51 protein-coding genes and 2 pseudogenes (1 of these 53 cut by a window edge) are annotated in these 56,566 nt (G+C 68.9%); 28 read left to right on the forward strand and 25 right to left on the reverse strand.

Annotated features, from left to right (window positions below):
* Positions 1 to 280 precede the first annotated feature (280 nt).
* Complete coding sequence (locus tag D9T14_RS05475) at positions 281 to 628, reverse strand: immunity protein Imm33 domain-containing protein (protein WP_197720598.1); 348 nt, start codon at positions 626 to 628, stop codon at positions 281 to 283.
* Between the two features lie 428 nt (positions 629 to 1,056).
* Between D9T14_RS05475 and D9T14_RS05480 the strand changes: the two genes are divergently transcribed.
* The 4 genes from D9T14_RS05480 (at position 1,057) to D9T14_RS05495 (ending at position 7,041) form a co-directional block, all read left to right on the forward strand.
* A complete protein-coding gene (locus tag D9T14_RS05480; protein WP_170175770.1) occupies positions 1,057 to 2,655 on the forward strand; it encodes an alpha/beta hydrolase in 1,599 nt (532 codons plus the stop codon).
* A 195-nt stretch (positions 2,656 to 2,850) separates the two neighbouring features.
* Positions 2,851 to 3,486 carry a class E sortase gene (locus tag D9T14_RS05485; protein WP_119161290.1) on the forward strand — a complete coding sequence of 212 codons (636 nt, stop codon included), beginning with the start codon at positions 2,851 to 2,853 and terminating at the stop codon, positions 3,484 to 3,486.
* 388 nt (positions 3,487 to 3,874) lie between these two features.
* Positions 3,875 to 5,074 (forward strand): M48 family metallopeptidase, encoded by a 1,200-nt coding sequence (locus tag D9T14_RS05490; protein ID WP_119161291.1) that lies wholly within the window; start codon positions 3,875 to 3,877, stop codon positions 5,072 to 5,074.
* A gap of 152 nt (positions 5,075 to 5,226) precedes the next feature.
* Positions 5,227 to 7,041 (forward strand): glycerophosphodiester phosphodiesterase family protein, encoded by a 1,815-nt coding sequence (locus D9T14_RS05495; RefSeq protein WP_121592099.1) that lies wholly within the window; start codon positions 5,227 to 5,229, stop codon positions 7,039 to 7,041.
* Between the two features lie 127 nt (positions 7,042 to 7,168).
* Here the strand turns inward: D9T14_RS05495 and D9T14_RS05500 are convergent, their stop codons facing one another.
* Positions 7,169 to 7,771: a class I SAM-dependent methyltransferase gene (locus D9T14_RS05500; RefSeq protein WP_119161293.1), complete on the reverse strand. Its 603-nt coding sequence runs from the start codon at positions 7,769 to 7,771 to the stop codon at positions 7,169 to 7,171.
* Positions 7,764 to 8,459: a hypothetical protein gene (locus D9T14_RS05505; RefSeq protein ID WP_197720596.1), complete on the reverse strand. Its 696-nt coding sequence runs from the start codon at positions 8,457 to 8,459 to the stop codon at positions 7,764 to 7,766. Before D9T14_RS05505 ends, D9T14_RS05500 begins: the two co-directional genes overlap by 8 nt.
* A gap of 30 nt (positions 8,460 to 8,489) precedes the next feature.
* On the opposite strand from D9T14_RS05505, the gene D9T14_RS05515 reads away from it, so the two are divergent.
* The 7 genes from D9T14_RS05515 (at position 8,490) to D9T14_RS13300 (ending at position 17,231) form a co-directional block, all read left to right on the forward strand.
* Entirely contained in the window at positions 8,490 to 9,071 is a 582-nt protein-coding gene (locus D9T14_RS05515) for a TetR/AcrR family transcriptional regulator (RefSeq protein ID WP_119161295.1), read from the forward strand.
* A gap of 187 nt (positions 9,072 to 9,258) precedes the next feature.
* Positions 9,259 to 10,581, forward strand: a complete 1,323-nt coding sequence (locus D9T14_RS05520; protein ID WP_119161296.1) for an SWIM zinc finger family protein — start codon at positions 9,259 to 9,261, stop codon at positions 10,579 to 10,581.
* The gene (locus tag D9T14_RS05525; RefSeq protein WP_119161297.1) at positions 10,578 to 12,041 is read left to right on the forward strand and encodes a DUF5691 domain-containing protein; all 1,464 of its coding nucleotides are present in this window, start codon (positions 10,578 to 10,580) and stop codon (positions 12,039 to 12,041) included. Before D9T14_RS05520 ends, D9T14_RS05525 begins: the two co-directional genes overlap by 4 nt.
* A complete protein-coding gene (locus tag D9T14_RS05530; RefSeq protein WP_119161298.1) occupies positions 12,038 to 13,129 on the forward strand; it encodes an ATP-binding protein in 1,092 nt (363 codons plus the stop codon). Before D9T14_RS05525 ends, D9T14_RS05530 begins: the two co-directional genes overlap by 4 nt.
* Positions 13,126 to 15,444 (forward strand): DUF5682 family protein, encoded by a 2,319-nt coding sequence (locus tag D9T14_RS05535; protein ID WP_119161299.1) that lies wholly within the window; start codon positions 13,126 to 13,128, stop codon positions 15,442 to 15,444. Before D9T14_RS05530 ends, D9T14_RS05535 begins: the two co-directional genes overlap by 4 nt.
* A complete protein-coding gene (locus tag D9T14_RS05540) occupies positions 15,441 to 16,661 on the forward strand; it encodes a VWA domain-containing protein (RefSeq protein WP_119161300.1) in 1,221 nt (406 codons plus the stop codon). The genes D9T14_RS05535 and D9T14_RS05540 overlap by 4 nt, the downstream gene beginning before the upstream one ends.
* A 282-nt stretch (positions 16,662 to 16,943) precedes the next feature.
* A complete protein-coding gene (locus tag D9T14_RS13300; protein ID WP_126464287.1) occupies positions 16,944 to 17,231 on the forward strand; it encodes a hypothetical protein in 288 nt (95 codons plus the stop codon).
* An 83-nt stretch (positions 17,232 to 17,314) separates the two neighbouring features.
* Here the strand turns inward: D9T14_RS13300 and D9T14_RS05545 are convergent, their stop codons facing one another.
* Positions 17,315 to 17,701 (reverse strand): VOC family protein, encoded by a 387-nt coding sequence (locus D9T14_RS05545; protein WP_119161301.1) that lies wholly within the window; start codon positions 17,699 to 17,701, stop codon positions 17,315 to 17,317.
* A 115-nt stretch (positions 17,702 to 17,816) separates the two neighbouring features.
* Here D9T14_RS05545 and D9T14_RS05550 point away from each other — a divergent pair, with 115 nt between their 5' ends.
* The 4 genes from D9T14_RS05550 (at position 17,817) to D9T14_RS05565 (ending at position 22,552) form a co-directional block, all read left to right on the forward strand.
* Positions 17,817 to 18,821 (forward strand): helix-turn-helix transcriptional regulator, encoded by a 1,005-nt coding sequence (locus D9T14_RS05550; protein ID WP_232012566.1) that lies wholly within the window; start codon positions 17,817 to 17,819, stop codon positions 18,819 to 18,821.
* A 51-nt stretch (positions 18,822 to 18,872) separates the two neighbouring features.
* The gene (locus D9T14_RS05555) at positions 18,873 to 19,952 is read left to right on the forward strand and encodes an inositol-3-phosphate synthase (protein WP_119161303.1); all 1,080 of its coding nucleotides are present in this window, start codon (positions 18,873 to 18,875) and stop codon (positions 19,950 to 19,952) included.
* Between the two features lie 169 nt (positions 19,953 to 20,121).
* Positions 20,122 to 20,847, forward strand: coding sequence for a TetR/AcrR family transcriptional regulator (locus tag D9T14_RS05560; RefSeq protein ID WP_119161404.1), 726 nt, complete (start codon positions 20,122 to 20,124; stop codon positions 20,845 to 20,847).
* 457 nt (positions 20,848 to 21,304) lie between these two features.
* Positions 21,305 to 22,552 (forward strand): MFS transporter, encoded by a 1,248-nt coding sequence (locus tag D9T14_RS05565; protein ID WP_119161304.1) that lies wholly within the window; start codon positions 21,305 to 21,307, stop codon positions 22,550 to 22,552.
* 37 nt (positions 22,553 to 22,589) lie between these two features.
* On the opposite strand, the gene D9T14_RS05570 is transcribed toward D9T14_RS05565, so the two are convergent.
* From D9T14_RS05570 to D9T14_RS05610, 10 genes and pseudogenes are all read right to left on the reverse strand, one after another.
* A complete protein-coding gene (locus D9T14_RS05570; RefSeq protein WP_119161305.1) occupies positions 22,590 to 22,985 on the reverse strand; it encodes a type II toxin-antitoxin system VapC family toxin in 396 nt (131 codons plus the stop codon).
* Positions 22,982 to 23,239, reverse strand: a complete 258-nt coding sequence (locus D9T14_RS05575; RefSeq protein ID WP_232012373.1) for a type II toxin-antitoxin system Phd/YefM family antitoxin — start codon at positions 23,237 to 23,239, stop codon at positions 22,982 to 22,984. Before D9T14_RS05575 ends, D9T14_RS05570 begins: the two co-directional genes overlap by 4 nt.
* A 210-nt stretch (positions 23,240 to 23,449) precedes the next feature.
* On the reverse strand, positions 23,450 to 24,088 hold the full coding sequence (locus tag D9T14_RS05580; protein ID WP_510403215.1) for an Rv2686c family ABC transporter permease subunit: 639 nt from the start codon (positions 24,086 to 24,088) through the stop codon (positions 23,450 to 23,452).
* 125 nt (positions 24,089 to 24,213) lie between these two features.
* Positions 24,214 to 24,999: pseudogene (locus D9T14_RS13875) on the reverse strand (fluoroquinolone export ABC transporter permease subunit); the annotation flags it as partial.
* Positions 25,000 to 25,004: 5 nt separating this feature from the next.
* Positions 25,005 to 25,853 carry an ABC transporter ATP-binding protein gene (locus D9T14_RS05590; protein ID WP_119161307.1) on the reverse strand — a complete coding sequence of 283 codons (849 nt, stop codon included), beginning with the start codon at positions 25,851 to 25,853 and terminating at the stop codon, positions 25,005 to 25,007.
* Positions 25,850 to 26,539 carry a TetR/AcrR family transcriptional regulator gene (locus D9T14_RS05595; protein WP_197720593.1) on the reverse strand — a complete coding sequence of 230 codons (690 nt, stop codon included), beginning with the start codon at positions 26,537 to 26,539 and terminating at the stop codon, positions 25,850 to 25,852. The genes D9T14_RS05590 and D9T14_RS05595 overlap by 4 nt, the downstream gene beginning before the upstream one ends.
* Before the next feature lie 386 nt (positions 26,540 to 26,925).
* Positions 26,926 to 28,599, reverse strand: a complete 1,674-nt coding sequence (locus tag D9T14_RS05600) for an ABC transporter permease (protein WP_232012372.1) — start codon at positions 28,597 to 28,599, stop codon at positions 26,926 to 26,928.
* Positions 28,596 to 29,060: an AAA family ATPase gene (locus tag D9T14_RS14545; RefSeq protein ID WP_408634737.1), complete on the reverse strand. Its 465-nt coding sequence runs from the start codon at positions 29,058 to 29,060 to the stop codon at positions 28,596 to 28,598. Before D9T14_RS14545 ends, D9T14_RS05600 begins: the two co-directional genes overlap by 4 nt.
* Before the next feature lie 15 nt (positions 29,061 to 29,075).
* Positions 29,076 to 29,387 (reverse strand): annotated as a pseudogene (locus D9T14_RS14550) (ATP-binding cassette domain-containing protein); the annotation flags it as partial.
* Between the two features lie 137 nt (positions 29,388 to 29,524).
* A complete protein-coding gene (locus tag D9T14_RS05610) occupies positions 29,525 to 30,382 on the reverse strand; it encodes a MerR family transcriptional regulator (protein WP_119161309.1) in 858 nt (285 codons plus the stop codon).
* Between the two features lie 341 nt (positions 30,383 to 30,723).
* Here D9T14_RS05610 and pyrE point away from each other — a divergent pair, with 341 nt between their 5' ends.
* Positions 30,724 to 31,266: an orotate phosphoribosyltransferase gene (gene pyrE / locus D9T14_RS05615; RefSeq protein ID WP_119161310.1), complete on the forward strand. Its 543-nt coding sequence runs from the start codon at positions 30,724 to 30,726 to the stop codon at positions 31,264 to 31,266.
* Position 31,267: 1 nt separating this feature from the next.
* Positions 31,268 to 32,020 carry a LemA family protein gene (locus D9T14_RS05620; RefSeq protein ID WP_119161311.1) on the forward strand — a complete coding sequence of 251 codons (753 nt, stop codon included), beginning with the start codon at positions 31,268 to 31,270 and terminating at the stop codon, positions 32,018 to 32,020.
* Between the two features lie 25 nt (positions 32,021 to 32,045).
* On the opposite strand, the gene D9T14_RS05625 is transcribed toward D9T14_RS05620, so the two are convergent.
* The gene (locus D9T14_RS05625; RefSeq protein WP_170175795.1) at positions 32,046 to 32,741 is read right to left on the reverse strand and encodes a DedA family protein; all 696 of its coding nucleotides are present in this window, start codon (positions 32,739 to 32,741) and stop codon (positions 32,046 to 32,048) included.
* A 94-nt stretch (positions 32,742 to 32,835) separates the two neighbouring features.
* Here D9T14_RS05625 and D9T14_RS05630 point away from each other — a divergent pair, with 94 nt between their 5' ends.
* The 7 genes from D9T14_RS05630 to D9T14_RS05660 all read left to right on the forward strand — a co-directional run bounded on the left by D9T14_RS05630 (position 32,836) and on the right by D9T14_RS05660 (position 40,188).
* Positions 32,836 to 33,504 (forward strand): TrmH family RNA methyltransferase, encoded by a 669-nt coding sequence (locus tag D9T14_RS05630; RefSeq protein WP_197720713.1) that lies wholly within the window; start codon positions 32,836 to 32,838, stop codon positions 33,502 to 33,504.
* Positions 33,505 to 33,725: 221 nt separating this feature from the next.
* Positions 33,726 to 34,358, forward strand: a complete 633-nt coding sequence (locus tag D9T14_RS05635) for a hypothetical protein (RefSeq protein WP_119161313.1) — start codon at positions 33,726 to 33,728, stop codon at positions 34,356 to 34,358.
* 182 nt (positions 34,359 to 34,540) lie between these two features.
* Positions 34,541 to 35,563, forward strand: a complete 1,023-nt coding sequence (gene fbaA, locus D9T14_RS05640) for a class II fructose-bisphosphate aldolase (protein ID WP_119161314.1) — start codon at positions 34,541 to 34,543, stop codon at positions 35,561 to 35,563.
* A gap of 367 nt (positions 35,564 to 35,930) precedes the next feature.
* Positions 35,931 to 36,953, forward strand: a complete 1,023-nt coding sequence (locus D9T14_RS05645; RefSeq protein ID WP_119161315.1) for a zinc-dependent alcohol dehydrogenase — start codon at positions 35,931 to 35,933, stop codon at positions 36,951 to 36,953.
* A gap of 5 nt (positions 36,954 to 36,958) precedes the next feature.
* Entirely contained in the window at positions 36,959 to 37,720 is a 762-nt protein-coding gene (locus tag D9T14_RS05650) for an SDR family oxidoreductase (protein WP_119161316.1), read from the forward strand.
* 312 nt (positions 37,721 to 38,032) lie between these two features.
* A complete protein-coding gene (locus D9T14_RS05655; RefSeq protein WP_170175769.1) occupies positions 38,033 to 39,256 on the forward strand; it encodes an MFS transporter in 1,224 nt (407 codons plus the stop codon).
* Positions 39,257 to 39,276: 20 nt separating this feature from the next.
* Positions 39,277 to 40,188: an SMP-30/gluconolactonase/LRE family protein gene (locus D9T14_RS05660; RefSeq protein ID WP_119161318.1), complete on the forward strand. Its 912-nt coding sequence runs from the start codon at positions 39,277 to 39,279 to the stop codon at positions 40,186 to 40,188.
* A 216-nt stretch (positions 40,189 to 40,404) separates the two neighbouring features.
* On the opposite strand, the gene D9T14_RS05665 is transcribed toward D9T14_RS05660, so the two are convergent.
* On the reverse strand, positions 40,405 to 41,196 hold the full coding sequence (locus tag D9T14_RS05665) for an IclR family transcriptional regulator (RefSeq protein WP_126464286.1): 792 nt from the start codon (positions 41,194 to 41,196) through the stop codon (positions 40,405 to 40,407).
* Positions 41,197 to 41,475: 279 nt separating this feature from the next.
* Between D9T14_RS05665 and D9T14_RS05670 the strand changes: the two genes are divergently transcribed.
* The gene (locus D9T14_RS05670) at positions 41,476 to 42,849 is read left to right on the forward strand and encodes an enolase C-terminal domain-like protein (protein ID WP_119161320.1); all 1,374 of its coding nucleotides are present in this window, start codon (positions 41,476 to 41,478) and stop codon (positions 42,847 to 42,849) included.
* 1 nt (position 42,850) lies between these two features.
* A complete protein-coding gene (locus D9T14_RS05675; RefSeq protein WP_119161321.1) occupies positions 42,851 to 44,212 on the forward strand; it encodes an MFS transporter in 1,362 nt (453 codons plus the stop codon).
* A gap of 316 nt (positions 44,213 to 44,528) precedes the next feature.
* Here the strand turns inward: D9T14_RS05675 and D9T14_RS05680 are convergent, their stop codons facing one another.
* The gene (locus tag D9T14_RS05680) at positions 44,529 to 45,395 is read right to left on the reverse strand and encodes a LysR family transcriptional regulator ArgP (protein WP_119161322.1); all 867 of its coding nucleotides are present in this window, start codon (positions 45,393 to 45,395) and stop codon (positions 44,529 to 44,531) included.
* A gap of 70 nt (positions 45,396 to 45,465) precedes the next feature.
* Between D9T14_RS05680 and D9T14_RS05685 the strand changes: the two genes are divergently transcribed.
* Positions 45,466 to 46,074 (forward strand): LysE/ArgO family amino acid transporter, encoded by a 609-nt coding sequence (locus tag D9T14_RS05685; protein ID WP_119161323.1) that lies wholly within the window; start codon positions 45,466 to 45,468, stop codon positions 46,072 to 46,074.
* 307 nt (positions 46,075 to 46,381) lie between these two features.
* Here the strand turns inward: D9T14_RS05685 and D9T14_RS05690 are convergent, their stop codons facing one another.
* The 3 genes from D9T14_RS05690 to ilvD form a co-directional block, all read right to left on the reverse strand.
* On the reverse strand, positions 46,382 to 46,726 hold the full coding sequence (locus D9T14_RS05690; protein WP_119161324.1) for a HepT-like ribonuclease domain-containing protein: 345 nt from the start codon (positions 46,724 to 46,726) through the stop codon (positions 46,382 to 46,384).
* On the reverse strand, positions 46,723 to 47,037 hold the full coding sequence (locus tag D9T14_RS05695) for a nucleotidyltransferase family protein (RefSeq protein WP_119161325.1): 315 nt from the start codon (positions 47,035 to 47,037) through the stop codon (positions 46,723 to 46,725). Before D9T14_RS05695 ends, D9T14_RS05690 begins: the two co-directional genes overlap by 4 nt.
* A 469-nt stretch (positions 47,038 to 47,506) precedes the next feature.
* Positions 47,507 to 49,351 carry a dihydroxy-acid dehydratase gene (gene ilvD / locus D9T14_RS05705; protein WP_119161326.1) on the reverse strand — a complete coding sequence of 615 codons (1,845 nt, stop codon included), beginning with the start codon at positions 49,349 to 49,351 and terminating at the stop codon, positions 47,507 to 47,509.
* Between the two features lie 476 nt (positions 49,352 to 49,827).
* Between ilvD and D9T14_RS05710 the strand changes: the two genes are divergently transcribed.
* The gene (locus D9T14_RS05710) at positions 49,828 to 50,304 is read left to right on the forward strand and encodes a GNAT family N-acetyltransferase (protein WP_119161327.1); all 477 of its coding nucleotides are present in this window, start codon (positions 49,828 to 49,830) and stop codon (positions 50,302 to 50,304) included.
* On the opposite strand, the gene D9T14_RS14150 is transcribed toward D9T14_RS05710, so the two are convergent.
* The 5 genes from D9T14_RS14150 to D9T14_RS05735 all read right to left on the reverse strand — a co-directional run.
* Positions 50,217 to 50,633, reverse strand: a complete 417-nt coding sequence (locus tag D9T14_RS14150) for a transposase (RefSeq protein ID WP_232012370.1) — start codon at positions 50,631 to 50,633, stop codon at positions 50,217 to 50,219. The genes D9T14_RS05710 and D9T14_RS14150 overlap by 88 nt on opposite strands.
* Positions 50,634 to 50,730: 97 nt before the next feature.
* Positions 50,731 to 52,179: a plasmid pRiA4b ORF-3 family protein gene (locus D9T14_RS05720; protein WP_119161328.1), complete on the reverse strand. Its 1,449-nt coding sequence runs from the start codon at positions 52,177 to 52,179 to the stop codon at positions 50,731 to 50,733.
* Positions 52,180 to 52,302: 123 nt separating this feature from the next.
* On the reverse strand, positions 52,303 to 53,322 hold the full coding sequence (locus D9T14_RS05725; RefSeq protein ID WP_119161408.1) for a zinc-dependent alcohol dehydrogenase family protein: 1,020 nt from the start codon (positions 53,320 to 53,322) through the stop codon (positions 52,303 to 52,305).
* A 148-nt stretch (positions 53,323 to 53,470) separates the two neighbouring features.
* A complete protein-coding gene (locus tag D9T14_RS05730; RefSeq protein ID WP_126464285.1) occupies positions 53,471 to 55,612 on the reverse strand; it encodes an ABC transporter permease in 2,142 nt (713 codons plus the stop codon).
* Between the two features lie 276 nt (positions 55,613 to 55,888).
* Positions 55,889 to 56,566, reverse strand: the 3' portion of a protein-coding gene (locus D9T14_RS05735; protein ID WP_119161330.1) for an ABC transporter ATP-binding protein. It continues 57 nt past the right edge of the window; 678 of the gene's 735 nt are visible here — the last part of the coding sequence; its start codon lies off the right edge, out of view; the stop codon is at positions 55,889 to 55,891.

The raw sequence follows: 56,566 nt of genomic DNA on the forward strand, positions 1-56,566 counted from the left end.
AGCCATCGCAAACCTTAAAACCTGGCACACCCCCAAAACCGGTTACAGGCGCCCCATCAACACCCTCCCAGACACCATCACAGCAATACTCGGAATCATCTTCACCTACACCCTATGAATAAGCCTCAATTATCCACCAAAACAAACAACTGCCCAGCATCCTCTATCTTTTCAACCTGCTGCACCGCTGCGGGAGTATCTTCTGAATGAAGAAGTTTTCCTACCCACTGAACCATTTGACTTAAAACCTGTCCGCACTCCCCGTTTGTCCGATGGTCATTCAAGCCTTCTTGTCTCCCAAGATCTCATCAATAGTTACATCTTGCTCAGAAACTAAATCATAGAAGCCAACATGTACATCTTCTTCATACAGCCAGCATAGATCCGTCCCATAAGGCGCATCGACAATTTGAAACATGACAGGAGCAATTTTTTGAATACTGGTTGCGCCTAGAATGCTAAAGTTCTTAGGATCGCTAGCATAGTCATCGTCATCTTCAATGGATAAAAGCGTCCAGCCATTCAACTGTACTATAGAAGACTTTTCTCGAAAACTGTATCTGATTGGCTTACCAGCCAAAATATTATTAGACACTATAAACCCGCCAAAATCATCATTATTTACCATTTTCAAACTCCTTTATGATATCTAAAACATCGTTTCGCCACTGAGATTCATTAATGCAATCAAGACAAGAGCTGCCTTGATTGTTTGAAATTATAGTCAGAGCCATTCTGCGGACGGCCCGTCGCACAACCCGCCCGGGCCCAGCCCCGGGGTGGCCCGCCACCCGGGATCGAAGAACCGAGAGCGCGGGTCGGTTCGGGGTGCGTCCCCGCGGGTGGATACGTCCGGCCGGCCCCTGAGCCAGGACATCCTTGGACGGCACGCCTCGCGGATGAACGCGTCGGTTACCCTCACCTAGTCTTGGCTGCCGTCAAACGCGCGTCCACCCGCGGGCTGACGGGTCCCACCCGGGGCGGAGATTTGTGCGGGCCGCAATTCGTTCAGCCGGGGGAACAGATATGAGGTGCGACAAACCTAGGCTTCTCTGTATGCGAATCGGTTTCAAGAACGGCAGGGCGTGGCTATTGCCCCTGACCTCCGTCCTGGTGGCCGGTGTCATGATCTCCGGCTGCGCGCAGGGCTCCATCGAGCCCGTCGCCATATCCCCCTCCGCGGCCCCCGTGCCGAAAGGACTTGAGGACTTCTACCTGCAGAAGGTGTCCTGGCAGACCTGCGAGGACGACAAGGACTACCAGTGCGCGACGGTTCAGGCCCCTCTCGACTACGACGATCCGGCGGGCAGACGCATCGACTTGGCGCTCAAGAAGCTCCCCGCGAGTTCCGGCAAGCCCATCGGTTCCCTGCTGGTCAACCCCGGCGGCCCCGGTGGTAGCGGGGTGGAGTACATCAGTGAGAAGGAGGCTTTCACCAAGAATCTGCGAAGGTCGTACGACATCATCGGTTTTGACCCCCGGGGTGTCGGCAAGTCCACCCCGCTGACCTGCCTGAGTCCTCGGAAGATCACCGAGGTGACCGAGGCAGTGAAGAAGGGGGAGAATCCCCAGGGTGCGGAGGGATCGGCGGAGTCGGAGGAGGACTCGGCTCAGGGCGCTGCCGCCTCGGCCGGCGAGCTGGTCACGGCGTGTGAGCAGAACTCGGCGCAGGGTCTGCTCGACCACATGGGCACCGCGTCGGTGGCCAAGGACATGGACATGCTGCGCGCCCTCGCCGGGGACTCGAAACTGCACTACTTCGGCGCCTCGTATGGCACCTACCTCGGTGCGAGGTACGCGGAGATCTTCCCCGGCAACGTCGGACGCATGGTGCTCGACAGTGCCCAGGACCCCTCCCTTCAGCATGCCCAGCTGAGCATAGACCAGGCGGCTGCGCTGGAACGGGCCCTCGGTGCCTACATCGAGTCCTGTCAGGCGGGCTTCGGCTGCCCATTGACTGGAGACTTCGAGGAGGGCAGGGCCAAACTCAAGGAGTTAATCGACAGGGCTGATGCCGAGCCGATTCCGGTTGGAGAGTCCGGGGAGGTCCTCAGTGGACAGGACATGGTCACCGGTATCGGAAATCTGCTCTACGACGACCGGGCCTGGCCGGAACTGAATGAGGCATTGAGTAAGGCCATGACAGACAATGACGCCACGGCACTCAACGATCTGATCAACCCGAAGGACCCCGACGAGAGCCCCGAAGAGGCTGCCAGGAAGTTGGCCAACCAGGCCGCCGAGCGGGCGGTCGACTGCCAGGACTACCCGGTCAAGGGTGATCATGCCACCTGGGAGGCAGAGGCCGCCAGGATCAAGGAGATCGCACCGATCATGGGTGCTGGACTCGCCTATCAGGACGCTTTCTGCCAGGGATGGGGGCACCACAGCGGTCACGAGCCCGCAGAGCTCTCGTTGACCGGAACGGCGCCGATCCTCGTCCTCGGTGTTACCGGTGACCCGGCCACCCCGTACGAGTGGGCCCAGCGCTTGGCCTCCCAGTTGGAGTCCGGCCGCCTGGTGACCGTGACGGGCAACGGGCACGGCGCCTACCAGCGGCTGGGCGACTGCGTCAACGACACGGTGGACACCTATCTGCTGCGCGGCGAACTGCCCGGCGAGGACCTCACCTGTGAGGGCGAACTCCAGAAGTGAGTGCTCAATGACTGGTTTCCTGGAGCAGCCTGAGCGCGCCCGTGACGCGGCTGGTCATGCATCACGACAGGACCGGCCGTGTCTCCTCCCCCTCGGGGCAGAGCCTGCTGCGAGTTCTGATGCGGCGGGCCAGTTCTGTGGCGAGCGAAACCGCGGGGAGCAGCCGGTCCGGGCGCAGGCCTTAAGGTGGTTGTCATGGTCGAACATGCGCAGGAGGCTCGCTCGCGAGCGTTCACCGTGGTCGTCGGCGTCCTCGTACTGGCCGTCGTGGTCGTCGCCGCATGTGTCGCCTGGGTCGGCTGGGGTTCTGCTGCCTGGGCGAGATCGCACCAGGCGGATGCACTGGCCGGCTACCGCTCAGACTGCACGGGGCGGGAATTCGAGACGGCAGAAGACGGCGCAGTCATCGGCTCGCTGGCCATCGCGTCACTGGGCGTCGAGGCGCCCATCCGCAAGGGTACCGATGGCGTCTCGCTGCGCGGCGGGGTCGGCTGGTACCCGGCGAGCGCAGAACCCGGGCAGGTGGGCAACTTTGCCGTGGCCGGCTACCGCGTCGGCTACGGAAAGCCATTCGCCGGACTGCTCGACCTCGATGAGGGCGCCGAGATCACGGTGCAGGTCTGCAGGGACACCTACACCTACGTCGTCGACGTGGCCCCGCGCGATCTCACGGTCGACTCCAGCGACAGCTGGGTGCTTGACTCGGTGCCGGGGCGCCCCGAGCAGCTGCCGGGGGAGGTCATCATGACACTGACCGCCAACCAGGACCTGCTGCCCACCGGCGACCGCTCGGTCGGGTTCGCCCGTCTGCGCATCGCGACAGAACGCTGACACGGCGAAAATGATAGGACAGCAGTCACTGCTTTCTTCGGAGCGCTGCGCTGACAGTGCACGGATGATCCTTTGAGGGATGGCGGGACGGCTGTTGTTTTGTTCACATCGGATCGGTGGAGAAGTGAGATCCATGATCCGCGGTGAGGTTTCGGTGTGCTGCTCGGCCATTGGGTGTTCACCATGGGGTTCATTCATGACGCCGAATGGATGTCATCGGACAAGGGGCATCGTTTCTGGTGGAGGTTCCTGTGAATAAGCTCCCAGGATGATCGCTGTCTGCAAGGATGGTTGGTTGCCTGTTTTCGATCAGTCGGGTCGTGTCACATCCTCGTCGTATGAATTGTATCTATTGGTTTTTTTCTGATTACTTATTACCATGTCATCCATGAATTCTTCTGCTTCATTTCCTTCACCTCCGCAAGAAGCTGAATCCCCGGGTTCCGGGCGTCCTCATGTACTTGAGGGAGCGACCGTTCACGGGGTGGGTGGCATCCGACACCTGCGGCACTGGGTTGAGCTTCCTCTGCTCTGGGCCTGTGCGGCCCTGACGGTCGTCGCGTATGGCCTGTGGATCGCTTTCCTCGCATGGCTCGCCATCGACCAGGAGCCGACCGGGTTCGCTGCCACCTTGCGGAACTTCGTCACCGACTCATGGGGGCATTTTCTCCTACTCATTCCACTGCTCCCATTTATTGTCTGGATAGCCCGTGCCATGGCCTATGCGGACATGCGCGCGAGCGCCGTCCAGATGAGTCCCACGCAGTTCCCGGAGGGTTATCGTATGGTGGTCGAGGCTGCCGAACATTTCGGTATGCGCAGGGTCCCTGACGCTTACGTGGTCTTCGGCGGCGGGTCGGTCAATGCTTTCGCTACCGGACACGGGTACCGTCGGTTCATTGCGGTCAATTCAGACCTATTCGAGATCGGTGGGGCGGCCCGTGATCCCGAGGCCCTGCGCTTCGTCATCTCTCACGAGATCGGCCATCTGGCGGCTGGGCATTCTTCCTACTGGCGTCAGTTAGCAACCTTGTTGACGACCAGTGTTCCCATCCTCGGCCCTGCGTTGGTGCGAGCACAGGAGTACACGGCCGACAACCATGGCTTCGACGTCGCTCCCAACGGCAGCGCGGGTGCTATGGGTCTGCTGACCGGCGGCAAGTACTTGGGTGCCCAGGTCAACCTCCATGCCCTCGCCGACAGGGCGACCCGGGAAACCGGTCTCTGGTTGCACATCGCGGCGTGGAAGGCCTCTCACCCAGTCAACACGTGGCGGGCGCATGCACTGCGCGACCGTAGCCGGCCCGGGCGTATCATGATCAAACCGCCCGCATCGACGGCGTGGTACCCGCCGGTCAGCCCGCTCGGATCCGAGCGCAGTGCATCATGGCCGACACCGACACAGATGCTGGCCCACCTGAACGCCTCAACCTGTAGGGTTGAGGGGATCGAGGAGCAGTTCGGTCGCTATCCGGGTGTCGACTACAAGGTCGAACGTGACGTCGTGCGTCTGGCGGACCCGACACCGGTCCCGGTTCCATCGAGTGGCAATCCGGCTGATCGCCCCGATGGCGAGAAGGGGCCGTGAGCGACGGGGGCAATGGCATTGCCGATTGAGGAAGGATTGCTGCGGTGGGATGACGAGTCCGGCGTGATCCCACCGCACCGGCTGTATCCGCCGTGCCGGCTGCCGAGGACACGCGTTGTGTTTCGTGCACTGTGGTGAAGGGCGAATCAGGCATGACGATGCTGGAGCAGCTGGGGGCGACCCTCAGGGGCAAGGACCTGTCGCTGTTCGGCTACCGAGACGACATCCCCACGATCCTGCTGTACCAGGGGGTCTCGAAGGCCGTGCTGGCGGCTGCCATGATCGGCTACCGGCAGCTCGCCGGGCTGCTGCTCTGGAACCTCGGCAGGCCCGCCTTCACCAGCGGAGACCTGCCCTATCTCATGCGTTCATGGCAGGGCTGGCTGCTGATCCTCCTCGGGATCGGGGCTCTCGTCATCTACACGGTGTTCGACATCAACGCCCTGATCCTCATCAGCGAGCGGATCCTGCACCGTGAGAAACTGCAGATGTTCATCACCTTGAAGAAGGCCTTCGGCCGGCTCAGGCACTTCAAGAGTCTGCCGGGTGCGCTGGTGATCGGTTACGTGTCCCTGCTCGCGCCGCTCGTGGGAACGACATTCGGTATCTCGCTCACGGCGAATTTCGTCATCCCCGAGTTCATCACCTCGGTCATCGACGCGCACATCATCTCCAAGATCGCCTACCGCGCGTTCCTCGCGGTGCTCGTCGTGGTCGGCCTGATCCACCTCTTCACCTTCCACTACGCGATCCTCGGGGACATGGATGTGCGTGCCGCGATGAAGAAGGCGCGGCGCACGATGCGATCGCACTGGAAGGATTTCTTCGCCCGCTATCTCACATTCCTCGGGTTCGGTCTCCTGCTGGGCGCCGGCCTGGTGGTCGTCGGCTATGCGCTCCCAGTGCTCATCCTGCGTGTCCTCCCGGTGGGCCGGTTCGCCTACCACGTCGGCATCATCTTCTTCACGGTTCTGCTCGTGGTCGTCATGGCCGTCTTCGGCCTGCTGTTCCTCACCTTCAGCATGATGAAGCTGACTCACCTCCACGAGAGTTACGCGACAGACGAACCCCCGTCCTACGCCGCCGGGGCCGGCAGGAGAAGACACGTCGTTCTTCCCGGGGCGATCTGTGCCGCTCTCATCGTCGTCCTCCTCGTCGGACTCGGCACAGCGGATGACTTCGACACGAACTACCCGGCCGTGGGGGATGTCGCCGTGATCGCCCACCGCGGTGGTGGGACGCTTGCCCACGAGAACACGATCCGGTCCCTGGAGGCCGCGATCGAGAAGAACGCCACCGCCTCCGAGATCGACGCGCAGCGGACGGCGGACGGGCATTACATCATCAACCACGACGCCGACTTCAAGCGCTGCTGCGGCGTGCAGCGGGCGCCCGAGACCATGACGCTCGCAGAGGTCAGGGAGCTTCGAGTCGCCGATGCCCAGAACCCCCTGGCCGAGAAGACGGGCGTCGCCACCCTGGAGGAGATGCTCGATGCCGCCAAGGGCAGGATCAAGCTCTACATCGAGCTGAAGGGGAGGACCGCCGACCACCAGATGGTCGAGGACATCCACCGGATGATGGTGGAGCGGGACATGCTCGACGAGTGCATGCTCATCTCGCTGGACTACGCATTGGTGGACCACATCGAGACGACCCACCCCGAGGTGGAGACGGGATACCTGTGCTACTTCTCCTTCGGCGGCATCGAGGGCCTCAACTGCGACGTCCTCTTGCTGGAGGCGGAGACCGCCACGGCGAGCAATGTGATGAAGATCCACGCTGCGGGCAAGAAGGTCGACGTGTGGACGGTGAACACCGTGAGCGCCATGACCGAGTTCATGACCAGCGATGTGGACGGGATCATCACCGATGAAGTGGCGCAGACCGGTGTCGTGCGGCAGCTGCTCACGGAGCGAAGCGACGAGGCGAGAGTGCTGCGGCGGATTCTCCAGCTGGCGCGGTGAGAGGCTCCGCGAGGATGCCCGCGGCGCCCGGTTCGGCCGCCGGCTCACCGGTCGAACGACGACGGGTCCGGCGGCCCCGACGGGCGGGGCCGGGACGGCTCGGCGCGATGGGTGCGTCCGGGTGCCGTCAGCCGGACGGTTTGGTCCAGCACAGCAGATAGCGGTAGTACAGGCCCCGCCTGATTCGTGCGCCGGGCAGGAGTTGCCCGGCCATCCGGCGGATCTCGCGCAGATCCTCGCGCGGCTCGGCGACCGGCACGCCGATGTCGCGGGTCTCGCGGTGCGCGAGTGATCCGATTCTCGCGGCGGGCAGCGTCAGGGCGCTGAACGCCCAGTCCGCCGGGCTGTGATTCGCCGCCAGGCCGACCACCAGCAGGTCTCCGCCGGGCCTGAGCAGCCGCGCAGCGCGGGTCAGTGCCCGCCGGGGCTCCATGTGGTGCAGGCTCGCGACGAAGGTGACGAGGTCGTATCCCTCCTCGCCCAGAGTGGCCTGCTCGAACCGCCCTGGGACGAGGCGCGCGGATGGTGTTCCGGCAAGGCGTACCCGGGCCCTCTCAAGGGCCTCGGCGTCCGGTTCGACACCGGTGACGGTCGACGCCAAGGGCGCCAGCCGCTGCAGCAGCAGCCCCTCGCCGCAGCCGACGTCGAGGACGTCGCGGTGTCCCCGCCGTTCGACGGTGCGGAGGATCCGCCGGTGGTAAGCGGTGTTGTGATTCCAGTAGTCAGCCATGGTCCTCCTCATGTCGCACTGCTCCCGCCGCCATGGGCGACGGCCAGTGCCCGGTCGCTGAACCCAGCCGCTGGTCGGCGTCCTCCCCTCCGGCCTCATCGGCTCGCCCGGCGCCGGCCGTCCGACGGTGCTGTCGAGGCGTCCGCGGGGCGCGTCGCTTCCAGTAGCCCACCAGGGCAACCGTCAGCGCGACGGGCCAGATGAGCATGGGGGCGTAGGCGAGCGCCAGGACGGCGATGGCGCCGGGACTCATGCCATCGGTGGGCGTCAGCCCCTCGGCGATCCCCAACCACCTGCTGGCGAACCTGGCCGCCGTGCCACCGATGATCACATACAGCAGCGCGTCGCCCAGCCCGCCGACGACGACGTGCAGCGGCCGGGGGATCACGCGTCCACCGAGTCCCGGCACCCACCGCGGCACCCGTTCGCCCCACGAATGGCACAGGCCCAGGCACAGTGCCGCGGCGCCGAGCTGAATCGCCTCCAGCCTCAGCACGTAGGCAGTTCCGGCACCGCCGTCGCGGTAGAACTGCGCATACATGAACCCGGTGTCGACGCCGACGAGCATCGCCAGGCGCCATGTCGCCGAGGGCAGCACCGAGCAGAAGGCGGCCCAGCAGGCGATCTTGGCCCAGCGCTGCGGCCTGCGGCCGATGGTCGCTGCATGCGAAACAGTTTTAGAATTCATGTTCAAAATTGTCCCTGTACACTTCGGTCCGTGGCAAGGCCGGTGAAGTTCAGCGCCGGCGACATCCTCGATGCCGCCGCCCGAGTCGTTCTCGCACACTCAGGCAGCCCGACGGTTGCGGAGATCGCCCGCGAGGTCGGGGCGCCCGTCGGCTCGGTCTACTACCGCTTCGCCTCGCGGGACGAGCTGCTCGTCAGCCTGTGGCTGCTTTCCGTGCGCGACTTCCAGCGGGGCTTCATGGCGGCCTGCTGCCGGGAGCCCGCCGAGGACGCCGTCGTGGCGGCGGCGCGGCACATCCCGGTCTACTGCCGCGAGCATCCGGCCGAGGCGCGTGCCATGACGCTCTACCGGCAGACAGAACTGGTCCGTACCGCTCCCGAGTCCCTGCGAGACGAGGTGGCGACCGTCAACGATCAGGTCAACGCCCTCTCGCTCGAACTGACACGCAGGCGCTACGGAGTCGCCGATGAGCGGCGGACCACGCTGATCGCCACGGCCACCAGACAGTGCCCCTATGGGCTCGTGCGTCCTCACCTCGGCGGGCCGATCCCCGACTGGATCGATGACGCCACCGCCGCCTGCGCCCGAGCCATCACGGCACTGGGCGACTGACGCGAAGAGCATCGTGAAGGTGCATCAGGGCCCTCCGCGGTGGGTGAACGGCACGGCGGCGGCCGACGACGATTGGTGCACGCTCCAGTCACCTGGGCGGCGCGACGGCTGTTCTGAGGGCCATTTCGCCGCGGGACGCTGCTGAACAGACCGATTCGTGTCCGAGGGCTCCGTTAGGGTGGCACCCATGAGCACCCCCGCCATCGAACGATGGACGACCGAGCGCATCGACGCGCAGGCGCCCGACTCCCAGACGGCCAGGGCGGGTCTCAAACTGGCCGTGCCGGATCGGTGGGCCGGGCTCGGTGTCTCCGATGCCCTGCTGTGGGGCCTGTGCCAGGGATCGGGCAAGAAGCCCTACCAGGTGTGCGTCGACCTGTCGGGCCCCGCCTACAAGTGCTCCTGCCCGAGCCGAAAGTTCCCCTGCAAGCACGCCGTCGCCCTGCTCCACCTGTGGAGCCAGGGCGAGGTCGAACCGGCCGAGCCCGCCGATTTCGCCGAGGAGTGGCGGCGGCGCCGGGCCGACCGTGCCGCGAAGGCGGCCGCCAGGGCCCCCAGGAGCGAACGCTCCGCCGAGCAGAGGGCCGACGCCGAGGCGCGGGCCGCCCGCCGCGAGCAGCGCATCACCGATGGGCTCGCCGATCTCGACCGCTGGCTCGGCGACCAGCTGCACGAGGGGCTGGCCAGGGCCGGCGGGCGTCGTGGTGATGAGCTGCGCGACATGACCGCCCGGATGGTCGACGCCCAGGCCCCGGGCATGGCGGCCCGGCTCACCGCGCTCGCCTGCATCGGCGACGCCACCCCCGGCTGGCCCGCCGCCGCCGTCGAGGGGTTCGGCATGATGCGGCTGCTGATCCGGGCCTGGCAGCGCCGCGACGAACTACCCGAGGACGTCGCGGCCACCGTCCGCTCCCACCTCGGCGTCTCGGTGCGCGTCGAGGACGTCTTCGCGGGCCCCGGCGTCGAGGACACCTGGGCCGTCCTGGGCACGCGCGAGAGCCGCGAGGGTCGGGTCGTCGCGCGCCGCGTGTGGCTGCTCGGCCGGCGGACCGGCCGCTGGGCGCTTCAGCTGTCCTTCGCGGCGAATCGCGTGGCGCTTCCGGCCGAGCTGTTCCCCGGCCAGCAGGTGGACGCCAGCGCTCACCCCTACCCGGGCCGCGGCCAGCTGCGCTGCGCCCTCGCGGCACAGCGCGAGCCCCAGCCGCTGTTCTGGCAGCCCCAGCCGGTCGGCACAGCCGCGGCGCGCACGGCGTGGCGGGACGCGGTGGCCCTCGACCCGTGGATCGAGAACCTTCCGGTGCTCGTCGCCGGGCGGCTGGCCGTCGACGACTCGGGCGGCTACGCCCTGAGCGACGGCGACGGGGCGCTGCCGCTCGTCGGCGGCCTCGTGAGCCTGCGCGGGCTCGCCCTGGCGGCGGGCCGCGACGAACTCGTCGCGTTCGGCGAGTTGTCCACCGAGGGGCTGCAGCCCCTGAGCGTCCTCGACGGAGAGCAGGTGAGGCCGCTGTGAGCGGATTCAGCGAACTGGTGCGGTGCGCGACGGTGGGGCTGAGCACCCGTCCCTTCACCGCCGACGGCCTCGAACCCGAGGTGCGGTCGGCCCTGGCCGAGGGTTCAGCCACGGCCGCAGACCTGGCACTCGACGCCGCGGCCGCCTACGCGGTCGCGCACCGCGCCCGGATCGGCTCCCCGCAGACCCGGACGCTCCATCTCCCGCCCCGCACCCGCGAACCCGTGCCGCCGCGCTTGGAGGCGATGCTCCGCCGCATGTTCGAAGACCTGGCCCAGCGCCCGCTGTTCTACGAGGCCATGAGCCTCGTCGGCGCCCGGGGCTGGACCCTGCCGCCCGATCTGTTGCTGCGCGTACTCGACTTCATACCCGGGACCCGCCACGCCCACGAGGTCATGGACGACAGAGCCCGAGCCCTGCTCGACACCGACACCCCCGGCCGGGGCGAGGACCCGCGGCGAGGCCGTGCGCTGTGGGACGAGGGCACCTCCCACCAGCGGGCCAACTACCTCGAACAGGTGCGGCGCGACGATCCCGCGGCCGCCTGGACCCTGCTCGACGACGGCACCTGGCTGAGCGAGGAACCGAAGATGCGCTCCTGGATCGTGAGCAGGGTGGAGATCGGGCTCGGCCCCGACGACGAACCCCACCTCGAAGCCCTCCTCGACGACAAGCACGCGGCCGTCCGGGCGGCCGCGGCCCGTCTCCTGGGCTCGATCGAGGGCTCGAGGACGGTCCGGCAGGCCGAGGAACTCGTCAGGACCCACCTGGCGGTCAGGGCGGGCCCGCCCGGGCCCCCGGTGATCGACTGCACGCCGATCGAGCCGACCGACGAGCTCATCCGCGACGGCTACGACTGGGAGCACGTCGGCACGCCGATGCCGGTCACGCGGCTGCAGCTGGCGGTGAGCCGGGTGCCGTCCCGCCGCCTGCCGGGGCTCATCGGCCTGTCCACCACCGACCTCGCGTCCGCCCGGGTGCTCCTCGAGGGTGCCGACATCAGCGAGGCGTTCCGGGACACGCTCAAGGGCTCGGCCCGAAAACACCATGACACGGAACTGGCCGAGGCCCTTCTCAGGGCCCGGCCAGAGCCCAGCAGACTCCTCGACGTCCTCGACGCGAGCCGGCGTGAACAGCTCATCCTGGAACTGTTCGACACGCCCACCCTGGTCGAGTTCGGCGAGCGCTTCTGGCCACGGCCACTGTCCCGGGCGATGCTGCACCGGCTCGCCGAGGCCATCGCCTGGTGCATTGCCCGCCGGGGACTGTCGATCGAGCTGTCCGAGCTGTGCACGGTCATGGCACGGGGCGCCCCGGCGGAGCTGATGCCCGAGGCGCTGTCCCTGCTCGAGGCCGTCCCAGTCACGACCAAGCAGGACGCCCGAAGCGTCGAGCAGGCGCTGAGCCATCTGCGCGGACGCCAGGAACTCACCCGGATCATCGACGAGGAGACCCCATGAACGCCCAGACCACCCTGCTGCGCCCCCACGCCGAGCAGCGCTACGCCGGCGAGCTGGCCGCCCTGGCCGCCGTGGACGACCGGCCGAGACCCGCCAACTGGCGGCTCTCGCCCTGGGCCGTCGTCACCTACCTCATGGGCGGCACGCTGGGCAACGGCACCGTCATCACACCCAAGTACGTCGGCAACCGGCGGCTCGCCGAGATCGCCGTCGCCACCCTGGCCACCGACCGCGCCCTGCTGCTCCTCGGCGTGCCCGGCACCGCCAAGTCGTGGATGAGTGAACACCTCGCCGCCGCCATCAGCGGCACGTCCACGCTGCTCGTCCAGGGCACCGCCGGCACCGCCGAGGAGGCCGTCCGCTACGGCTGGAACTACGCCCGGCTCATCGCCGAGGGCCCCTCGCAGGCCGCACTCGTGCCCTCGCCCGTCATGGAGGCCATGGGCTCGGGCCGCATCGCCCGAGTCGAGGAACTCACCCGCATGCCCTCCGACGTCCAGGACGCCCTCATCACCGTGCTCAGCGAGAAGACCCTGCCCGTGCCCGAGCTCGGCAGCGAGGTGCAGGCCCGCGGCGGCTTCAACCTCATCGCCACAGCCAACGACCGCGACCGGGGCGTCAACGACCTGTCCTCGGCCCTGCGCCGCCGCTTCAACACGGTGGTGCTCCCGCTGCCGGCCTCCGCCGAGGAGGAGGTGACGATCGTCACCCGCCGCGTCCGGGACCTCGGCTCGGCCCTCCAGCTGCCGCCCGCCGACCAGGCGGTCGACGAGATCCGCCGCGTCGTCACCGTGTTCCGCGAACTGCGCCAGGGCGCCACCGAGGACGGGGCGACGAGCCTCAAGAGCCCCTCGGGCACGCTGTCCACCGCCGAGGCCATCTCGGTGGTGACGAACGGGCTGGCCATGAGCGCCCACTTCGGCGACGGCGTGCTGCGCCCCAGGGACGTGGCCGCCGGCATCCTCGGCGCCGTCGTCTCCGACCCGGTGTCGGACCGGGCCGTCTGGACCGAGTACCTCGAGACCGTGGTGCGCGAGCGCCCCGACTGGGCCGACTTCTACCGCGCCTGCCGCGAGGTGGACGAGTGAGCAGCGCCGGGGCCGCGGCGCCCCCGCCGGTACGGGTCTTCGGGGTGCGCCACCACGGCCCCGGGTCCGCCCGCGCCCTCGCGGCCGCGCTCGACGCCTACGCCCCGGACTGCGTGCTCATCGAGGGGCCCGCCGACGCGGACAAGCTCATCGAGTGGGTCGCCGACCCCGCCATGAGGCCGCCCGTGGCGCTGCTGGCCTGGCAGACCGACCGCCCCGCCAACGCCGCGTTCTGGCCGATGGCCGTGTTCTCGCCGGAGTGGCAGGCGCTGGGCTGGGCCGCCCGCAACGGCGCCGAGACCCACTTCATGGACCTGCCCGCCGCCATGACACTCGCCGCCACCGGCCGGCAGGACCCGGACGAACCCGGCGCCGACGACACGCAGGGCCAGGACCCGTCGGGCGGGGAGCCCCCCGAGGCCGACGCCGACCGGCACACCGGCGACCCCGAAGGACTGGCCGGGGAGGCGCCCGTGGAGGACCCACGGGCCGGCCGGCGCACCGACCCCATCGCGGAACTGGCGCGGATCGCCGGCTACGACGACCCGGAGGCCTGGTGGGAGGACGCGGTGGAACTGCGCAGCACGGGGGATCCCTTCGACGAGCTCACCGAGGCCATCGGTCTGCTGCGCGAGGCCACGCCCGAGACCGATCCGCGCACCCTGCGCCGCGAGGCCCACATGCGCAAGGTGCTCAGGGCCGCCAGGCGGCGCGGCCACGAACGGGTCGCCGTGGTCTGCGGGGCCTGGCACGCACCGGCCCTGGCCGGCCCGGCGCCCACGCTCAAGGCCGACAACGCCCTGCTCAAGGGCCTCCCCAAGGTGAAGACCGCCCTCACCTGGGTGCCCTGGACCCACGGCCGGCTCGCCGCCGTCAGCGGCTACGGGGCCGGCATCGACTCCCCCGGCTGGTACCACCACCTGTTCACCGCGCCCGACGAACCCGTCGCGCGCTGGTTCACCCTCGTCGCCCGGTCGATGCGCGAACACGACCTGCCCGTCTCCTCCGCCCACGTCATCGAGGCCGCCCGCCTCGCCGACGCCCTCGCCGCGCTGCGCGGGCGCCCCCAGCCCGGGCTCGACGAGGTGAACGAGGCCACCTGGTCGGTGCTGTGCGCAGGCAGCAGCGTCCAGGCCGATCTCGTGACCCGCGAGGTGGTCGTCGGCCAGGCGCTCGGCGAGGTGCCACCGGGCGTGCCCATGGTGCCCCTCGACGCCGACCTGCGGGCCACCGCCCGCAGCCTGCGCCTGACCATGAGCGCCACGGAGCGGACCATCACCCTCGACCTGCGCAAGCCGAACGACCTGGCGAAGTCCCGGCTGCTGCGCCGACTCGCCATCCTCGGCATCGACTGGGGCAAGCAGGGCACCGCACGCGGCACCGGCACCTTCAAGGAGGCCTGGCAGCTGCAGTGGGACCCCGAGTTCTCCGTGGCCGTCATCGAGGCAGCCGCCTTCGGCAACACGGTGGCCGCCGCGGCGGGCAATGCGCTGCTGGCCCGGACCTCGACACTGCCCGAGGTGACCGCCGCCGTCGAACAGGGCCTGCTCGCCGACCTCGGCGAGGTGCTGCCCCAACTACTGGGAACCCTCGACAAGCGGGCCGCCGGAGAACCGGACGTCCTGCACCTGCTGCAGTCGATCCCCGCCCTGGCCAGGAGCATGCGCTACGGCGACGTGCGCGGCACCGACACGCAGGCGCTGGGCACCGTCGCGCAGAGCGTCCTGGCGCGCGCCTGCGCCGGCCTGCCCGCCGCCGCCTCCGGCACGAGCGAGGACGCCGCCGCCGCGCTGCGCCGGGCCATCGACGACGTCCAAGGCGTCGTCGCCCTGCTCGACGAGCGGTCCGGCGCGCTGTGGCAGGACACGCTGCGGTCCCTGCTGGCGTCCCGGACCCTGCCCGGCCTGTTGTCTGGACGCATCGTGCGTCTCCTGCTCGACGCCGGTGAACTCGACGCCGACGAGGCGGCCCGTCGCCTGGGCAGGGCACTGTCGCCCGGGGCCGAACCGGAGCGCCAGGCCCACTGGATCGAGGGCTTCCTCGCCGGCAGCGCCCTGCTCCTGCTCGAGGACCGCCAGCTCCTCGCCGTCATCGACGCATGGGCCGCCGGCATCCCCGACGAGGCCTTCCGCCGCGTCCTGCCGGCACTGCGGCGGGCCTTCGGCACATGGTCCACCGCTGAACGCCGGATGCTGGCCGGTCGGGTGGCGCACCTGGGCGATCCGCAGACGCACGCCGCCGAGGCGGCAGAGGACCTGCTGCACGCGGGCCCGGTCCTGGAAACGGTCGGCGCGATCCTGGGAGGCGGACGATGAGCACGGCACCTGCGGCGGGAGACCAGCAGATCGGTCCCGGAACGATCAGCGCCGAGCAGCGTTGGCGGCTCATGCTCGGCACGGACAGCACCGGCGGGGCCAGGAGGCACGAGGTGCTGACCGTAGAGCAGCGCGCCATGGACCGCGCGCTGGCACGGCTCTACGACGTCGGGGACGAGGATGGGCAGGCCGGCCGGAGAAGAGCCGGGCGCGGCGGGCTGGAGTCCGCCATGCCGTCCGTGGCGGCCTGGCTGGGTGACATCCGGCGCTACTTCCCCAACCGGGTGGTGCAGGTCATGCAGAACGACGCCATCGAGCGATTCGGCCTGGCGGCGATGCTGGCCCAGCCCGAGATCCTCGAGAACCTCGAACCCGACGTCCACCTGGTGGCCACCCTCGCCCGGTTGTCGTCGGTGATCCCCGAGGAGTCGAAGCAGACGGCCCGCCAGGTGGTGAGCACGGTGGCCGAGCAGGTGGCAGAACGCATCGCCAACCGGATGCGCCAGTCGGTGCGCGGCGCACTCGACCGGGCCAGCCGCACCGCGCGGCCGCGCCCGAGCGACATCGACTGGGGCCGTACCATTGCCGCGAACCTCAAGAACTACCTGCCAGAGCAGCGCACCATCGTGCCGGAACGGCTCGTCGGCTACGGGCGCAGGCACCGCGGCGTCCAGCGCGAGTTCGTCATCTGCCTCGACCAGTCCGGGTCGATGGCCACCTCGGTGGTCTACGCCTCGATCATGGCGGGCGTCATGGCCTCGATCAGCGCGCTGCGCACGCACCTGGTGGCCTACAGCACTGACATCGCCGACCTCACCTCACAGCTCAGCGACCCCGTCGACGTGATCTTCGGCGCCCAGCTCGGCGGCGGTACCGACACCGCCCCGGCCCTCGAGTACTGCCGGCGCTCCATTACCAGGGGTTCCGACGCCGTCGTCATCCTCATCAGCGATCTGTACGATGCCCGGCCCGAACGCATGATCGACCAGGCGCAGCGGATCCGGGCCGACGGCGCCACGATGATCGCGCTGCTGGCGCTGAGCGACGACGGCGTCCCCTCCTACAACCGGTCGGTGGCCGCCGAGCTGGCGGGGCTCGGCGTACCCGCCTTCGGCTGCACGCCCGACGCCTTCCCAGAGCTCATCGCGGCAGCCATCGAGGGCGAGGACCTCGGCCACTGGGCCGAGCAGCGATCCGCCGACGAGGCCGGGGCATGAGCAGCCCGGGCGTGCGCGTCATGTGGCCCCGATGCGCGTGCCGCGTCGCCGGGCCGGGACTCATGGTCGTAGTCTTGTCCGGCGGGTTCATGACGGGAGTTGCGCATGTGTGCTGAGAGCGTCGGCGGGGAGCAGCCGACACCAGATGACGCGGGTTGTGCCAGTGAGGGCGGGCCGCAGGACCACGAGGCGCGGGCGATCAGGTCTCAGCCTGCGAGAGCGGCTGCATCCAGCCCGGGGGATGCGCCCCTGAGCGAGAAACGCGGGCTCCATGCCTGGGGCTTGGGGGCGACACGCTCTGCGGCGCGCAGTCTCGACGAGCCCGCAGCCCGGCAGATCTACTCCCCGCGCAGGGTCATGCCCGCTCCCCGTCGGGTCCGGACCGGAACGGTTCCGGAGTGGTTGTGGGCCAGTCACCCCCGGCGCGCACTGTGCGAGGTGCGTGCCTACTACCGCCCCCGCCGGTTGAGCCCCGACGCGCCCGCCGATCTGTCCCTACTGGGGCCCTCCTCCCTGCGGCTGTGGTTCATTCCCATCCCCGGGCTGCCCCGCCGCTGGTCCAGGGGATGAAGGTTGGTGATGGTCAGCCGGGTGTCGTGGTGGTGACGAGTGCTGCCCTGCCGCGTGCTGCGGCACGGGCGTCCTGACGTTCCTCATTCGAGGGTCGAGGTGTCCGTGGCACAGACCCGCAGACGGTGCCCATCCGGGTCTGCCGCGACGAAGGTGTAACCGAAAACGAGATCGGTTGGTTCCAGCAGCATGGGCACACCGCGGGCGGCCCACTCGGCGTGAAGGCAGTCGACATCGGCTCGGTCCACGTCGCTGAGGGACAGTTCGCTGCCTCCGACATGGGCTTCGGCTGCCGGATCTATCTGGTCGGCGGCCTGCAGGCAGAGGGTCATGGACCCGGCCAGGGCGAAGACGGCGAACCCCTCGAAGGTCTCCTGCGGCCCCGCTCCCAGGAGTTCGCTGTAGAAAGCAGCGCTGCGTTCGATGTCCGCAACGTAGAGAACAATGCTGTTCGGGACAAAGACGGTCACGACAGGTCCTTTCTCGACTCGGTCTGCTGATGGAGCTGAGGCTAGGGGTGATTGATGACATCTGCTGTCAGCTATCTGCGAGGATGTTGCTGTGCGCGCCGATCGTCTGCTGTCCATGCTCTGGCTGCTCCGGGCACACGGCGGACTCTCAACCGCCGAACTCGCTCGTCGCCTGGAGGTCTCCCGGCGCACCGTGCTGCGCGATGTCGAGGCGTTGTCGGCGGCGGGTGTCCCGGTCTGGTGCGAGCGCGGCCCGCACGGTGGAGTGAGGTTGACCCCTGGGCACCGGTTGGACGTCACTGCCCTGAACAGTGAGGAGAGCCGCGCCCTCTTCGCCAGTGCCACCATGTGGGGTGCATCATCGCTCGGCCTGGGCGATGCACTGGCCTCTGCCCTGAGAAAATTGCTTGCGGCCGTTCCCGACGAGCATCGGGCCGGGTCCGCAGAGATCTCTTCCCGTGTGCTTATCGACCCGCAGGGCTGGCTGCCCCAGCCTGACAGCGAACACACTGGAGCCGTCTTTCGGACAATCCAAGAAGCCGTTCTTGCACGCCATCGGCTGAGGATCGTCCGTCGTCGCCGAACGGGAACGATGACAGGAGACACCGTCGACCCGCACGGCCTGGTTGCAGCGGGCCACAGTTGGTATCTGTGCTCCTCGTTGGATGGCGAACTGCTGTTCACCCGGATCTCACGGATAGCCGAGGCCGAGATCACGGACGAGGCGTGTCCCGACGATGACGGGTTCGATCTTGCCGATGCCTGGCGGCAACGTCGCGAGGATTTCCTGGCGCGTTTCGACGCTCTGACTGCAACGGCATGGGTCCGCGATACGCGCGTACGCGACGTGCACGAGTGGGCGCTGCACGCCTCGGAAGCTGAGTCCCATGGCGCCCCTCCCGATGACAGGAGCTGGAGCTTCCTGGAGCTGGGTTTCATGGATCGCCTGCACGCCGTGACGGTTCTTCTTCGTCTGGGGTCGGACGTCTGCGTCCTCGGCCCGGATGAGCTGCGCCGCGAGCTCATCGACCGCCTCGACCGCACACGTGCCCTGTACCCGGCCGGCTCGGGCACGGATTCGGACCGTGGTGGGATGTGTTCGCCCCCGGCTGATGGCTAGAGTCGCGCACGCCACCCCAGACCATCATTGCCGATCAGTGAGGGAGAACAGATGAACAAGGTCCGTGTCGCCATCGTTGGCGTGGGCAACTGCGCGTCGTCGTTGGTACAGGGGGTCACCCACTACGCCGACGCCAAGCCCACCGACACCGTGGGCGGCCTCATGCACGTCCAGTTCGGCGACTACCACGTCTCGGACATCGAGTTCGTGGCCGCCTTCGACGTCGACGCCGCCAAGGTGGGGCTCGACCTGGCCGATGCCATCGGCGCGTCGGAGAACAACACCATCACGATCGCCGAGGTCGCCCCGACCGGCGTCACGGTGCAGCGCGGCGTCACCCTGGACGGCTTCGGGAAGTATTACCGCGAGACCGTCACCGAGTCCGCCGAGCCGCCGGTCGACGTGGTCCAGGCACTCAAGGACGCCCGGGCCGAGGTCGTCGTCTCGTACCTTCCGGTGGGCTCGGAGGAGGCCGACAAGTTCTACGCCCAGTGCGCGATCGACGCCGGCTGCGCCTTCGTCAACTGCCTTCCGGTGTTCATCGCCTCCGACCCGGACTGGGCCCAGAAGTTCACCGACGCGGGCCTGCCCATCATCGGCGACGACATCAAGTCGCAGATCGGCGCCACCATCACCCACCGGGTGCTGGCCAGGCTGTTCGAGGAGCGCGGCATCACGCTCGACCGCACCTACCAGCTGAACGTCGGCGGCAACATGGACTTCAAGAACATGTTGGAGCGCGAACGGCTGGCCTCGAAGAGGATCTCCAAGACCCAGGCCGTCACCTCGAACGTCTCCACGACGTTCGACGAGAAGGACATCCACATCGGCCCCTCCGACTACGTCGGCTGGCTGGACGACCGCAAGTTCGCCTTCGTGCGTCTGGAGGGCCGCAACTTCGGCGGCGCCCCGGTCAGCCTGGAGTACAAGCTGGAGGTCTGGGACTCCCCGAACTCCGCCGGTGTCGTCATCGACGCCGTCCGCGCCGCGAAGATCGGCCTGGACCGCGGCATCGGCGGCCCGCTGCTGTCCCCGTCCTCCTTCTTCATGAAGTCGCCGCCGCAGCAGCGCCCCGACGAGGAGGCCATGGACTCCACCGAGGACTTCATCGCCGGCCGCGTGGAGCGCTGACCGGAGGGTCGGGCACGCACCATGGCGGGGCGCTCTCGCCATGGTGCGGAACCGCCGCTGATTCCGCCCCAGCCCCCGGCCTCGGGCGCCGGGACACGAGGTCGGGGCAGGGACCGCGGCGCCGAGCCGGTAGCCTGGCCGCACCGGCCGATGACTGGGGATGATGCAGATGGCGGATGGCAGGGCAGATGCCGGCGGTGCGCAGGGCAGACGGGACTCCTACCATGCCGGACTCACCACCCAGGCGGTGGTCGACGCGGCCGTCGAGCTCTCCGGGCAGAGGGGGCTGACGGTCTGGTCGCTGCGCGATCTCGCCCAGGAACTGGGGGTCGCCCCCTCGGTCATCTATCACCACGCGGGTGGCCGCGAGACGCTGAACCGCCTCGTCGCCGAGCGGGTCCTCGGCATGGTGGGGCTGCCGACGCGGATCATGCCCTGGCGGCAGTGGTTCCGTGAGGCGCTCTTCCCGATCCGGCCCGTCCTGAGGTCCTACCCGGGAACGGCCCGGTGGGTTCTCCTGCACGGGCCCGTGCTGCCCGATCTCGTCCCGGTCATCGACGCGGGGATCGCCTCGCTGCGGCACGACGGTTTCGGTCAGGACGCGGCGATCGCCTACGCCTCGCTCGTCAATACGGCGCTCATGATGGTCGCCGCCGCGGACGACCGCGTTCTGTACGAGGGCGACGCCCCCCGAGACCATGCGAGCCTCATTCGCGGCATCGAGGAGCTCTCCGCCGACAGCACCGGCATCTCACTGATGACGCGCGATCTGCTGACCCAGTTCACCGGCTCGCCGGAGAGGATCGCCGCAGCCCAGGACCGCTACTACCGTTTCGTCCTGGAGCGGATCATGGACGGCCTCGAGCTCAGGCTGGAGGCCGGCGGATCGCTCTGAGGCGGTCAGGCGCCCGATGGTGCGGAGCTGGCCACCGGCTCATCCGCTCTGCCGCGCCCTCGGCCCAGCCGCCCCGGCGACGAGCCGTCTGGGTGCGAAAGCCGAAGCCGGCGGCCTGTTCCCCGTGCAGCCCGACGGCTGGGGCTCGCTTCCCGGGGCCGTACCGAGATCCCGCCGCGAACACCGCCCGGGTGCTTTCGCGCGGGCAGTCGTGCGTGAGGCGCTGTCCTGCATCGTGGAGGCGGAGTCGTGGCTCTCGTTCTCGCCGACTTCACAAACGGGCGCCGTCCTGCATCGCGGGGCGGAGGGCATGGACGGGTTACGCCCAGGGATTGCAATTAGAACAGTGTTCACTTAGGCTGTGCTAAGTATCTGGTCCGGTTCGCTGCCCGGCCCGCCGCGGCACTGATTCGGCCGGATCGCATTCGCTGTCCGATGGTCAGAGGGGAGATGGGTCATGCCCGCCTCGCGCGAGATCCAGTCGGGGAAGAGTTCTCCGCAGATCAGGATCGTCCTGTCGGCGGTCTTCCTCGCCTATCTGGGGCAGACGACGCTCAACCCGGTCATCGCGCCGCTGTCGCGCGAGGTCGGCCTGGCCGAGTGGCAGATCGGCCTGACGATCAGTGTCGCGGCGGTCATGGTCGTGCTCACGAGTCAGCCCTGGGGGCGCCGCTCCCAATCATGGGGACGCAAGCCGGTGCTCGCCGCCGCACTGGGCGGCTGCACGGCGGCCATGGTGCTCTTCGCCGTCATCGCCGCCCTCGGGATGCGCGGCGCTCTGGGCGGCACGCCCCCGTTCTGCCTGTTCGTCCTGGCCCGGGGGCTCATCTTCGGCACGGCACTCGCCGCGATCCTGCCGACCGCCCAGGCCTATGTCGCCGACATCACGACGGACGAGGAGGAGCGGGTGCGCGGCATGGCGGGCATCGGTGCTGCCCAGGGCACGGCCTCGATCGCCGGGGCCCTCGTCGGGGGTCTGCTGTCCGGCATCTCGCTCATGGTCTCGGTCGACATGGTGCCCGTCTTCCTGCTCCTGGGGCTGCTCGTCGTCACGTTGGGGATGCGCCGGGAGACTCGCACCGAACTGGTCGCCGAGCCGGCGCGGGTTCGGCCCCTCGACTCGCGGGTCTGGCCGTTCCTCGTCGCGGGCTTCGGCATGTTCACCGCGATGGGTCTCATCCAGGTCGTCACCGGTTTCCTCGTGCAGGACCGCCTTCGCCTCGACGCGAATACGACAGGGCTCGTCTCCGGCGGTGCGCTCCTGGCCGCAGGTGTCGGCATGGTGTTCGCGCAGAGTGTCATCGTGCCGCGCTCGAAGTGGTCGCCGCCCACTCTGCTGCGGGTGGGCACCGGCACGGGCGCCGTGGGCTTCGCCCTGCTCGCGGTCGACGGCGGGGCGGCGCTTCTCATCGTCGCCGTGACGGTGATCGGAGCGGGCATCGGCATCGGCATGCCGGGTTACACGGCCGGTCCCACCCTGCGCATGAGCCGTGAGGAGCAGGGCGGGCTGGCCGGCCTGGTCGGTGCGACCAATGGGCTGACCTATGTCGTCTCACCGACGGCCGGTACTGCCATGTACGGGCGCTCGCCCGTGCTGCCGATCGTCGTCGGCGGCGCGATCCTCGCCCTCGTGTTCGTCTTCGCCCTCGTGCACCGCAGTTTCCGCCGCGCCCCAGCGGCTGCCCCTGCGGTTACTGCGAAATGACGCACGAAAACCGCAGGCCGACCAGAGACTCCGAGTGTCATACGGGTGCCACCACCGTCAATGCCCGCTGTTGCGCCGCGTTCTGCATCTCCTGGTCATACGTGAGAAGAAGATCGGATCGAACGTCCAGGGCCACCGCGAGATGGATCGCATCTGCCGCGCGCAGCCCCGTCGTGTCTCGTGCCGCAGCGAGCAGGTGCTCGCGTGAGATGTCGATGAGTTCGATCCCCGCCAGCAAAGAAGCCACCGCCTGCTCATCGAGTCGGTGACGACGCCGCGCGGCACAGTGCAATTCGACATGGAGGAGGAATGAAGAGCACAGGGTCATGCCATCCGTGACTTCCCCGGTGAGCCAGCTGCCCAGGGATTCGGACTCGGCCTCCTCGATGAGGAGCTTGAGTGCCGCAGAGGTGTCCAGATAGCAAATGGTCATGACTCACCGCGCAGATCGGCCAGTACGTCCTTGGACCTGAGGCCCCTGATGCGTCTGAGGGCGCTGAAGTCCACAGGGGTTGCCGGGCGCGTTGCGCCCTGCTGGCGCAGCAGCGCCAGGCGATCACGGGTGATGGGTATGAGCTCGGCAACGGCCCGGCCGTTGTTCGTCACGATGAAGCTCTCGCCGGCCTCGACGCGGCGAAGGATCGCTGCGCTGTCATTGCGCAGCTCGCGGTGCGGGATCGTCGTCACTGTCATCACCTCGTAGCAAACGTAGCACGTATCGTGCGGTTGACTGGATGAGCAGGAGCAGCTCGCCGTGGCGGACAAGACCCGCCTGCGGTCCTTGCGAACTGACGCACGAAAACCGCAGGCCAATCAGAGGCGGACGAGGAGCGCCTGCGGTCCTTGTGAACTGACGCACAAGAACCGCGGGACTATGCCCGTACTGCTGCACGGGGTTCAGTGCGCAATCCGGTGCCGCGCGGCCCGTCGCAGCGCCACGGCGGTGATCGCGCCGCACACGAGAACCGACCCCGCCACCCAGACGGGCGTCAGGGCGCCCCCGGCGGCCAGTTCCCGGTACGCCTGCGCCGGCCACCAGCTCGGGACCGGGGCGAGCAGCCACTGGCCGATGCCCGAGCCGGGCACCACGGCGGGCAGTACGAGAACGACGAATGACAGCTTGACCGCGGCGAAACCCCGAAGGGTGTCGGCGGCCCAGGCGGCGAGCGCCATGGCAGTCGCCCCGGCCAGCGGTGCCGCGGCCAGGGCGACGCAGCAGACCTGGGCGATCCCCATGGTGCCGAGACCCCCGAGCCACAGGCACACCGTGCACGCGCAGCCCGCACCCAGCGTCGCACCCACCGCCCGCCAGGCCAGGTAACCGCGCAGGGACACCGGCGTCACCGCCAGGGCATCCCACACCCGGTCCTCCTTCTCGCCCAGCAGCATGAAGCCGACGACCGTCCCGACGAGCACCGGGACGACGATCCCGAAGGCCGCCACGTCGAGACGGGCGGACCACTCCCGTGCGAGCTCCGCGCGAAGGCCGAGGGCCTGAAAGACAGGTGTCGCGCCGAGCCGTGTCGCCAGGGCCATGACGAGGGGCACGGCGGCAGCCACACGAGCAGCTCGTCCCGGGCCAGGCGAGCCAGGTCGGCCGGCAACAGCGCCAGTACGGTGCGGGGCCTCATGCGCTCACCCCCCACCAGTACGACGGCACGGCGAAGCCGGCGCCTGGCGAGCGCAACCAGCCCCGCGCACCAGGCGGCCCCGAGCGCCACGCAGGGAACCGAGGCCGACGGCGGCTCGGCCCCGAATGCCACCTGGATCAGGACGATGGCGGGCTGGAGCGGGTGCAGCCAGAGCCACCACCCGCCCGGCGCGCCGAGCAGTGGCAGCAGGGGCAGACCGAGCACAAGCGTCCACACCCCGGAGGGCAGGAGGAAGGCGCCGATCGACTCGTAGCCGGCGACGGCGACGACGCCGTAGAGGACGTAGATGCAGGAGACGAGGACGACCCCGGCGGCCAGCGCCGCCCAGGCCAGGGCCGGGCCGTGGACGACAAGGACCAGCACGCCCACCTCGGCCAGGGCGAGCAGGGTCAGGGAGGCCACGAGGGCCGCAAGGTACTCCCCGGCCCCCAACGGGCTCACCGCCCGGGCGCAGAGGGTCCCCTCGTTGCGTTCCCGCAGGACCTGGACCGCGGCGAAGTAGAAGGAGGTGATGGTCAGTTCCCCGAGGACGATCATCGGCCACCACCGGTGCAGGTCCGTGGCGAGGGCGCCGAGGAGGGCGGCGACGATCAGCCCGGCGAGCAGGGCGACGAGCCAGAAGCCCTCCTGGGCCTGCCGGCGCAGGTCGAGGAGGAGGGTGGCGGCGCCGCGTCTCATGGCGGCCCGCACCCCTGCGTGCCTCCGCTCCATGGTCGTCACAGTTTCCGTCCCGTGCCGGGCGCGAGGATCTCGGCGAGGTCGGCCTTGTGCGGTTCCGGGGTGTTTTCGGTGCATGGGGTTCACAGTTCTCGTCCCGTGACGGCCGCGAAGACCTCGGCGAGATCGGCCTCGCGGGAGTGCAGCGCGCGCACATCCCGGGTGCGCAGCACCTCGTGGAAGCCGGCATTCTCGGCGAGACCGTCCAACGGGAACAGGGCCTCGCCTCCGTCCCAGGCCACGTGGACCTCTCGCGTGCCGTGCCGGCGGCACAGCGTGTCGGGTTCGCCGAGTTCGACGAGCCGGCCCTCGACGATGAAGCCGACTCGGTCGCAGGCGCGATGCGCGAGATCCATGTCATGGGTGGTGATGACGAGGGTGTGCCCGCGGACGCGTTCTGCGGCGATGAGTCGTGCCATGCGCTGGGCCCGCACCGGGTCGAGGCCCGCTGTCGGCTCATCGAGGAAGATCAGCTCGGGCTCGTGCAGGAGTGCACGCGCCACGTTGAACCGCACCCCCATGCCCTTGCTCATGTGTGCGGCCCGCATGTCGGCGTCCTCGGCGAGATCGACGGCGTCGAGCAGTTCCTCCGGCTCGCGGGTCGAGCCGACGTACAGGCGGGCGGTGTAGGCGAGGTTCTCACGCAGGGTGAGCCGCCCGAAGGCGATCGGTGTCTCGAAGGCCACGCCGATGCGCTCGTACACCTCGCGTCCCCAGCGCGAGATCTCCCTGCCGAGCACGCGCGCCGAACCGCGATAGCCGGTGAGCAGGCCGGTCAGTACGCGCTGCAGGGTGGATTTTCCGGCCCCGCTCGGTCCGAGAAGGCCGACGACCTCGCCCGTGGCCACCATCAGGTCGACGTCGGCGAGGGCGGGCCGTGAGGCGCCGTGGTAGGTGAACCCCAGTCCGTGGGCGCAGATCGCCTCGGTCATCGTCCGCCGCCTCCGCGTGGCATCGCGGTGAGCGCCGCAGTGAGCAGGGCGACGACGTCGTGGGCCACCGAGGCGATCTCGGGACTGTCGAAGGCGCTGCCATCGGTGGCCGCGCCTTCCGGAGAGACGCCGAAGCGGGCCACGACGTACTGGGGGACGCCGAGAAGAACCCTCTCGATCATCCAGGCGGCCGTGCCGGGATCGACGTCGTCGCGCAGCTCACCAGTGCTCTGTCCGGTGGCGATGGCGGTGACGGCCCAGCGGCGGACTCCCTCGGAGAGGGCCTCGTCCGAGCCGAGGACTGCGGGGGCGTCATCGGACAGGGCACGAGCCAGCACCGCCCATCCCTGGGGATCGCTCCGGTGGAAGTCATGGCTGCCCAGGACGAGGGCGGTGAGCACCTCCTCGAAGGGCTCTTCTGGGCTGGGCGAGCCCGCCACGCCGAGCCGTGCGCTCATGAGTTCGCGGACGAGGTGGGTGTAGGCGTCCTGCTTGTCGTCGAAGTACTGGTAGAAGCTCCCCTTCGAGACACCGGCCGCGGCGGTGATGCGGTCGACGGAGGCCTGGCTGTAGGTCCTCGTGGCGAACTCGTCCTTGAGGGCTGCCAGGACGCGGGATCGTTTGTCCTCGGGAAGATTGAAGAAGGTGGGGCGCGGCATGCAGTCCTCCTGTGACTCATCAGTCATATGACTGATGAGTCATCATCGTAGGCGGCGGTCGTCGCCCCGTCAATGGGACCGGTCTCCGTTGGGCGGCGGGCTGTGCGCAACGCCTCGGCTGCCCGTGAACGCCCTCGTCGGGGCCATGTTCGGGGCCGTCCTGAGTCCGGCGCGTGGCAGGGCGGGGAGGGGGCTCAGCCGGTGAAGGACACGAGCCCCGTGGCGAGTGTCAGGGCGAACATCCCGAGGCGGTTGACCCACGGCTCGCGGCCGGTGAAGCGCGCCCGAACGGTGGCCTGCCCTGCGGTTCTCGTGAAAAGACGCACAAGAACCGCAGGGTGAGCAGGAACCGCAGGGTGAGTGCGTGGGCGCGGGGCGCCAGGGCGAGCCGTGCGAGAATCCGCCTGCGGTCCTCACCGGGCCAGGTCGCGGCGCCGGTACGCCGCCAGCCCGACGAGCATGCCGGCGAGCCCGACCACCGCCTGCACGGCCAGCGGACCCCAGTCCGGGTCGCCGACGACATCGAGGTGATGGCCGAGGACGCTGAGCTCCTGCGCCCAGTCGGGCAGCTCGACGAGCGCGCCGAAGAACTGGGCGAAGACGCTCCAGCCCACGACCGCCCAGACGAGCGCGGACAGCCGCGGGACCAGGCCGACCAGCGCCAGCGCGACACCGATCGCCGCCAGCACGCCGGGCAGCTGGCTCACCGTGAACACGAAGGCGCGGCCCACGGCGTGGTCGTCGGTGAGCTGGGTGCCCGTCACGGCCGCGAGCACCCCGCCCGAGAGCGCCAGCAGGACGACCGACTCCACGACGGCCACGCCGGCCTGCGTCATGAACATCCGGGTTCTGGAGGTGCCGACGGACACCTCGAACTCCACGAACCCGGCCCGCTCGTCCGCGGCCAGGGCGGTCACCCGCTGCACACCCGCCACCGCGACGAGCAGCACCGTCATGATGGTGAGCAGCCCCATGAACTGCTCGACCGGGCTGCCGCTCGCCATCTTCCCGACGTACGCGCTGGTCGCCGAGTCCGGCCCGAACAGGCCGGTGATGCTGCCGGCCATCGCGCCGAACAGGACGGACGTCGCCGCCACGGTCACCGACCACGCCACGGCGCTGCGCAGCGCCAGGCGCGCCTGAAGATCGGCGTACCCGCCCAGCCGCCACCGCCGCCTCGACGAGCTGCGGTCGGGCAGATAGCCGCCCAGGTACTCCCGGCGCACGAACAGCCCGCCCGCCACGGCCGCGAGCAGCACCGCCGCGGCGGCGCACACGACGAGCGGCCAGACGCGGTCGTCGCTGTAGGGGCGCGCGAGATCGCGCCAGGCCAGGGGAGTGAACCAGCGCAGCCAGCCGGCCCCGGACTCGTCCGCCAGCACCCGCAGCGCGAAACAGCAGCCCAGCGCGGCCAGGGCGAGCCCGCGGGCCGAACCCGCCTGCCGGCACAGCTGGCAGGACAGCGCCGCCAGCGCGGCGAAGGCCCAGCCCGTCACCGCGATCGCCCCGGCGAGCGCCCAGGCCCCCGAGACCGTCAGCTCCGCCACGACCCTCGTCAGGACGGTGAGGACGAGCCCGGCCCCGCCTGCGAGCAGGGCGACCGTGCCCCAGACCATGAGGACGGGCGCCACGAAGGGCACCAGATGGCCGACGCCGCTGCCGCGCTGCACCTCGACCAGGCCGTCGTCCTCGTCGGCGCGCATCGCCCGGCAGGTGAGCAGGATCGCCATGAGTGCCCCGCAGATCAGCAGATAGGTGCCCGTCTCCCACTGGACGAGCTGGCCGATCCGCCCGGGCAGCGGCAGGACGCCGTAGAGCAGCCGGGTGCCCGCCGTGTCGCGCATGCTCTCCACGAGAAGTTCCCGCTCCTGCAGCGAGGGGTAGACGTCCTCGTAGGCCGGGGGTGTTGCGGCGAGCAGCAGCCACAGCGGCAGGGTCCAGGCGAGCACCTGCACCCGCAGACGCCGCACCAGCAGACGCAGGGACGGCCCCAGCCCCAGCAGGGGGCCGGCTCCTCCCGGCCCCGTCGCGGGTCGCGTCGGCTCGGCGCCGCGGGCGGCCCGGGCCGGGCTCATCGTGGCGCTCATCGGGCCTCCTCGTAGTGACGCAGGAACAGGTCCTCGAGGCTGGCCGGCCCGCAGCTCACGTCCGTCACCCGGCAGGCCGCGACGACCTCCATGACCCGGGGCACCAGCGCGGACTCCACCTGGACGGACAGCAGCTCGTCGGTCCGATCCGCCGGGACGTCCCGCTCGTCAAGCCCGGCGGCCACGCGCCCCAGGGTCTGGCCGTCGGCCCGGATCTCGATCTGGGTGCGGGCCAGCCTGCGCAGCGTCTCCAGGTCGCCCTGCTCGACGACACGGCCCTGTTTGATGATCGTCACCGCGGAGCACAGGTGCTGCACCTCGGCGAGGATGTGGCTGGACAGCAGCACGGTGCGCCCCTGCTCCGCGGCGCGGGCGATCTCCTCGGTGAAGGCCCGCTCCATGAGCGGATCGAGGCCGCTGGTCGGCTCGTCGAGGACGAGCAGCCGGGTCGGTGCGGCCAGCGCCGCGACGAGCGCGACCTTCTGCCGGTTGCCCTTGGAGTAGGTGCGCACCTTCTTGCCCGGGTCGAGATCGAAACGCTCGATCAGCTCCTCCTCGCGGGCTCGGTCGCGGCGCCCGCGCAGCCCCGCCAGGGCGTCGAGCGCCTGCCCGCCGGTCAGGTTCGGCCACAGCGCCACGTCGCCGGGCACGTAGGAGATCTCCCGGTTGATGGCCGCGGCCTCACGGGACGGGTCGCGGCCGAGTACGCGCACGCTCCCGCCGTCGGGGCGGTACAGGCCCAGCAGCACCCGGATCGTCGTCGACTTTCCGGCGCCGTTCGGGCCGAGGAAGCCGTGCACCTGCCCGGCGGCGACCTCCAGGTCGAGGCCGTCCAGGGCCGTGAAACGCCCGAAGCGCTTGACGAGGGATCGCACCCGCACGGGGGAGTCGTCGGTCATCGTCGGTGCCGTGTCGGTATGTGTCGTCACAGTACGGGGTGCTCCTCTCCCGCCGAGCGGCGGATCGTCGCGGCCAAGTCCGGGTCCGCCAGCATGAGCTCGAAAAGCCTGGCGGTGAAGATGCGCTGGGCGTTCTGCGAGTAGCTGATGCCCGCCAGCACCTCGGCGAGCCTCCACAGGGCGCGCCCGAAGGGGCCGCCGGGCAGATCGTCCATGACGGCCAGGGCCTGTTCCTTGTGGCGCAGCGTCAGCTCCCAGGTGTCCTGGGCCAGTGCCAGGGCGCCGGCCTCATCCGTCTCGTCCAAGCGGGCGAACGCGATGACCTGGCGGACACACTCGTCACGTTCGGCGTCGTCGAGCTCTTCGACGAACGGACCGGCACTGTCCGGGACCATGCCGCGCGAGGCGAGGATCATCATGAGCCGCCGCTCGGTGCGCAGCACCTGCAGGCCGCCGTCCGAGCCCGCCCGCTCACTCGCGCGGATCCGGTCCTCGAGGTCGTCGTAGAAACGGGCGAGCACGGTGGGCAGCGGCGAGAGCGTCCCGCCGTCGGCGACCTGGGCGATGAGCCCGTCGATGCGCTCGGCCTGCTCGCGCAGCGCCCGCTGCTGCTCGTCGATGCTCCGGCGGGCTGCACGCAGATCGTGCAGCACGGAGTCGCGGTCGGTGCCGGACTCGTCGGCGGCGAGCATGTCGGCCACCCGGGGCAGGGGCAGCCCGCCACCGGCCAGCCAGCGGATGCGCAGCAGCCTGGCCAGGTGCTCGACGCCGTACTCGCGCCGGCCCCGCACCGTGGGCGGCACGTCGAGCAGACCCAGCTGGTGGTAGTGGCGCACGGCCCGCGGGGTCGTGCCGGCCAGGTCGGCCATCTCCTTGATGCGCATGGCACCACCCCAGCAGGTGACGCAACGTCACTGTCAAGCGTCGCCGGTGAGGGGCTCCCGGTCATGCGCATCCGGCGGCCACCAGCCGTCCCGTCGAGCCATGCCGCGGGGCGCGGCCTCGTCCGGCCGCCGTGCGGGGTCTCCGGGAACCGCGGGCCGCCGGGGCCGGGCCTGGTGGACCGGGTCGTGCTTCGCCGTCCGGGCCCACGGGGAGACCTGCCTGCTCCTGCCCGTGTGTCTGGCCGAGGTCGATCGCCGTCTGGGCCCACGGGGAGGCCTGGCCGAGACCCCGGTCCTCGCCGGGCGGTGTTCCGTCGCCCGGGCCGGATAGGCTCTGTGTCATGACCGACCGTGAAGAACTCCTGCGTCACATCGTTGACGAGGCCGTCGTGAGCGGCCACGTCGTGCTGTCCAGCGGCAAGGAGGCGGACTACTACATCGACATGCGCCGCATCACGCTGTCGGGCGTGGCGGCCCCGCTCGTCGGCCGTGTCATGCTCGACCTCGTGAAGGGCTGGGACTTCGACGTCGTCGGCGGCCTGACGATGGGCGCCGATCCGGTCGCCGCCGCGATCCTGCACGCCGCCGCGGCGGCCGGCAGGCCGGTGGACGCCTGCGTCGTCCGCAAGGAGTCCAAGACCCACGGCCTGCACAAGCGCATCGAGGGGCCGGGCGTCGAGGGCCGCCGGGTGCTCGTCGTCGAGGACACCTCGACCACCGGGAACTCCGCGCTCACCGCGGCCCGGGCGCTGCGCGAGGCCGGCGCCACCGTCGTTGGCGTCGCGGACATCGTCGACCGCTCCGGCCGGGTCGTCTCGCAGGCCATGGCCAAGGCCGGTCTGGAGTACCGTTTCGCCTATTCAGCAAAGGATTTGGGGCTCTGACATGCTCATTGGAATCATCATCGTCCTGGTCGTGCTGCTGGCACTGGCCGGCGGCCTGTTCGTCGGGCCGTACAACCGGCTTGTCGCCCTGCGCAACAAGCTGCAGGAGGCCTGGCGCCAGGTCGACGTCGAGCTCAACCGCCGCTACGACCTCATCCCGTCGCTGGTGGAGACCGTCAAGGGCTATGCCACGCACGAGCACAACACGCTGTCCGACATCATCGCGCTGCGCAACCAGGCCCGCAGCCTCGACACCACTGCCGCGCCGAGCGCCGAGCGCGTCGCCGTCGAGTCCCGGCTGAGCGGGGCCGTGGGCGGTCTCATCGCCACCGCCGAGGCCTACCCCGAGCTCAAGGCCGACGCCGGGTTCCGCCAGCTGGTGAGCGAGCTCTCCCAGACCGAGGACCGGATCGCCAACTCGCGCCGCTACTACAACGCGGTCGTCGGCGACTACAACACCAAGGTGGAGTCGTTCCCGTCCAACATCGTGGCGAACATGTTCCACTTCACCCAGGCCGCCTACTTCCAGCTGGACGACCCGACGATGCGGGCCAATCCCGGCGTCGACTTCAGCCAGCTCGGCTACGGCTCCGGCGTTCAGGGCTCCCAGCCCCAGACGCCGGGACAGATCACCCCGGGCCAGCAGCCCCAGGCCCCGGGCTTCCAGGCCCCGGGCCAGCAGTTCCCGGCCCCTCAGCCGCAGGCCGACCCGCGGTTCCAGCAGCCCGGGCAGCGGCCGCCCGCCCAGCAGTAGGCGGCGGTCACGGCCGGCACCGTGGTCAGTGCACCGCGGCGCCGGCCTGTTTCGCGGCCTTGCGCTTGCCGTTCCACCATTCGACGACCATGGGGACGACCGAGACGAGGACGATGAGGACGAGGATCAGGTCGATGTGGTCGCCGATGAACTTCACATTGCCCAGCAGATAGCCGACCAGGGTGATGCCCCAGACCCAGATGACGCCGCCGATGGCCGTCCACGAGATGAAGTGACGGAAGCTCATCCCCGCCGCGCCGGCGACCATCGTCACGAAGGTGCGGACGAAGGGCACGAAGCGGCCGAGGACGAGGGCCTTCGATCCGTACTTCTCGAAGAAGGCATGGGTGTCGGCCAGGTGCTTGGGGCTGAAGATCCTGCCCATGAAGCCCTCGCGGGGCTTGAACAGCCAGGGGGCGATCGTCTTGCCGATGAAATAGCCGGCAATGTTGCCGCCGATGGCGAAGACGGTCATGATCGCGCACGCCACGACATAGACGAGCGGCTTGGACATCGATCCGAAGGTGATGGACGGCGGGTTCATGGCGATGAACGTTCCCACCGTGAAGAGCAGGGAATCGCCGGGCAGGACCGGGAAGATGGCGCATTCGATGAACAGGATGAGACAGACGCCCCACAGCGCCCCGTTCCCGAGGGCGTGGATGATGGCAGCCGGGTCCAACCAGGACGGCATCATGGGCACGAGCGTGAGCAGGGTCATGAGATTCACGCCCACAAGGGTAGCCTGAAGGGCCGTGGAGACCCCTGGACGCGGCACCGAGCCCCCTTGCGAGGCGGGGCACCCCTACGAGGCCGTGGCGCGCAGGGCCGCCGAACCCGACGACCCGACGGCGCCGAGGGTCGGCGTCGGGCCCGCCCCGAGGCCCTGGCCCGGCGACGAACGCTACGACCCCCAGCTGCTGGCCGAGGGCGACCACCGCAACGTGCTCGACCGCTACCGCTACTGGACCACCGAGGCGATCGTCGCCGACCTGGATACCCGGCGGCACCCGCTGCACATCGCCATCCAGAACTGGGCCCACGACTTCAACATCGGCTCGATCGTGCGCACCGGCAACGCCTTCAACGTCGCCGGCGTGCACATCCTCGGCCGCCGCAAGTGGAACCGCCGCGGGGCCATGGTCACCGACCGCTATCTGCACGTGCACCACCACCCCGACGTCGCCTCACTCGCCGCCCACTGCCGCGAGCACGACCTGACGATGGTTGGTGTCGACAACCTGCCCGGCGCGGTGCCGCTCGAGACCACACGGCTGCCCGGACGCTGCTGCCTGGTCTTCGGCTCGGAGGGCGGCGGCCTGACCGACGAGCTCGTGGCCGCCTGCTCGATGCTCGTCTCGATCACCCAGTACGGCTCCACCCGCTCCCTCAACGCCGGCGCGGCCTCGGCCATCGCGATGTACCACTGGGCGCTTCAGCACGCCGGCGCGGCAGGGCCGGGCGTGTCCGACCCCGCCGGATGAGGCTTGTGACGTCTCGGCGAGCACTCTGAACATCATCGGGGCGCGGGGCGGGGCCGAGCCACCGCGTTGACCCCGGCCCAGAGACCGGACATCGTCCGGGCGTGCGCCGAGAGCGCCCCCATCGCCGTGATCGCAAGGCTCTGCGCATACGCATCACCCGAGGCCGGGGAGGTCCCTCCGGTCCCAGGACCTGCGGTGCCGCGGCCGGTTAGACTTGCCGCGTGAGCCAGATCGACGTGACCACCGACCCGGGTGTCATCGCCCAGCCGGTGCACACCGCCTTCACGGTGTCGGTCACGCCGGAGCTTTACGCCAAGCGGGCGGCCTTCGTGAAGAAGGGCCTGGCCACCTTGATCTTCTCGCTGGTCATCAGTATCGCCATCAGCTGGACCCTGCTGCGCTCCTACGGCCAGTCCTTCGGTCTGTTCCCGCTCATCCCGCTCACTCCCCTGAAACTGCTCGTCGTCGTGCTCATGTGCTGGCCCGCGCTCCACATGCTCGGGCGGCTCGTCATCCGCATCGTCAGGCACCGCAACCTTCGCCGCGCCCTCAGGGTGCTCGTACCCGGCCAGGTGATGCGCATCGAACGCCTCGGCCTGGTGCTGCGCCACAGCGACCACGTGGAGTACCTGCCCTGGGACCAGGTGGCCGCCGTGCGCGGGGTACGCCGCTGGGACACCCCCGGTCCCGAGCTGCGCGTGGAGCGCACCGACGGCACCCACTGGACGGTGCCCTTCGCCATCCTCGACGTCCTGCCCGGCGGCATCGACGGGGGCCTGTACGCCTACTCGGGCGGCCGTCTCAACCTCGACATGGTCGTCTGCGATGACATTTGGTCGGCCCAGGGCCGCTGAGCCCTGGCCGGGTTGGCTGTGAAGAATCGCCTCGCGGGCTGGTCCCGGGTTCACATGCGCGCCCGTATTTGAAAGAATCAGAACCAGCACGGCCACTAGGCCATGCCCGCCTGGCTGAACCGTTCGGCCGGCGGGCCCGGACACCGCGTGCGTTCGGGTGACACCGAGAGAAGGAAGCTTTCATGCCCATTGCAACTCCTGAGGTCTACGCCGAGATGATTGATCGCGCCAAGGAGGGCGGCTTCGCCTACCCGGCGATCAACATCACCTCGTCGCAGACGCTCAACGCCGCTCTGCGTGGTTTCGCCGATGCCGGCTCCGACGGCATCGTGCAGATCTCCACCGGTGGTGCCGAGTACGCCTCGGGCCCCACCATCAAGGACAAGGTCACCGGCGCCGTCGCCCTGGCCGAGTACGCCCGCGTGGTCGCCAAGAACTACCCGGTCAATGTCGCTCTCCACACCGACCACTGCCAGAAGGAGAAGCTCGACGGCTACGTCAACCCGCTCATCGCGATCAGCCAGGAGCGCGTCGACCGCGGCGAGGACCCGCTGTTCAACTCCCACATGTGGGACGGCTCGGCCATCGAGGTCGAGGAGAACCTGCAGATCGCCGACGAACTGCTCTCGCGCACCTCGAAGGCCCACATCATCCTCGAGATCGAGGTCGGCGCCGTGGGCGGCGAAGAGGACGGTGTGACCGGCGAGATCAACGAGAAGCTGTACACCACCGTCGCCGACGGGATGCGGACCCTCGAGGTGCTCGGCCTGGGTGAGAAGGGCCGCTACATCACGGCGCTCACCTTCGGCAATGTGCACGGCGCCTACAAGCCCGGCTTCGTGAAGCTGCGCCCGGAGATCCTCAAGGAGATCCAGGACGAGTGCGGTAAGAAGTACGGCAAGGAGCGGCCGTTCGACCTGGTGTTCCACGGCGGCTCGGGCTCCACGCCGCAGGAGATCGCCGATGCCGTGAAGTACGGCGTCATCAAGATGAACATCGACACCGACACCCAGTACGCGTTCACTCGTCCGGTCGTCGACCACATGATGAAGAACTACGACGGTGTCCTCAAGATCGACGGCGAGGTCGGCAACAAGAAGACCTACGACCCGCGCAGCTGGGGCAAGCTGGCGGAGGCCGGCATGGCGGCCCGTATCGTCGAGGCCTGCCAGCAGCTCGGTTCGGTGGGCACTCACCAGGGCTGATCGCGGCGATCCGACGCACGCGTCACTGAACGGGGCCGGTCCTTCGGGGCCGGCCCCGTTCGCCTGCCTGGCGACAGTTTCCGGGGCTCTCGCTCGACGCTCGCGGTGCGGGCCGTTGATGTGGACGAGCTCGACGCCCCACTTGACGCTCGTGAAGCCCTGACTCTAATCTGATGATGTTTCATACAACAAACTAGATTAGTTCTTTGAATGAAACATCATGAGGGTCGGGTCATGCCGGGACGCGAAGAAGCGGTCCAAGGGCTTGCGCTGATCGACCCCACGCGAGATCCCGGCGAGAGCCCGTGCTCGCCGGTCTCACGAGGTCTCTCCGGCCGGATGAGGAGCCCCGAGGGGAAGGAGCGGGATGAGGGCAGTCGAGTACCAGGGAAACAGGACCTTCACGGTGGTGGACCGCGCGGCAGTCGATCCGGGGCCGCACGACGTCCGGATCGCCGTGTCCTATGTGGGGCTGTGTGGAACGGACCTGCACGTCTACCTCGGCGACGCGGACGCGCGGGTCGGCGTCCCCGCCGTCATCGGCCACGAGATGAGCGGCTACGTCGAGAGGACGGGGGCCGAGGTGATCGGCCTCGAGCCGGGTCGGCTCGTCACGGTCATGCCCACGCGCTACTGCGGCCAGTGCGCCGCCTGCGTGCGGGGCCACTCCAATGTCTGCTACGCCATGGACTTCATCGGCATGGACTCCCCCGGTGCCCTCCAGGAGCTGTGGACGGTGCCCGAACATCTCGTCGTCCCGGTGCAGTCCTCGGTGGGCGCGCGGCGCGCGGCACTCCTGGAGCCCCTGACCGTCGCCGTCCATGACGTCCGCCGCGCACGCCTGGCGGCGGGGGAGCGCGCCCTGGTCGTCGGCGGCGGGCCGATCGGGCTGCTCATCGCCATGGTCGCCGCCCGGGCTGGCGCCGAGGTGCTGCTGAGCGAGCCCTCGAAGCAGCGCCGCGCCGCAGCCGATCTGCTCGGCATCGCGACGATCGACGCGAGCACCCCGGACGCCGCCACCCGGATCGAGGACTTCACGCAGGGCGCCGGGGCCGACGTGGCCTTCGAGGCCTCGGGTTCTGCCGCAGGAGTGGGATCCGCCGTCGCCGCCATGGCCGCACACGGCCGGCTCGTCCAGGTCGCCATACATGCGCAAGCTCGTGAGATCGACCTGCACAGGTTCTTCTGGCGCGAGATCGAGATGTACGGCGCACGGCTCTACACCCGCGAGGACATGGACCGTGCCGCCGAACTCCTCGCCGCGGGCCAGATCCCCGTCGAGTCGCTGATCACGGACGTCGTCGCAATGGCGGAGACGCAGAACGCCTTCGCCCGGCTGGCTCAGGGCGGCGCGATGAAGCTGCTCGTCGACATCAACGCGGAAGGATGAACCACATGAGTGCTCTATTCGATCTCACCGGACTCACCGCCGTCGTCACCGGGGCGCGCCGCGGGATCGGTCTCGGTTATGCGACGGCCCTGGCCGAGGCGGGCGCCGACATCATCGCGGTCTCGGCGCGACAGGAGGCCAGCGGCTCGGCGGTGGAGAGGGCCGTCACCGGATTCGGGCGCCGCTGCACCTGCCTGCAGGCCGACTTCGCCGACCCGGCGGCGGTCAATGCCGTCGTGGAACGGATCCTGGACACCGCTCAGGTGGACATCCTGTTCAACAACGCGGGCGTCATCTCGCGCTTCCCGGCGGTCGAGTACTCCGACGCGGAGTTCGCCCGCCTCCTCCAGGTCAACCTCGGCTCCGCGTTCACGCTGGCCCGTGAGCTCGGCAGGGGCATGCTCGACCGCGGATGGGGCAAGATCGTGTTCACCGCCTCGCTCCTGAGTTACCAGGGCGGCGTGTTCGTCCCCGCCTACACCGCCTCGAAGCACGGCGTGGCGGGGCTGACCCAGGCCCTCGCCAACGAGTGGGCCGGCCGCGGCGTCAATGTCAATGCGATCGTGCCCGGGTACATCGCCACCGACAACACCCGGGCCCTGCGCGACGACCCGGAACGCTCGGCCTCGATCCTCGAGCGCATCCCGGCCGGCAGATGGGGAAGGCCCTCTGATCTGGGCGGCGCCGCCGTTTTCCTGGCCTCGCACGCCTCGGACTACGTCAACGGCATCGCCCTGCCCGTCGACGGCGGCTGGCTCGGACGGTGAACTCGCCCATCGCGGAGCCATGATGCGCTGCGGGAACGGCCGGCCACGATCACGTGTTCCGGCCTCACGGTGAACGACGCCCCTCATCCAGTTCATCTGACAATACAAATTATTTCTTTAACCAAAACATCAGCGGCACGATGGGGTGCCGCCACCGCGAGGCCGTTCGCGGGCCGATCACGGAAGAAATGAGGGACTGCCATGGCAGAGGACTCCGCTCGCCCGGTTCAGACGGTGAGTACGCGGTCATGGAAGATCACTGCGCACCCGGTGTCATGGATGCTGCTGGGGTGCACGACACTCGCCATCTTGATGACGTCGATCGACGCCACGATCCTGGCCTCGGTGCTTCCCTTCGTGAAGGTGCACTTCGGGCTGGACGACGCCGGCGCCGGCCTCATCAACTCCCTGTTCTTCATCGGGACGGTCGCCGGGGCGTTCTTCTTCGGCTGGTTGTCCGACGTCGTCGGCAACGGCTACCGGCGATCCTGGGTGTGGATCATCGCCATGAGCCTGTCCGTGATCGGCGGCGTCGGGACCTTCGCCTTCGCCTCGAGCTGGGTCGCGTTCCAGATCATGCGGGTCGTCATGGGCGTCAGCCGGGGCGGCAGCGAACCGACGAATGTCGCGATTGTCGGCGAGTGGTGGCAGAAGGAGAACCGCGGATTCGCCGTGGGAACGCACCACATCGGATTCCCCCTCGGTCAATTCGTGGGACCCGCCATCATCGCGTTCTTCGCGACGCAGGAGGACTGGGGCAAGGCGTTCCTCGTCATCCCGCTGATCGGCGTGCCCATCATGATCGGCCAGGCGATCCTGGGCACCAGGAGGAACCAGATCCGTGTCACCGACTGGATCGTGGCGCACGGCATGACCCCGCCCCTGGATGTCAACGACGACGGGAAGATGCACCGCAAGGCCTTCGTGATCCTCCGCGACGCGATCAAGGTGCCGAACATCGTCCGCGCCATCTTCGTCAACTTCGGTTTCCTGTGGTGCGAGCTGGGACTCACCACCTTTCTCGTCATCTTCCTCACCGAGCGTACGGACATGTCGTCCGCGCAGGCGATCGTCGCCTCGGGCGCCTCGGGGCTGACCGGATGGTTCGGCCAGATGCTGTGGGGCACCGTCTCCGATCACATCGGCCGCAAGAAGGTACTGGTCATCCTGGGTCTTGGCTGGATCGCCTGCGTGATCCCGCTGTTCCTCGTGACGACCGCCTGGCAGACCTGGACGGCCCTGCTCATCTGGGGGTTGTTCCGCAACGCGCCCTTCCCCGTCCTCTACTCGGTCGTCCTCGACTCCGCCCCCGGGCAGGCGGGCTCTGCCATGGGTCTCATCATCGGCCTCACCACTGGGCTGGGCGGGGCCGTCACCTCTGCCGTCACCGGAATCGTTCTGCAGAACTTCGGCTGGGGCTGGACCTTCGCCAGCCTGCTCGCCGGCGTCGTCGTGGCGATCATCGCCATCTGCACCCTCCAGGAGACCGTCGTGACCAGGAGTGACCCGTCCGGCCAGGCGACGGCGCCGGTCTGAGCGAGAGGAGGAAGACGGCGATGAACACAACGGATGGATGGGGCCGGGCGCGCCGGCACGAGCCCGACTACGAGTTCCTTGACGTGCCCAGGGGGACGCTGACCGAGGGGCCGGTGTGGATGCCCGAGATCGGGGAGCTGATGTGGGTGGACATCGTGGAGAAAGCGGTGCACCGGGCCCGGCTGGACGGCGCCGGCCTGCGGACCTGGCGGATGCCCGGCGAGGTCGGGTTCGCCGTGCCCTCCGACGATGGCAATGCGATCGTCGGACAGCCCGACGGCATTCACTACCTGGAACTGGCCACGGGACGATCCCGGCTCCTGGCCGGGCTACCCGAGGTCGATCCGCGGATCCGCGTCAACGACGGGAAATGCGACAGCTCGGGAAGGGTCTGGTTCGGGACCATGCACCGGCAGGAGACCGAACCGCTCGGCGCGGTGTTCAAGCTGACGCCCGATGGTGTGCACCCCGTGCTCCGGGGGATCTGCACGGGCAACGGAATGGGGTGGAGCCCCGACGGCTCTCGCCTCTACTACACCGACTCCGGCGTCCCCCGATGCCTCTACGCGGCCGACTTCGACATCGAGACCGGGGCGGTCTCCAATGGTGAGCCGTTCCTGCCGGGCGAGTACCCGGGCAATCCCGATGGCATGTGCGTCGATGCCGAGGGCTCCCTCTGGTGTGCGCGCTGGCAGGGTTCGGCCGTCATCAGGATCAGCCCCCGGGCGGTGGTGACCGACGTCTACCACACCCCCATGTTCAGGCCGACGAGCTGCTGCTTCGCCGGTCCCGGGCTGGACGAGCTCATCATCACGTCAGCAGACTGGGGAGAGGACTCGGGGCACCAGGCGGGACGGCTCATGCGGTTCCGGCCCGGGGTCTGTGGCCGCCCCGAGGCGCCTGCCCGCATGGCCCTGGTACCGGCGCTCTGAGCGGTGCCGGGCAGGGCTCCCGGTTGGGTCGAGCCAGTCGTGGTGTCGCGACGGGGATCGAAGGGCGTCTCGTCGGATGCCCAGGGGCTCTCCCCACCCGGGCGGGCCGTGTTACATCGTGGGGCGCATCGCCGCGGTGACCGCCGGGCTCTCCCCGCCCGCCCGGGCGGGCCGTGTTCTGATGACCCGGCAGGATCCGCCCGGCCGGGTCCGGTGTCAGGTCGTGGCCCGGTCGCCCGCGCCGTGGCGCGGCGCCATGAGGGAGAGTCCCTCGGGCAGGAGCGGCGCGGCGATTGCGCGTGCCGTCCGGGCGAGCTCGTGGGCTCGCTCGGGCGTCATGTTCTCGGCGAGGGTCGTGATGGAGATCGCCCCGACCACGGTCTTGGACCGCAGGAGGGCCAGCCCGACGCACGCGACACCGGGCTGACGCTCGCCCCACTCGGTGGCGTAGCCCAGCTCTCTCGCAGCGTGCACGGCCTCGGTGAGCCGGTCGAGCCCCGCGTCCTTCTCGGGCAGCTGGCCGATGTAGGCGCTGAGATGCTCGTCAATGGTGTTCTGGGCGGCGAGGACCGCTCGGCCCAGGGAACTGGTGGCCATCGGGATGAGCTGGCCGACCGCAGACCACACCCGGATCGTGTGTTCCTGCTCGACCTTGTCGATGTAGAGCATCCCGCCGTCCATGGGGACGCCCAGATGAACCAGCTCGTCCACCTCGTGCGAGATGGCCACGAGGATCGGATGCAGGGCCCTGGCCAGGTTGTCGGGGCCCATAGCCTTCTCGGCCAGGAGAAAGGCGGCAGGGCCGAGCGCATAGTTCCCGCTGGCCAGGTCCTGGGTGGCGAACCCTCTGCCGCGCAGGGTCGAGAGGGCCCGGTAGGCGGTCGACTTGTTGACCCCGGAGCTCTCGGCCAGTTTCGTCAGCGTCGTGCCGGAGGGGCCGGCCTCGCCGAGTGCCATGAGGACGGCCAAGGCGCGGTCCACTGCTTCCACCCTGGGTGTGTCGCTCACCTGTGCTCCCTTGCTCCTCGGTGCAGTCACTCGGATACTACTCGGCCTGGTTCAGCGGGCCTGGCCGGCTGTCGTTCCCGGCGCTGATCCGCGGGGGCGAGGGGCTTGCCTTCACAGTGACAAGTTTTATACAGTAAAACATACTGGTTCACTTAATGAAACATTGACGATGATGTTGCCTGCCCGGTCGAACCAGGCCCGCTCCGCATCGATGGGAGCGCATGTCTGCTCCGCGCGGAACGGAAACGCCGCGGCGACGAGTCCGAGGAGGACGGTCACATGACGAAGATCACCGACTACGACGTGTACGACCTCAGGTTCCCGACGTCGGTCAATGCGGACGGCTCGGACGCGATGAACAAGGACGGCGACCACTCCGCCGCCTACCTGAGGCTCCGAACCGATGCCCCGGGCTTAGAGGGGCACGGCTTCACGTTCACGATCGGTCGCGGCACGGACGTGTGCGTGCAGGCCATCCGGGACCGGGTGCAGCCCCTGCTGGGCATGGGGCTGGACGAGGTCATCGGCGACCTCGGCGCAACGTACCGGCTGCTGGCATCGGACACCCAGCTGCGCTGGATCGGCCCCGACAAGGGCGTCATCCACCTGGCGCAGGCAGCAGTGATGAACGCGGTGTGGGACCTGGCGGCGAAGGCGGCGGGCAAGCCGGTGTGGCGGTTCGTGACGGACATGAGCAGTGAGGAGATCGTCCGCGCCGCCGACATGTCGTACCTGGCCGATGAGATCACCCCCGAGGAGGCGACCGTCTTCCTCAAGGCGCAGGAGCCGCAACGGGCCGAACGGATCGCACATCTGGAGGAGCACGGCTACCCCTGCTACTCAACCGCGGCCGGATGGCTCGGCTACTCGGACGAGAAGATGCGCCGTCTGATCCGCAAGGAACTCGACGATGGGAACCGCAACATCAAACTCAAGGTCGGCGAGCGGCTCGAGGACGACGTTCGCCGCTGCGGCATCGCCCGCAAGATGATCGGTCCTGAGGGCAGGCTCATGCTCGATGCCAATCAGGTGTGGGACGTGCCCACGGCCATCGAGTGGATGGGAGAGCTGGCTCGATTCGATCCCTACTGGATCGAGGAGCCCACCCATCCCGACGACGTTCTCGGCCACGCCCGCATCCGCAAGCAGATCGCCCCGGTCAAGGTGGCCACCGGTGAGCACGGCATGAACCGCATCCTGCACAAACAGCTCATGCAGGCCGAGTCCTACGACTTCTGTCAGATCGACGCCTGCCGGTTGGCCAGCGTCAACGAGGTGCTGGCCGTCCTCATCATGGCGGCCCACCGCGGCATCCCGGTGTGCCCGCACGCCGGCGGTGTGGGGCTGTGCGAACTGATCCAGCACCTGATCGTCATCGACTACGTGGCGATCTCGGGCCAGCTCGACGATCACTTCGCCGAGTACGTCGACCACCTGCACGAGCACTTCCTGGAGCCCTGCGAGGTCAGGGGCGGGGCCTATCGGCTGCCGACACTGCCCGGCTACTCGTCAGCGATGAAGGAGCAGAGCATCAGCGACTACAGCTTCCCGAACGGCCACTACTGGGTGGACGAGCACCCGAAGGTGATCGCCGGGCTGGCCGGGGCCGGTCCCGAAGCCGCCGCACCGGCGTCCCGGGGAAGGGGCGAGTGAGATGACCGAGACGAGATCGCCGGCTCCCGGCAGCGACGCCGTCCTCGAGCGCGCCGCCGCCAAGGGCGCGAGGAAGATCGTCCCCTTCCTCTGCCTGATGTTCGTCATCGCATTCCTCGACCGCACGAACATCGGTTTCGCCCGCAACGAGTTGCAGGCCGACACCGGGCTGAGCGACGCCGCGTACGCATTCGGTGCGGGTATCTTCTTCTTCGGTTACGCGCTGTGCGAGGTGCCGAGCAACATGGTGCTCTACAGGGTCGGGGCGCGCCGCTGGCTCGCCCGGATCATGGTCACCTGGGGCCTCGTGGCGGCGGCCATGATGTTCGCCCACACGGAGGGCATCTTCTACCTCATCCGGTTCCTCCTCGGTGCGGCCGAGGCCGGGTTCTACCCCGGTGCGATCCTGTACATGACCTTCTGGTTCCCGACCCGGATGAGGGCGCGCATGAACGCGCTCTTCCAGTTCGGTGCGCCCCTGGCGTTCGTCATCGGGGGCCCGATCTCCGGCTGGCTGCTGAGCGTCTCGGAGGGCTGGTTCTGGTCCGGCTCGCGGGGCTGGCAGAACATGTTCCTCATCGAGGGCCTGGTGGCCTGCCTGGTCGGCGTCATCGCCTGGTTCTACCTTCCCGACGGGCCCCGGGACGCCACGTGGCTGAGTGAGGAGGAGAAGCAGGCCCTGACCGTTGCGATCGACGCCGAGGACTCCGAGAAGCAGGAGCACGCCCAGCGCGGCATGTTCAGGGCGCTCGTGGACTGGCGCGTCATCTACTTCTGCTTCGTGTGCTTCACGATCCAGGTGCTCGGCTATGGCTACAACTTCTACATCCCCTCCCAGGTCGCGGCGCTGCTCGGCCGCAGTGTCGGGCTCGCCGTCGGTCTCGTCACGGCGGTGCCCGCGGTGTTCGCGGTCATCGGGCTCGCGGTGGTCCCGCGGTACGCCGAGCGCATCGGCAAGCGCCGTCAGGTCGCCGTCACGATCTACGCGATGGGCGCGGTCGGTATCGCGCTCTCGGGAATCCTGAGCGGGAATCCGCTGCTGACCATCGCCGCGCTCTGCCTCGCGTACACCGGGCACATCGTCGTGCAGCCGCTCTTCTGGACGAACGTCTCGACCTATCTGACGTCCGGGGCGGCCGCATCGGGCATCGCCCTCATCGGTGCGCTCGGCAACCTCGGCGGTTTCGTGGGGCCGAACATCAGGGTGTGGGCTGAGACCACCTTCGGCTCGGGCAATGCGGGCCTGTACATCCTGGCCGTCTTCGCCGGTGTCGGCACCATTCTCCTCGCGGCCACCCGCCTGTTCGGCATGGATCGCGACAAGGAGGTCATCCAGGCGCAGGAGGAGGCCAGCAGGGCCTGATCCCGTTTCCTGCAGGCACGAGCCGGGCAGCGGGTGAATTCGTGAACGTCGCCCGCAGCCCGAGCCGTGCGCAGGGCTGCCGTTTTTGCAGGGGCACCGGTGCTGGAGGAGACATCGGGGCAGTTGAAGTCCGAGGGCTGCCGCTTTGGACACCGGCCGCGGTCGTCGTGTATCCCGGCACGGCCTGATGAAGCTGCCACATCGCGGGAACGGCTGGGCTCGTGCTGCGAGCGGCTTCGACGGTGCGCCGAGGGCTCGCAGCATTCCGGGGGCCGGCGGTGCGCCGTCGACGCCAGGACGAGCGGCGTCGACTTGATCAGCGTGCTGGGACGTCGAGTTCTCGCGCAGCCTCGAGGACCAGTTCGGTGAGTCGTTCCAGGCGGGGTGTGTGCAGGGCCCAGCACTGCCAGTGCAGGGTGACGTCGACGTGTCCCGGGTGCAGGCGCAGGATGCGTCCGGAGCGCAACGGCTCGTCCGTCATGAGCGTCGGCACCATGCCCCAGCCCAGGCCCGCCTCGACCGCCGACAGATAGGCCTGCGGCGAGGGCACGAAGTGCCGTCGCGCGGGGCATGGGTTGCCGAGACCGGCCAGGAAGTCGTCGGTGATGCGGTCCTTCTCGTCGAAGCAGACCGCCGGCAGCGCGGCCAGCTGCTCGGCGGACGGCGGGTCACCGTGCCACAGCGATGGGGAGGCCACCGGCAGATAGCGGATCGAGCCGAGCCTGGTGCTGCGGCAGCCCGGCGACGTCCTGGTGGCCGTGGTGACGGCGGCGATCACCTCGCCGCTGGTCAGCAGGCGATGGGTCAGCTGCTCGTCCTCGACCCGCAGCCGCAGTTCGGTGTCCGGCCAGCGTGCGGCGCCGGCGAGCACGGGCGTGAACCAGGTGGCCAGCGAATCGGCGTTGACCGCGACGCGCAGCGGGGCGGTGCTGATCCGGTCGAGCGCGAGAGCCACGTCCGACTCGATCTCGGCGAAGCGCCGGGCCGCCGACAACAGCACCTGCCCGGCCTCGGTCGCCCGGCATGGTCTGGTGCGCTGCACGAGCACCTGGCCGGTCTGGCGTTCGAGTGCCTTGATGCGCTGGCTGACTGCCGAGGGGGTGATGTGCAGCGTGGCGGCCGCCGCATCGAAGGTGCCGGTGTCGACGACGGCGCACAGCGCGCGCAGCTGATCCCCATCCATGAAGTGAGTCTAATGATGATGAAGAATCATTCGCTGGTCTTCAGAATTGTGTGGTTCTAGCGTCGGTGAGGTGGATGTCTTCGTCACCGGTTTCGCCGCAGGGCTCGGGCTCATCGTCGCCATCGGCGCCCAGAACGCCTGGGTCCTGAGGCAGGCTCTGCGCCGGGCTCACATGGGCTGGGTCGTCGGCATCTGCATCGCCGCAGACCTCATCCTGATGGCCGCCGGCACCCTCGGTATCGGTGCCGTCGTCGACCGGGCGGCCTGGACGCTCACCATCCTGACCTGGGCCGGCGTGGCCTATCTGGGTTGGTTCGCCTTCACCAGTTTCCGCTCCGCTCTGAGTCCCGATGGCGAGGGACTCAGAGCCGGGGGAGCCGCCGACTCGGATCTCGGCGCGGTGATCGGCACGACGTTGGCGGTGACCTGGCTCAACCCGCACGTCTACCTCGACACGATGGTCTTCCTCGGCTCCCTCGCCAATCAGTACGGCGGGCTGCGCTGGGCGTTCACGGCTGGGTCCATGACCGGTTCGGTCTGCTGGTTCAGCGTTCTCGGATTCGGTGCCCGAGCCCTGTCCGGTCCGATGTCCAGCCCGAAGGTCTGGCGTGGCCTCGACCTGGGCATCGGCGTTGTCATGCTCGCCCTCGCCGTGAAGCTGGCCCTCGGCGCACTGTGACAGCTTCGCCGCCCTGCGGTTGGGGACGGTTCGTCCTGCGGTTGTTGTGGGAAGACGCGCTATAAGCGCAGGGTGGGCGGGAAGCGCAGGGCGAGTGGGCTGCCGGTTGGCTTCTGTGGCTCGTCCTGTGGTTGTTGTGGGAAGACGCGCTATAAACGCAGGGTGGGCGAGAAGCGCAGGGCGAGTGGGCTGCCGGTTGGCTTCTGCGGTTCGTCCTGTGGTTGTTGTGGGAAGACGCGCTACAAGCGCGGGGTGGGCGGAGAACGCAGGGCGAGTGGGCTGCTCGGATTCGGTTGGTGGGGTTCTGTCAGTCTGATTCTGGATCGTAGAGGCTTAGGACGCCCTCTTTCAGCTCGGTCAGCTCATTGTTGAGAATGTCAGTGACAGTAGCTGCGTCAATGCGGAAATATTCGTGGACCACGATGTTGCGCAGGCCGATGATCGATTTCCATGGGATGTTCGGTAGCGCTTCTGTCGTATCGCCGCTGAGTGCTCGCGCTGCTTCTCCGAGCACACCCAATTGTCGCAGGATTGCGTCGAGCGCCATCTGTGTGAGCTGCGCCGGCCCATCGGTCAGATACGACTGATAGCTTTCGATGGAAGTGATGCTTGCGAGGATGTCGGCAAGCCGTTGCTCGTCGGCGCGGCTCATAGTGGCGTACGCTCGCGGCGGGACTCGGCTGAGACGGGTCTGCGCATGAGGCTGTCGCTGATCACGTCGACGCTCACGCCAAGCAGCTCGGTGAGTTCCTCGGACAGGCCGGCCAGCCGCAGCAGAGGGTTTCCCTTGGTTTCCACGAGGTCCACGACAAGATCAACATCGCTGTCAGAGACCGCGTCCCCCCTGGCGACCGATCCGAACAGGCAAGGATTCTTCGCTCCGTAACGCAACAGCACGTCATTGATCTGGTCACGGTGTGTCGCGATGAGGCTCCGCAATCTCACTGAGTCAGGTGTCACCATGCCCCGATGATAGGTCGGACGTTCGCTGCGGGGTAGCTCTGCGTTTGTCGTGAGAAGACTCACGACAAACGCAGTCCCAGAGTGGGTCGGTTGTTTCTCGGGGAAGCCAAGTCGGTGTGGGGGCTGTCTGCCGGGGTCATGGCGGGGCCGTACTGCGTACAGTGGTCCTGCGCTCCTTGTTGAGAAGACACACGTCAACCGCAGGATGAGGCTCTGGCGTCGGAGGACGTTCTCAGGAATAGCCGGATGTGCTCGGAAGCGCTGGTTGGTCTTCTGCGGTTCGTCCTGCGGTTTCAGTGAGAAGACGCGCTAAAAGCGCAGGACGAACCAGGGTGTGCGCTCGGCCTGAGGGCCTTAGTCTGCGGTTGTTGTGCTCAGACGCGCTAAACGCGCAGGGCGAGCGGGAAGCGCAGGGCGAGCGGGAAGCGCAGGGCGAGCGGGAAGCGCAGGGCGAGCGGGAAGCGCAGGGTCAGTCGAGTTTGCGGCGGGCCGCGCCCTTGTCGGCGCTCTGGGCCAGCAGCGCGAAGACCTTCAGCGCATTCGAGACTACGCGGTCGCGGTGCCGCGGCTTCCAGCCGGCCTCGTCCTGCTCGGTGCGGCGCGCGGCGAGCTCCTCGTCGCTGACCCGCACGTTGATCGTGCGGGCTGGGATGTCGATGTCGATGATGTCGCCGTCGCGTACCAGGCCGATCGCGCCGCCGGCGGCGGCCTCGGGGCTGATGTGCCCCAGCGACAGGCCCGAGCTGCCGCCCGAGAACCGGCCGTCGGTGATGAGGGCGCACTTCGGGCCCAGACCGACGCCCTTGAGATAGCTGGTGGGGTAGAGCATTTCCTGCATGCCGGGGCCGCCCTTGGGGCCCTCGTAGCGCACGACGACCACGTCGCCGGCCTTCACCCTGCCGCCGAGGATGTGCTCGACGGCCTCCTCCTGCGACTCGGTGACGTGGGCCGGGCCGCTGAACACGAACTGGTCCTCGGGCACACCGGCCGACTTCACGACGCAGCCGTCGACGGCGATGTTGCCGTGCAGCACCGCAAGGCCGCCGTCGGCGGTGTAGGCGTGCGCGATGTCGCGGATGCAGCCCTCGGCCGGGTCGGTGTCGAGCTCGGCCGAGCGGTTCGTCGAGCTGAACATCTCGGTGGTGCGCACGCCACCGGGGGCGGCATGGAAAAGCTCCACCGCCTCGGGCAGGGCCGTGCCGCCGCGCACGTCCCAGTCGTCCAGGAAGGACGCCATGGAGTCGTGGTGCACCGAGTGGACGTCCATGTTGAGCAGGCCGCCGCGGCGCAGCTCCCCCAGGATCGCCGGGATGCCGCCGGCGCGGTGGACGTCCTCGAGGAAGAAGACACTGCTGTTCGGGGCGACCTTGCACAGGCAGGGCACGTGGAGCGAGAGCTCGTCGATGTCGTCCTGGTCGAAGTCGACACCGGCCTCCTGGGCTGCGGCCAGCAGGTGCAGGATCGTATTCGTCGAGCCCCCCATGGCGATGTCCATCGTCATCGCGTTGGCGAAGGCCTCGCGGGTGGCGATGGAGCGCGGCAGCACCGAGTCGTCGTCCTCGTCGTAGTAGCGCCGGGCGTTGGCGACGACGAGCCGGCCGGCCTCGGTGAAGAGGGACTTGCGGGCGCTGAAGGTGGCGAGCGTGGTGCCGTTGCCGGGCAGCGCCAGGCCGAGGGCCTCGGTGAGGCAGTTCATCGAGTTGGCGGTGAACATGCCCGAGCAGGAGCCGCAGGTGGGGCAGGCATTCGCCTCCATGCGGGCCAGCTCGGCGTCGGAGACGTCCGGGTCGGCCGAGGCCGTCATCGGGTGGATGAGGTCGAGGCGGGTGCTCGTCGTGCCGTCGTCGTTGGTGATGGGACGACCCGACTCCATGCCGCCGCCCGAGACGAACACCGTCGGGATGTTCAGGCGGAAGGCGGCCAGCATCATGCCGGGGGTGATCTTGTCGCAGTTGGAGATGCACACGAGCGCGTCGGCCTGGTGGGCGTTGCACATGTACTCGACCGAGTCGGCGATGATCTCGCGGCTGGGCAGCGAGTAGAGCATGCCCCCGTGGCCCATGGCGATGCCGTCGTCGACGGCGATCGTGTTGAACTCCTTGGCGACGCCGCCGGCTGCCTGCACCGCGTCGGCGACGATCGTGCCTACATTGCGCAGGCCGACGTGCCCGGGGACGAACTCGGTGAAGGAGTTGGCAATGGCGACGATGGGCTTCCCGAAGTCGTCATCGCCCATGCCGGTGGCGCGCCACAGGGCGCGGGCGCCGGCCATCGGGCGTCCCTCGTAGGTGACACGTGAACGCAGTTTCGGCATTGCCTGATCCTTTCCTCGCCCCAAGAGTAGAACCCCTGCGGGATTACGGACCATTCGCCGACCACAACGTGGTGCCACCGTCAGCGCACGGTGAACGGCTGCGTGTCTTCTTGATCGCGGGGACGAGGGGTTTTGCTGTGGGGAGAGAGGGGCGGGTGGGCTGGGTGCCGGGTCCCGCAGCAGGCGCGCCCTCGCCGATCCTCTTTCCTTTGCGCTTCGGCGCATTCGGAGTCCTTGCCATCGCCCAAATGGGTATCAGCGCGGGTGCTGCTGGCTCCCCGGCGATCGGGCCGACAGTGCTGAGGGACTGGCCCTGGTTCGCGGCAGTGACGTGAGCGGCGCGGCGGTGGATGAGCTCCTGGGTGAGCTGAACGAGTCGTCCTGGGTATCCTTGAGCGTCGGGGACCTTTCCGGTGACGCCTCGGTGGACGTCGACGGGCCGGCCGGTCTCATTCGAGGGCGTTGAGGTGAGGGCAGTGCAGACTGACGCGGACTCAGGGGTGATCAGGGAAGCCCATGCTGAGGAATTGGCTGACGTCCTTGATCTTCAGAAGAGGGCGTTCACGGCTGTGGCCGAGCGCGTTGGCACGATGGAGATCGCACCCCTGACCCAGACGATGCCCGACATCGTCCGTGAGTTCGAGAGCGGGATCATGCTCGTCTGTGAGCATGATGGCCGCATCGTCGGCTCGGTGCGGGCTCACGTTCATGAATCGGTGGCCCACGTTGGTCGGTCGATCGTCGATCCGAGCTGGCAATGCCGCGGGATCGGGACACGTCTCATGAAAGCGCTCGAGAACCGTGTCGAGGGTTGCACCTCGTACGAACTGTTCACCGGAGAGGAGTTCCCGGAGGTGGTCCGTCTCTACGAGGCCTTGGGATATCGCGTGACGGGCACCGTGACCATGGATTCGGCGCCCATGGTCATGATGTCCAAGCCTTCCGCCGGGTAGCGACAGGAAACGGGCCCGGAAAGCCGTTGAGGCCTCTGCACGGGGCCGATCTCGGTGAGCACGGTCTTCGGCCTCCTGCCGTTGCCCATGTTCACCGCGATCGGGGTCTCGCCGTGCTCATGGCCCAAGTGCTCGGTCAGCTCCGCCTCGAGCGCTGTCTCCAGCATGTTCTTGGTGAGCTGGTTCAACAGCCCGCCCGGGCCGACCAGGCTCACGCCCTGCTCCCTGGCCCGGGCGAGCAACCGTTCGGCGAGTTGTTTCTGATCGACGATCTCTCCGGTCACCGGATCGACCAGCCCTTCCGTTGCCTCGGTCGTGGACTCTGACACGGCCGTCTCCTCTCCGATCAGGCAGGACCCCCACACACCGTTTCCCTTACAGCCCCCGTCACAACCCGAGCGGAGCTTGTGAGGCGAGGAAGTCCCTTCAGCCCATCGTCAGGGCATACGCGAGGAAGGCCCGTCCGGCCTTTGTCGGAGCCCATTGGAAGTCGCCATGGCATCGGGCCAGAACCCCGCAGCGGCGAAGGACCTCCAAGGTCAGCACAGCGTGCTGGAGGATGTCGTCGATGCTGTCCTGCGGGGGAGCGGGCGCCCACCATCCGAAAGGACCGGCGGCATGCGCGGCACCGAGCCTGGCGTAGGCGGCGGCATGGGCGCCGAGATCGGGCATAGTGGCTTCGTCGTCCCCGGCGATTGGCCGGCCGGCGAGGTCGAGCATGACGAGCATCCCGGCGACGGACTCGAGTCTCCTGCGGTTACTGCTACTGCCCGTGCCCACGGGAAGCCGGGAGGCGAGCAGCTCGACGATGCCCTCCGGGATGTCGGCGTTCACCAGCGCCGACTTGACCGGCACCAGCCGGTTCGACCGGACTCGGACCAGCCGCATCACCGTCAGCGCCTCGCGGAAGTACAGGATCGGCGCCGTCTGGTTCTCCCTGTTGAGGGTGCCGATCCACTCCTCGCCGATTCGTAGCCGTTCGCTGAGCGCGGCGACATCCCTGGGACGCAGATATCCCGCAGAGGTCAGAGGGACGCCCTCGCCGATGACGTCGAGGAACTGGCGCACGGGCTCGGACAGGGACACGCAGGCCTCGTGGTCGAGGGCAGGGGCGTCGTCCAGCCTCGCATCGAGAATCATCTGGGCCAGGGCGGAGCGCCCCGAATGAACCGACTCGGCGACCAGATTGAGAAGGTCCGGACGGACCCGTAGCACGGCAGGGTCGAGCACTGGTTCGGAAGCGGTGGGCGACCGGCGGGATGCCGGGCCGGTGTCACCGCTCATCGGTACCTGGTCGAGCATCTTCTGTGCGGCTTCGGCGTTGAAGACGAGTAGTTCATCCCGCGCCTTCCCCAGATCGCTGCCCAGCACGTGGGTGAGGAATTCTTCCGCGTCCTCCGGCACGTTGTGCCCACCGAGTTTGCCCTGCAGGATCGCGAGGAGCATGGACCGGCCTCCGACACCGCCGCAGTCCTCCGGCGTCACGCCGCCCTCGCCGCGTAGAAGTTCGGCACGATCGATCCTCCCGGGGCGTTCGTCGACGATGCTCAGGCGGTGCTCCCAGTCATCCCCGAAGTCGTACAGGTATGTCGCAACGGACCGGTGGGAGGGCAGGATGTCGATGAGCGATGCCGAGGCCTCGTCGAGTTCGCGGCCGGGCTCCTCGACGAACGGCACCCACGTCGGTGCTGCGCCCCAGAAACCGGAGCCCCGGGCGAAGCCGTGAAGATGAGCATCCTCCCAACCCATCACCGACTGGATGACGTCGTGCAGGAGGGGCAACGGCAGGTCTACGGGCAGCAGGACCTCGCGCCAGACCTTCGGTTCCGCGTCGACGAGTTCAATCCGAACGGCGACGGTGCGATCAGCGTCCATTGGACCAATGTGCCCGGGTTCGCCGTTCCGGGCAAGAGCCAATTCCCCGCGACCCGCCCGGGGAGGCCCCGGAGGGGAGTCCGTGCGATGTGACGGTTCCCCTCCGGGGTCTCGTGTCCCGGCTCAGACCTCCAACAGCACCTTGATGGCGCGGCGCTCGTCCATCGCCTGGTAGCCCTCGGCGGCCTGCTCGAGTGGCAGGCGCAGCGTGAAGACCTTGCCGGGGTTGATCTCCTTCTTCAGGATCCGGTCGATCAGGTCGGGCAGGAAGCGGCGCACGGGTGCGGGGCCGCCGTGCAGGTGCACCTCGGAGAAGAACAGGGTGCCGCCGTCGATCTGCTGGTCGTGGCTGACGCCGACGAAGCCGACGTGCCCGCCGGGGCGGCAGGACGCGATGGCCTGGTCCATCGAGACCTGGTTGCCGACCGCCTCGACGACGCCGTGCGCGCCCAGCCCGCCGGTCAGCTCCTTGACCTTGGCCGCGCCCTCCTCGCCGCGTTCGGCGATGACGACGTCGGCGCCGAACTCGCGCGCCAGCGCGGCGCGGTCCTCGTGACGGGAGAAGGCGATGACCTGCTCGCTGCCGAGCGCCTTCGCGGCGAGCACCGCGGACAGGCCCACCGCGCCGTCACCGACGACGGCGACCGTCTTGCCGGGGCCGGCCTCGGCGGCGACCGCGCCGAACCAGCCCGTGCCGAGCACGTCGGAGGCCGCCAGCAGGGAGGCGAGGATCTCCGGGTCCTCGGGCCTGCCGCCCGGGACGACGACGAGTGTGCCGTCGGCCTGGGGCACGCGGGTGTACTGGGCCTGCGTGTCCCCCATGAAGCCGCCGTTGACGCAGCGGGACGGGTAGCCGGAGGCGCAGATCTCGCAGGTGTTATCGGACAGGCAGAAGGAGCCGACGACGAAGTCGCCGACCTTGACGTTCTTCACGTCGGAGCCGATCTCGACGACGGTGCCGATGTACTCGTGGCCCATGGGGGACTCCTCGACGGGCTGGAGCCCGCGGTAGGGCCACAGGTCTGAGCCGCAGATGCAGGCGATCTCGACCTTGAGGATGGCGTCGGTCGGGTCGATGACGTGCGGGACCGGCCGGTCCTCGACCGTCACGTCGCCCGGGGCATGCAGGATGACGCCGCGCATGGTCTCGTCCATGTGGTGATCTCCTCTGCTCATGGATACGGGGCATGTCACCCCGGACAAGGGGTGACAGTGTCCAGATTAGGTCTCGTGCGCAAGGAATCCGGCATCCGCCGGGCGCGGGGGCGCCGGGCGTGTGGCGTGTGCTCGTTCACTCCTGCACGCGCAGCGCCTCGCCCAGCGGGATCCGGCGCACGTGGAGCAGGTGCAGTCCGGCCACCAGCAGGTAGATGCCGAAGGCGATGGCGATCTCCTCGGCCACCATGGCTGCGGGCACGGTGAGCACGAAGTTCGCGTCGTAGCCGATGAAGACGCGGGCGGCGCCCCACTTCAGGGCGCTGAGGGTGAGCGCCGGGCTCAGCAGCAGGGAGGCCGCGACGGTCAGTGTCACCGTGCGCACGTAGACGGCCGAGATCTCGCCGTCGTGGTGGCCGAGCACCTTGAGCAGCGAGATCGTGCGCGCGCCCCGGTCGATGACCGTCTTCGTCAGCAGGTGGACGACGATGAGGAAGACGAGGATCGCCAGGAAGGTCGCCATGCGCAGGACCGCTGAGAGGGACGTGGAGATCTGGTCCGCGGCGGTGCGCACGTCCTGCTCCGTCGTGGTGCTGGCCACGGAGCCCCCCGGCAGTTCGAGTGCGGTGTCGGACAGATAGCCGTTGAAGGAGCCGGCGTCGAGCCCGAGCATCCCGTTGAGGGTCTCGCGGGACAGGTAGACGCGCACGTCCGTGCTGTTGCCCCAGGTGCCCGCGATGGTGAGCCGGTGCTCCTGCCGGGTGTACTCGTCGGTGAGGGTGAGCACCTCGCCCACCTCGACATCGGTCTTGTCCTGCAGGCCGGCGCCGACGACGACGCGCCCGCCGGACACGTCGAGCCCGTCGAGGTGGCTCGAGTCCTCGTCGACGCCGAGGAGCTGCACGTCCATCGGGCCGGCGTCCCAGCGGCGCTCGACCTGCAGGACGGTCGTTGTGAGGCGCTCGGCCTGCGCGGCCGCCGGATCGGTGCTCGTCGGCTCGACCGGGGCGGTCAGCGTGTAGGCGTAGGCGGCGGGCAGATTGGCGATGGTGTCCTCGGTGTAGTTGTCGACGACCGGCAGGAAGGCCAGGCCGGCCGTGAGCAGGAAGCTGGACAGGACGATGCCGACGAAGAGCGTGGCGAAGGCGGCCCTGGCCTGCAGCAGCAGGCGCAGACGGAATCTGATGCGGAAGGGCAGGCGCGCGGGCAGGTGCACCGCGCGATGCCCGCGGCGGTTGTGCTCGTGGCGCAGGAATTGCAGCGGGGTGCGGCGCAGCGCTCTGGTCAGTCCCAGGGCGGTGATGCCGATGAGCAGACCCAGCGGCAGCACCGTCGTGAGCAGGAGGGCCCGCACCGAGAAGCTCGCCGTATAGGGCGGCAGGCTGTACATGTCGTAGTAGATGTGCCGCATAGGGGCGACCAGCGCCGTGTGGCCGAGGGCGTTGCCGGCGAGGCAGGCGGTGGCGCCGACGAGCGCGGGCAGCGCCAGATAGTGGCGCAGCAGCTCGCCGCTGCGCCAGCCGGAGGCCAGCAGCGTGCCGATCACCGAGCTCTCTGCCTCGATCGCCGCCGAGGTGATGACGACGACGATGAAGGCGACCACGACGATGAGGACGACGATCAGCCAGGTGATGAAGAACGAGTCGTGGCTGACGTCGTCGGTGCCGTAGTTGATGGCCAGGTTGTCGCCGGAGTCGATGAGCGAGCCGACCCGCGCCCCGGCGGCGATGAGCCGGCCGGCCGCGTCGGTCTCGACGTCGCGGCGCTCGCCGGCGGTCAGGGTGCCGTCCCCGTCGGTGAGCGCCGAGCCGTCCAGGCCGGTGCGTGCGGTGGTATCGGCGGCCAGGGCCGGGTCGAGGAAGAAGGAATAGGTGAAGGCGGTCGAGACGCCGGGCCCGGCGTCGGGGCTGGTCAGGCGCGCCCAGCCCTCGGCTGTCAGGGTGCCCACGCCGAAGGTGAGCGTGTTCATGACGATCCCGGAGTTCGTCTGGAAGAGGGCCATGTAGTCGGGCAGGGTGACGATGCCGCAGATCCGGTAGCCCAGGCCCGCGACCGTGACGGTGTCGCCGACGCCGAGGCGGTGCGCCCGGGCGAAGGTCGCGTCGAGGGCGAGCTCGTCACCGGCGGCGGGCATCGCCCCCTCGTGGAGCGCCACCAGGTCGAAGCCCTCGCGCGGCATGTGCAGGCGCAGGGTGACCTGAGCGTCCGGGTCCTGGCCGTCGGCGAGGTGGGCCTCGTCCACGGCCAACGGCGCGTCGTGGGAGAAGTTCTCGTGCACCTGGAAGCCGGCGTCGGCGAGCGCCCCGGCCTGCTCGCCGGTGAGGGCCGCGGCCGTGGTGACGCGCCCGTCCTCGACGGCGTAGTCCTCGTCGACCGTGTCCGTGATCGCCTCGATGGAGGCCGTCGCGGACAGATAGCCGGTACCGAGGGCGCAGACGGTGAACAGGAGGAGAAAGATCGCCGCGTAGCGGCCGGCGTTCGCGCGCAGCTGCCGGGGCAGGCGGTGCCGCAGCGGTTGGCGGGGGCGGCGGACGGTGGGCTCTGCCCATGGCGCTCACCACTCGAGCTCGGCCGCGGGAACCGGGCGCTCGTTCACCACGTCCTGCACCAGGCGGCCGTCGCGCAGCCGCAGGATGCGGTGGGCCATGCGGCCGATCGCGTCGTTGTGGGTGACGATGACGGTGGTGCAGCCGTGCTCGCGGTTGACCCGCTCGAGGACGCCGAGCACCTCCTTGCTCGTCTCGTAGTCGAGGGCGCCGGTGGGTTCGTCGCACAGCAACAGGCCGGGTTTCTTGACCAGGGCCCGGCCGATGGCGCAGCGCTGCTGCTGGCCGCCGGAGACCTGCCGGGGCAGCTTGTCGCGGTGCCCCCACAGGCCCAGGCCGCGCAGCAGCTCGTCGACGTCGAGCGGATCGGGTACCAGGCAGGCGCAGGCCTCGATGTTCTCGCGCACCGTGAGATCGGGGATCAGATTGTAGAACTGGAAGACGAAGCCGAGCTCGCGGCGCCGGTAGGCCACCAGGCGGCGCCCGGCCAGCGCGGTGACCTCCTCGCCGTTCACCTCGATCGTCCCGGCCTCGGCCGGTTCCAGGCCGCCCACGAGGTTGAGGAAGGTGGACTTGCCCGAACCGGAGGGGCCCAGTAGCACGCAGATCTCGCCGCGGTACAGGCTCAGGGTGACCTCGCTGAGCACCGTGACGCGGGACTCGTCCTGCCCGAAGCACTTCGTCAG

Origin of the sequence: Propionibacterium australiense (assembly GCF_003666605.1) — a bacterium.
Taxonomy (GTDB): domain Bacteria; phylum Actinomycetota; class Actinomycetes; order Propionibacteriales; family Propionibacteriaceae; genus Propionibacterium; species Propionibacterium australiense.

Coding starts and splice junctions, on each gene's coding strand:
- D9T14_RS05475 (WP_197720598.1), bottom strand. CDS start 628: ATGGTAAATAATGATGATTTTGGCGGGTTTATAGTGTCTAATAATATT.
- D9T14_RS05480 (WP_170175770.1), top strand. CDS start 1,057: ATGCGAATCGGTTTCAAGAACGGCAGGGCGTGGCTATTGCCCCTGACC.
- D9T14_RS05485 (WP_119161290.1), top strand. CDS start 2,851: ATGGTCGAACATGCGCAGGAGGCTCGCTCGCGAGCGTTCACCGTGGTC.
- D9T14_RS05490 (WP_119161291.1), top strand. CDS start 3,875: ATGAATTCTTCTGCTTCATTTCCTTCACCTCCGCAAGAAGCTGAATCC.
- D9T14_RS05495 (WP_121592099.1), top strand. CDS start 5,227: ATGACGATGCTGGAGCAGCTGGGGGCGACCCTCAGGGGCAAGGACCTG.
- D9T14_RS05500 (WP_119161293.1), bottom strand. CDS start 7,771: ATGGCTGACTACTGGAATCACAACACCGCTTACCACCGGCGGATCCTC.
- D9T14_RS05505 (WP_197720596.1), bottom strand. CDS start 8,459: ATGAATTCTAAAACTGTTTCGCATGCAGCGACCATCGGCCGCAGGCCG.
- D9T14_RS05520 (WP_119161296.1), top strand. CDS start 9,259: ATGAGCACCCCCGCCATCGAACGATGGACGACCGAGCGCATCGACGCG.
- D9T14_RS05530 (WP_119161298.1), top strand. CDS start 12,038: ATGAACGCCCAGACCACCCTGCTGCGCCCCCACGCCGAGCAGCGCTAC.
- D9T14_RS05540 (WP_119161300.1), top strand. CDS start 15,441: ATGAGCACGGCACCTGCGGCGGGAGACCAGCAGATCGGTCCCGGAACG.
- D9T14_RS05550 (WP_232012566.1), top strand. CDS start 17,817: ATGCTCTGGCTGCTCCGGGCACACGGCGGACTCTCAACCGCCGAACTC.
- D9T14_RS05555 (WP_119161303.1), top strand. CDS start 18,873: ATGAACAAGGTCCGTGTCGCCATCGTTGGCGTGGGCAACTGCGCGTCG.
- D9T14_RS05560 (WP_119161404.1), top strand. CDS start 20,122: ATGGCGGATGGCAGGGCAGATGCCGGCGGTGCGCAGGGCAGACGGGAC.
- D9T14_RS05565 (WP_119161304.1), top strand. CDS start 21,305: ATGCCCGCCTCGCGCGAGATCCAGTCGGGGAAGAGTTCTCCGCAGATC.
- D9T14_RS05570 (WP_119161305.1), bottom strand. CDS start 22,985: ATGACCATTTGCTATCTGGACACCTCTGCGGCACTCAAGCTCCTCATC.
- D9T14_RS05580 (WP_510403215.1), bottom strand. CDS start 24,088: ATGGCCCTGGCGACACGGCTCGGCGCGACACCTGTCTTTCAGGCCCTC.
- D9T14_RS05590 (WP_119161307.1), bottom strand. CDS start 25,853: ATGACCGAGGCGATCTGCGCCCACGGACTGGGGTTCACCTACCACGGC.
- D9T14_RS05595 (WP_197720593.1), bottom strand. CDS start 26,539: ATGACTGATGAGTCACAGGAGGACTGCATGCCGCGCCCCACCTTCTTC.
- D9T14_RS05600 (WP_232012372.1), bottom strand. CDS start 28,599: ATGAGCGCCACGATGAGCCCGGCCCGGGCCGCCCGCGGCGCCGAGCCG.
- D9T14_RS05610 (WP_119161309.1), bottom strand. CDS start 30,382: ATGCGCATCAAGGAGATGGCCGACCTGGCCGGCACGACCCCGCGGGCC.
- pyrE (WP_119161310.1), top strand. CDS start 30,724: ATGACCGACCGTGAAGAACTCCTGCGTCACATCGTTGACGAGGCCGTC.
- D9T14_RS05620 (WP_119161311.1), top strand. CDS start 31,268: ATGCTCATTGGAATCATCATCGTCCTGGTCGTGCTGCTGGCACTGGCC.
- D9T14_RS05625 (WP_170175795.1), bottom strand. CDS start 32,741: ATGACCCTGCTCACGCTCGTGCCCATGATGCCGTCCTGGTTGGACCCG.
- fbaA (WP_119161314.1), top strand. CDS start 34,541: ATGCCCATTGCAACTCCTGAGGTCTACGCCGAGATGATTGATCGCGCC.
- D9T14_RS05645 (WP_119161315.1), top strand. CDS start 35,931: ATGAGGGCAGTCGAGTACCAGGGAAACAGGACCTTCACGGTGGTGGAC.
- D9T14_RS05650 (WP_119161316.1), top strand. CDS start 36,959: ATGAGTGCTCTATTCGATCTCACCGGACTCACCGCCGTCGTCACCGGG.
- D9T14_RS05655 (WP_170175769.1), top strand. CDS start 38,033: ATGACGTCGATCGACGCCACGATCCTGGCCTCGGTGCTTCCCTTCGTG.
- D9T14_RS05660 (WP_119161318.1), top strand. CDS start 39,277: ATGAACACAACGGATGGATGGGGCCGGGCGCGCCGGCACGAGCCCGAC.
- D9T14_RS05670 (WP_119161320.1), top strand. CDS start 41,476: ATGACGAAGATCACCGACTACGACGTGTACGACCTCAGGTTCCCGACG.
- D9T14_RS05675 (WP_119161321.1), top strand. CDS start 42,851: ATGACCGAGACGAGATCGCCGGCTCCCGGCAGCGACGCCGTCCTCGAG.
- D9T14_RS05680 (WP_119161322.1), bottom strand. CDS start 45,395: ATGGATGGGGATCAGCTGCGCGCGCTGTGCGCCGTCGTCGACACCGGC.
- D9T14_RS05690 (WP_119161324.1), bottom strand. CDS start 46,726: ATGAGCCGCGCCGACGAGCAACGGCTTGCCGACATCCTCGCAAGCATC.
- D9T14_RS05695 (WP_119161325.1), bottom strand. CDS start 47,037: ATGGTGACACCTGACTCAGTGAGATTGCGGAGCCTCATCGCGACACAC.
- ilvD (WP_119161326.1), bottom strand. CDS start 49,351: ATGCCGAAACTGCGTTCACGTGTCACCTACGAGGGACGCCCGATGGCC.
- D9T14_RS05720 (WP_119161328.1), bottom strand. CDS start 52,179: ATGGACGCTGATCGCACCGTCGCCGTTCGGATTGAACTCGTCGACGCG.
- D9T14_RS05725 (WP_119161408.1), bottom strand. CDS start 53,322: ATGCGCGGCGTCATCCTGCATGCCCCGGGCGACGTGACGGTCGAGGAC.